47 protein-coding genes (1 of these 47 running past the window's edge) are annotated in these 53036 nt (G+C 41.4%); 19 read left to right on the top strand and 28 right to left on the bottom strand.

Features of this window, described 5'->3' with window-relative positions; genetic code table 11:
- From ACNO7B_RS18760 to ACNO7B_RS18790, 7 genes are all read left to right on the top strand, one after another.
- Window positions 1–6838, top strand: partial view of an amino acid adenylation domain-containing protein gene (locus ACNO7B_RS18760; protein WP_417901831.1) — the 3' portion only. It extends 311 nt beyond the left edge of the window; the window shows 6838 of its 7149 coding nt (coding positions 312–7149); its start codon lies off the left edge, out of view; it ends in the stop codon at window positions 6836–6838.
- A gap of 20 nt (window positions 6839–6858) precedes the next feature.
- Complete coding sequence (locus tag ACNO7B_RS18765) at window positions 6859–7086, top strand: MbtH family protein (protein ID WP_024718451.1); 228 nt, start codon at window positions 6859–6861, stop codon at window positions 7084–7086.
- A 122-nt stretch (window positions 7087–7208) separates the two neighbouring features.
- Window positions 7209–8834, top strand: coding sequence for an AraC family transcriptional regulator (locus ACNO7B_RS18770; protein ID WP_417901832.1), 1626 nt, complete (start codon window positions 7209–7211; stop codon window positions 8832–8834).
- Between the two features lie 98 nt (window positions 8835–8932).
- Window positions 8933–9898 (top strand): iron-hydroxamate ABC transporter substrate-binding protein, encoded by a 966-nt coding sequence (locus ACNO7B_RS18775; protein WP_410684080.1) that lies wholly within the window; start codon window positions 8933–8935, stop codon window positions 9896–9898.
- A gap of 89 nt (window positions 9899–9987) precedes the next feature.
- Window positions 9988–10776 (top strand): alpha/beta hydrolase, encoded by a 789-nt coding sequence (locus tag ACNO7B_RS18780; protein ID WP_035390127.1) that lies wholly within the window; start codon window positions 9988–9990, stop codon window positions 10774–10776.
- Between the two features lie 18 nt (window positions 10777–10794).
- A complete protein-coding gene (locus ACNO7B_RS18785) occupies window positions 10795–10938 on the top strand; it encodes a YycC family protein (protein ID WP_008347524.1) in 144 nt (47 codons plus the stop codon).
- 22 nt (window positions 10939–10960) lie between these two features.
- Window positions 10961–12175, top strand: a complete 1215-nt coding sequence (locus ACNO7B_RS18790; RefSeq protein ID WP_017359885.1) for a CynX/NimT family MFS transporter — start codon at window positions 10961–10963, stop codon at window positions 12173–12175.
- A 201-nt stretch (window positions 12176–12376) separates the two neighbouring features.
- Here the strand turns inward: ACNO7B_RS18790 and rplI are convergent, their stop codons facing one another.
- The 3 genes from rplI to ACNO7B_RS18805 are packed head-to-tail and all read right to left on the bottom strand — an operon-like array spanning window position 12377 to window position 15770.
- Window positions 12377–12826, bottom strand: coding sequence for a 50S ribosomal protein L9 (rplI, locus tag ACNO7B_RS18795; protein ID WP_007497423.1), 450 nt, complete (start codon window positions 12824–12826; stop codon window positions 12377–12379).
- Window positions 12823–14802 (bottom strand): DHH family phosphoesterase, encoded by a 1980-nt coding sequence (locus ACNO7B_RS18800; RefSeq protein WP_417901833.1) that lies wholly within the window; start codon window positions 14800–14802, stop codon window positions 12823–12825. The genes rplI and ACNO7B_RS18800 overlap by 4 nt, the downstream gene beginning before the upstream one ends.
- Window positions 14803–14822: 20 nt before the next feature.
- Complete coding sequence (locus ACNO7B_RS18805; protein WP_046526888.1) at window positions 14823–15770, bottom strand: YybS family protein; 948 nt, start codon at window positions 15768–15770, stop codon at window positions 14823–14825.
- A gap of 303 nt (window positions 15771–16073) precedes the next feature.
- On the opposite strand from ACNO7B_RS18805, the gene ACNO7B_RS18810 reads away from it, so the two are divergent.
- The gene (locus ACNO7B_RS18810; RefSeq protein WP_417901834.1) at window positions 16074–17003 is read left to right on the top strand and encodes a manganese-dependent inorganic pyrophosphatase; all 930 of its coding nucleotides are present in this window, start codon (window positions 16074–16076) and stop codon (window positions 17001–17003) included.
- A gap of 44 nt (window positions 17004–17047) precedes the next feature.
- Here the strand turns inward: ACNO7B_RS18810 and ACNO7B_RS18815 are convergent, their stop codons facing one another.
- The 3 genes from ACNO7B_RS18815 to ACNO7B_RS18825 all read right to left on the bottom strand — a co-directional run bounded on the left by ACNO7B_RS18815 (window position 17048) and on the right by ACNO7B_RS18825 (window position 19206).
- Window positions 17048–17905: a DUF3298 and DUF4163 domain-containing protein gene (locus ACNO7B_RS18815; protein ID WP_046344910.1), complete on the bottom strand. Its 858-nt coding sequence runs from the start codon at window positions 17903–17905 to the stop codon at window positions 17048–17050.
- Window positions 17906–18400 (bottom strand): RNA polymerase sigma factor, encoded by a 495-nt coding sequence (locus ACNO7B_RS18820; RefSeq protein ID WP_007497431.1) that lies wholly within the window; start codon window positions 18398–18400, stop codon window positions 17906–17908. It abuts the gene before it with no gap.
- Between the two features lie 149 nt (window positions 18401–18549).
- Window positions 18550–19206 carry a hypothetical protein gene (locus tag ACNO7B_RS18825; protein WP_417901835.1) on the bottom strand — a complete coding sequence of 219 codons (657 nt, stop codon included), beginning with the start codon at window positions 19204–19206 and terminating at the stop codon, window positions 18550–18552.
- Window positions 19207–19402: 196 nt separating this feature from the next.
- On the opposite strand from ACNO7B_RS18825, the gene katX reads away from it, so the two are divergent.
- Entirely contained in the window at window positions 19403–20902 is a 1500-nt protein-coding gene (katX, locus tag ACNO7B_RS18830) for a catalase KatX (RefSeq protein ID WP_230677060.1), read from the top strand.
- Window positions 20903–20950: 48 nt separating this feature from the next.
- Here katX and wrbA read toward each other — a convergent pair whose 3' ends face one another.
- From wrbA to ACNO7B_RS18880, 10 genes are all read right to left on the bottom strand, one after another.
- Window positions 20951–21574, bottom strand: a complete 624-nt coding sequence (wrbA, locus tag ACNO7B_RS18835) for an NAD(P)H:quinone oxidoreductase (RefSeq protein WP_045034926.1) — start codon at window positions 21572–21574, stop codon at window positions 20951–20953.
- A gap of 59 nt (window positions 21575–21633) precedes the next feature.
- A complete protein-coding gene (locus ACNO7B_RS18840; protein ID WP_417901836.1) occupies window positions 21634–22245 on the bottom strand; it encodes an alpha/beta hydrolase in 612 nt (203 codons plus the stop codon).
- The gene (locus tag ACNO7B_RS18845; RefSeq protein WP_007497450.1) at window positions 22242–23213 is read right to left on the bottom strand and encodes a ring-cleaving dioxygenase; all 972 of its coding nucleotides are present in this window, start codon (window positions 23211–23213) and stop codon (window positions 22242–22244) included. The genes ACNO7B_RS18840 and ACNO7B_RS18845 overlap by 4 nt, the downstream gene beginning before the upstream one ends.
- A gap of 190 nt (window positions 23214–23403) precedes the next feature.
- Window positions 23404–24921, bottom strand: coding sequence for an ABC transporter permease/substrate-binding protein (locus ACNO7B_RS18850; protein ID WP_417901837.1), 1518 nt, complete (start codon window positions 24919–24921; stop codon window positions 23404–23406).
- On the bottom strand, window positions 24914–25879 hold the full coding sequence (locus ACNO7B_RS18855) for an ABC transporter ATP-binding protein (RefSeq protein WP_417901838.1): 966 nt from the start codon (window positions 25877–25879) through the stop codon (window positions 24914–24916). The genes ACNO7B_RS18850 and ACNO7B_RS18855 overlap by 8 nt, the downstream gene beginning before the upstream one ends.
- A 200-nt stretch (window positions 25880–26079) precedes the next feature.
- A complete protein-coding gene (rpsR, locus tag ACNO7B_RS18860; RefSeq protein ID WP_008347556.1) occupies window positions 26080–26319 on the bottom strand; it encodes a 30S ribosomal protein S18 in 240 nt (79 codons plus the stop codon).
- Window positions 26320–26360: 41 nt separating this feature from the next.
- Window positions 26361–26903, bottom strand: a complete 543-nt coding sequence (gene ssbA / locus ACNO7B_RS18865) for a single-stranded DNA-binding protein SsbA (protein WP_007497456.1) — start codon at window positions 26901–26903, stop codon at window positions 26361–26363.
- 36 nt (window positions 26904–26939) lie between these two features.
- On the bottom strand, window positions 26940–27227 hold the full coding sequence (gene rpsF / locus ACNO7B_RS18870; RefSeq protein ID WP_008347557.1) for a 30S ribosomal protein S6: 288 nt from the start codon (window positions 27225–27227) through the stop codon (window positions 26940–26942).
- 108 nt (window positions 27228–27335) lie between these two features.
- A complete protein-coding gene (gene ychF, locus ACNO7B_RS18875) occupies window positions 27336–28436 on the bottom strand; it encodes a redox-regulated ATPase YchF (RefSeq protein WP_007497458.1) in 1101 nt (366 codons plus the stop codon).
- A gap of 215 nt (window positions 28437–28651) precedes the next feature.
- The gene (locus tag ACNO7B_RS18880) at window positions 28652–28858 is read right to left on the bottom strand and encodes a DUF951 domain-containing protein (RefSeq protein WP_008347561.1); all 207 of its coding nucleotides are present in this window, start codon (window positions 28856–28858) and stop codon (window positions 28652–28654) included.
- Between the two features lie 294 nt (window positions 28859–29152).
- Here ACNO7B_RS18880 and ACNO7B_RS18885 point away from each other — a divergent pair, with 294 nt between their 5' ends.
- Both ACNO7B_RS18885 and ACNO7B_RS18890 read left to right on the top strand, forming a co-directional pair.
- A complete protein-coding gene (locus ACNO7B_RS18885) occupies window positions 29153–30472 on the top strand; it encodes a hydrolase (RefSeq protein WP_417901839.1) in 1320 nt (439 codons plus the stop codon).
- Between the two features lie 15 nt (window positions 30473–30487).
- Complete coding sequence (locus tag ACNO7B_RS18890; RefSeq protein WP_007497462.1) at window positions 30488–30898, top strand: hypothetical protein; 411 nt, start codon at window positions 30488–30490, stop codon at window positions 30896–30898.
- Window positions 30899–30923: 25 nt separating this feature from the next.
- On the opposite strand, the gene ACNO7B_RS18895 is transcribed toward ACNO7B_RS18890, so the two are convergent.
- The gene (locus ACNO7B_RS18895; protein WP_079919768.1) at window positions 30924–31979 is read right to left on the bottom strand and encodes a hypothetical protein; all 1056 of its coding nucleotides are present in this window, start codon (window positions 31977–31979) and stop codon (window positions 30924–30926) included.
- A 72-nt stretch (window positions 31980–32051) separates the two neighbouring features.
- Between ACNO7B_RS18895 and yyaC the strand changes: the two genes are divergently transcribed.
- Entirely contained in the window at window positions 32052–32678 is a 627-nt protein-coding gene (gene yyaC, locus ACNO7B_RS18900) for a spore protease YyaC (RefSeq protein ID WP_025208343.1), read from the top strand.
- A 25-nt stretch (window positions 32679–32703) separates the two neighbouring features.
- Here the strand turns inward: yyaC and ACNO7B_RS18905 are convergent, their stop codons facing one another.
- From ACNO7B_RS18905 to rpmH, 11 genes are all read right to left on the bottom strand, one after another.
- Window positions 32704–33558 carry a ParB/RepB/Spo0J family partition protein gene (locus ACNO7B_RS18905; protein WP_410684067.1) on the bottom strand — a complete coding sequence of 285 codons (855 nt, stop codon included), beginning with the start codon at window positions 33556–33558 and terminating at the stop codon, window positions 32704–32706.
- Window positions 33551–34312 (bottom strand): sporulation initiation inhibitor protein Soj, encoded by a 762-nt coding sequence (gene soj, locus ACNO7B_RS18910; protein ID WP_008360890.1) that lies wholly within the window; start codon window positions 34310–34312, stop codon window positions 33551–33553. The genes ACNO7B_RS18905 and soj overlap by 8 nt, the downstream gene beginning before the upstream one ends.
- Window positions 34313–34548: 236 nt before the next feature.
- Window positions 34549–35382, bottom strand: a complete 834-nt coding sequence (locus tag ACNO7B_RS18915; protein WP_041508097.1) for a YiiX/YebB-like N1pC/P60 family cysteine hydrolase — start codon at window positions 35380–35382, stop codon at window positions 34549–34551.
- Between the two features lie 128 nt (window positions 35383–35510).
- Entirely contained in the window at window positions 35511–36386 is an 876-nt protein-coding gene (gene noc / locus ACNO7B_RS18920; RefSeq protein ID WP_024718432.1) for a nucleoid occlusion protein, read from the bottom strand.
- 105 nt (window positions 36387–36491) lie between these two features.
- Entirely contained in the window at window positions 36492–37211 is a 720-nt protein-coding gene (rsmG, locus tag ACNO7B_RS18925; protein ID WP_417901840.1) for a 16S rRNA (guanine(527)-N(7))-methyltransferase RsmG, read from the bottom strand.
- Between the two features lie 13 nt (window positions 37212–37224).
- Window positions 37225–39111 carry a tRNA uridine-5-carboxymethylaminomethyl(34) synthesis enzyme MnmG gene (mnmG, locus tag ACNO7B_RS18930; protein WP_417901841.1) on the bottom strand — a complete coding sequence of 629 codons (1887 nt, stop codon included), beginning with the start codon at window positions 39109–39111 and terminating at the stop codon, window positions 37225–37227.
- 17 nt (window positions 39112–39128) lie between these two features.
- Window positions 39129–40508, bottom strand: coding sequence for a tRNA uridine-5-carboxymethylaminomethyl(34) synthesis GTPase MnmE (gene mnmE, locus ACNO7B_RS18935; RefSeq protein WP_017359868.1), 1380 nt, complete (start codon window positions 40506–40508; stop codon window positions 39129–39131).
- A 402-nt stretch (window positions 40509–40910) separates the two neighbouring features.
- A complete protein-coding gene (gene jag, locus ACNO7B_RS18940) occupies window positions 40911–41534 on the bottom strand; it encodes an RNA-binding cell elongation regulator Jag/EloR (protein ID WP_417901842.1) in 624 nt (207 codons plus the stop codon).
- Window positions 41531–42313 (bottom strand): YidC family membrane integrase SpoIIIJ, encoded by a 783-nt coding sequence (gene spoIIIJ / locus ACNO7B_RS18945; RefSeq protein ID WP_087976621.1) that lies wholly within the window; start codon window positions 42311–42313, stop codon window positions 41531–41533. Before spoIIIJ ends, jag begins: the two co-directional genes overlap by 4 nt.
- Before the next feature lie 158 nt (window positions 42314–42471).
- Window positions 42472–42831 carry a ribonuclease P protein component gene (rnpA, locus tag ACNO7B_RS18950; RefSeq protein WP_008347592.1) on the bottom strand — a complete coding sequence of 120 codons (360 nt, stop codon included), beginning with the start codon at window positions 42829–42831 and terminating at the stop codon, window positions 42472–42474.
- Between the two features lie 78 nt (window positions 42832–42909).
- Window positions 42910–43044 (bottom strand): 50S ribosomal protein L34, encoded by a 135-nt coding sequence (gene rpmH, locus ACNO7B_RS18955; protein WP_008360908.1) that lies wholly within the window; start codon window positions 43042–43044, stop codon window positions 42910–42912.
- Window positions 43045–43664: 620 nt separating this feature from the next.
- Here rpmH and dnaA point away from each other — a divergent pair.
- The 7 genes from dnaA to gyrA all read left to right on the top strand — a co-directional run bounded on the left by dnaA (window position 43665) and on the right by gyrA (window position 52799).
- Window positions 43665–45005, top strand: coding sequence for a chromosomal replication initiator protein DnaA (gene dnaA, locus ACNO7B_RS18960; protein WP_008347594.1), 1341 nt, complete (start codon window positions 43665–43667; stop codon window positions 45003–45005).
- A gap of 196 nt (window positions 45006–45201) precedes the next feature.
- Entirely contained in the window at window positions 45202–46338 is a 1137-nt protein-coding gene (dnaN, locus tag ACNO7B_RS18965) for a DNA polymerase III subunit beta (protein ID WP_008347596.1), read from the top strand.
- 150 nt (window positions 46339–46488) lie between these two features.
- Complete coding sequence (gene yaaA / locus ACNO7B_RS18970) at window positions 46489–46704, top strand: S4 domain-containing protein YaaA (RefSeq protein ID WP_008347598.1); 216 nt, start codon at window positions 46489–46491, stop codon at window positions 46702–46704.
- A gap of 16 nt (window positions 46705–46720) precedes the next feature.
- Window positions 46721–47833 (top strand): DNA replication/repair protein RecF, encoded by a 1113-nt coding sequence (gene recF / locus ACNO7B_RS18975; RefSeq protein WP_007497487.1) that lies wholly within the window; start codon window positions 46721–46723, stop codon window positions 47831–47833.
- Between the two features lie 17 nt (window positions 47834–47850).
- Window positions 47851–48096 carry an extracellular matrix regulator RemB gene (gene remB / locus ACNO7B_RS18980; protein ID WP_008360920.1) on the top strand — a complete coding sequence of 82 codons (246 nt, stop codon included), beginning with the start codon at window positions 47851–47853 and terminating at the stop codon, window positions 48094–48096.
- Window positions 48097–48153: 57 nt separating this feature from the next.
- On the top strand, window positions 48154–50070 hold the full coding sequence (gene gyrB / locus ACNO7B_RS18985; protein ID WP_026050185.1) for a DNA topoisomerase (ATP-hydrolyzing) subunit B: 1917 nt from the start codon (window positions 48154–48156) through the stop codon (window positions 50068–50070).
- 233 nt (window positions 50071–50303) lie between these two features.
- A complete protein-coding gene (gyrA, locus tag ACNO7B_RS18990; RefSeq protein WP_058214360.1) occupies window positions 50304–52799 on the top strand; it encodes a DNA gyrase subunit A in 2496 nt (831 codons plus the stop codon).
- Window positions 52800–53036 lie beyond the last annotated feature (237 nt).

Below are 53036 nucleotides of genomic sequence, written 5' to 3' on the forward strand. Positions count from 1 at the left end.
GAAAGCCGACCTTTCCACACCAGTCTCTTTAGAGAAAGATGTATTATTCCGTGAAGTGCTTTTTCAACTTGCTGACGACCGATTTATTTGGTATCAGCGCATTCATCATATTGCCATTGATGGATTCGCCTTTTCGCTCATTGCACGTCGTGTTGCTGAGGTCTATTCAGCCCTATCGCAAGGGACACCTGTGCCTCCTCAAACATTTGGAGCTTTACATGATGTAGTCCAAGAAGAGATCGCTTATCAACAGTCCAATCGATTTGAAGATGATCGAGCATTTTGGAAAAATCGTTTTGCTGATCAACCGGAAATTGTCAGCCTTGCTGAGCTTGCCCCAAGAACGTCGGATCATTTTATCCGGAAAACGGCTAGATACGATGCCGAAAAGGTAAGCAAAATGAAAAAAAACGCCCAAGCCTTCGGTGGTACGTGGCATGAAATGATTCTTGCCGCATCCGCACTCTATATGCATCGTATGACGGGTGCACATGATATTGTTTTAGGATTACCTGTGATGATGCGCCTTGGATCGTGCGCTTTGCAAACACCTGGAATGGTCATGAACCTGGTACCGCTTCGTTTAACATGCAAACCAGAAATGACGCTCTCAGCACTTGTTCGTCAAGTATCTGATGAACTGAAAGCCATTCGTCCTCATCAACGATATCGTCATGAAGACATGCGGAGAGACTTTAAGCTCATCGGAAGAAATCAACGATTATTCGGTCCACAGATCAATATCATGCCATTTGATTATGATCTCAAGTTCGATCAGAGCATTGGTCGAGCACACAATCTTTCAGCAGGACCGGTAGATGATTTATCGATCAACATATACGACCGTGCGGATGGAAACGGATTTCAAATCGACTTCGATGCAAACCCTGCCGTTTACAAAGAGACAGCCGTTGACGCTCATCAACATCGTTTTCTTCAATTGCTGGAGGAAATAACCGGACTAGAGCAAGATCAGACAATCAGTCAATTCAACCTTCTTTTGTCTGAAGAAAAAGAGAACATTCTCAAGCACTGGAATGATACAAAACGAGAATTACCAAAAGAATCATTACGGGAACTATTTGAAAAACAAGTGAGCAAAACGCCGCAAGCAAAAGCATTACAGTTTGAAGGAATCATTTTGACCTATGAAGAGTTGAATCAGCGGGCAAATCAATTAGCTCATTATTTGAAAAATCGTGGCATTGGACCAGAACAATTCGTCGCAATCGCTCTGCCTCGATCCATCGATATGGTCGTAAGTCTATTAGCCGTCGTCAAAACGGGAGCCGCATATCTGCCACTAGACCCTGATTATCCTAACGATCGTGTCGCCTATATGCTAGAAGATGCTAAACCGGCGTGCTTGCTCACAATCAATGAGACAGCAGATGGTTTGGACTATCCGCACATCGTTCAACTGGATGATGCAACTGTTCATCAGGAGATAGCAGGCAGTCCGCATCTCAATCCTACATGGAGCGAGGGCTCTCCACATCACCCCGCCTACATCCTCTACACGTCAGGATCGACAGGCAAACCAAAGGGTGTTGTTGTAACAAAGCGAAATGTAATCAACTTTATATTGTCCATGCAAGACTCATTTTTATTAGATCAAGGAGACCAGCTTTTAGCGGTAACGACCATAGCCTTTGATATTTCCGGGCTAGAAATGTTCCTCCCACTCTTACATGGGGCAGCTATTTTATTGGCAAAAAAAGAAACGATACAAGAACCAGCAAAGCTTTCAAACATGATTCGTTCTCATCAGGTCACAATCATGCAGGCAACACCAACGTTGTGGCATGCATTGGCAGATGAATACCCTGACGCGATCACAGGTATGCGTGTTCTTGTTGGAGGAGAAGCACTTCCTGCCTCCCTTTTGCACACACTGCAATCTCTTCAATGCGACATTACCAATTTGTACGGACCTACAGAAACGACGATCTGGTCTACGATGGAAAATGTCACAGCACACCGGGAGAATAGCGGGCCGGCAATTGGTCAACCCATTTGGAATACGAGCATTTACATTTTAGATGAAGGACTAAACCCAGTCCCAGCAGGATCAATTGGTGAACTTTATATTGCAGGTGAAGGAGTATCAAGAGGATATCTTGGACGATACGACTTAACGGCAGAACGATTTGTCGCTGATCCGTTCGGCACAAAAGGCACGAGAATGTATCGCACTGGTGATTTAGCCAGATGGCGTGAAGATGGTTCGATTGATTATATTAGCCGCGCCGATCATCAAATTAAAATTCGCGGCTTCCGTATTGAACTGGGTGAAATTGAAACCGTGATTATGCAGCATCAAGCTATAAAGCATACATCTGTGATCGTTCGTGAAGATCAACCTGGGCAACAGTTGCTTTGTGCGTATGTTGTGCTGACAGACGACTCAGCTCTTCACCCTTCAGAGCTCAGGCAATTTGTGGCTGCATTACTTCCAGACTACATGGTGCCTTCTGCTGTTGTCTTTTTGCCGGAACTGCCACTTACACCAAACGGCAAAATCGATCGCAAAGCATTGCCGGTGCCAAATATGTCTTTAGTTAGTTCCGAGCGTACACCTAGAACACCCCAAGAAGACATGTTATGTAGTTTATTTGCAGAAACCCTTGGCGTATCTCAAATTGGCATAGATGATAGTTTCTTTGACTTAGGTGGACATTCTTTACTTGCCGCTCGTCTGCTTAGACGTATACGCGATACATTTGGTGCAGACCTAAACATGAGTACCATTTTTGAATCACCTCGGGTTGCTGAACTTGCGCAGCACTTGGACAAAGCGAAGGACATTCGGCCGCCGCTTCAGGTAGAAAACAAGCCAGATGAGATTCCGTTATCCTTTGCTCAGAAACGGCTCTGGTTCCTTCATTGCCTTGAAGGGCCAAGTCCAACTTACAATATTCCACTTGTCATTCAACTGACAGGTACACTAGATCAACAAGCTCTAACTGGTGCTTTGGCAGATATCACTGAAAAACATGAAACCCTTAGAACCATTTTTCCAAATAAGAATGGCATGCCAAGACAGGTTATTTTACACCCAAAAAGTGTTCAGCCTGAACTCCACGTCACAGCTTCAAGCGATCAACAAATTGAGAATCAGTTAAACGAAGCCATTCGCTATAGCTTTCAGATTGAAGAAGAACCTGCACTTCGAGCTGAATTATTCACGCTTGATGCAAACCGATCCATACTGCTTCTATTGCTGCATCATATCGCTGGTGACGGCTGGTCACTTGCACCATTGACACGAGACTTAGCGGCTGCTTATGAAGCCCGTATACAAGGAAAATCCATCTCCTTGCCCGCGGAACCTGTTCAATATGCTGACTATGCTATATGGCAGCAGAAGCTGTTGGGCAGTGAAGAAAAGACGAATAGTCTATTTGCTAAGCAGCTAAGCTATTGGACAGGCGCATTACATGACCTGCCAGAAGAACTGGAGCTTCCCTATGACTTCCCGCGTCCACAGGAAGGAAGCTTTAACGGTGCTACGATCGACTTTACGATTGAGCCCGCTTTACACCAGCTCCTTCTTGAGCTTGCAAAGCAGCATCAGGTGAGTTTGTTCATGGTGCTTCAAGCATCCCTTGCAGCATTACTGACACGTCTTGGAGCGGGGACAGATATCCCAATCGGCAGTCCAATTGCTGGACGGAATGACGATGCACTTGACGATATTGTCGGATTGTTTGTGAACACACTAGTATTACGTACAAATACAGCTGGTAATCCAACCTTCAGTGAGCTATTGAAGCGAGTGCGAAACGTTGACTTAGCAGCCTATGAGCATCAGGATCTGCCATTTGAACGGCTAGTGGAAATCCTAAATCCAACCCGCTCCAGATCACGGAATCCATTGTTCCAAGTGATGCTTGCCTTCCAAAATACACCGAAGGCGGAAATGAAGCTGACACAACTTGATTCGGATCTCTACGTAAAACCAGTGGGATCAGCTAAATTTGATCTGACCATCGAATTGACAGAACAAAGAACTGAAACTGGATCAGCAGCAGGATTAACAGGTTTGTTTGAATTCAGCACAGATGTATTTAAACAAAGTACCGTTCGAGCAATCGCTGACAGAATGAAGCGCTTTTTAACAGAGATAGCTGAGCGCCCACATCTGCCGATTGGTCAAGTGAACATTTTATCAGATCAAGAACGACAAACATTTCTCCCTGACAAACAGACATTCGCTCAGTCAGACCAAGCACCTAATCTCCCGGCCTTATTGGAAAAAACGGTGCAGCAATTCCCTGATCGAGTGGCTGTAACGGATGGCAAGAGGCAGCTTACTTATCAAGAGTTTAACAACAAAGCCAATCGTCTTGCTCATTTATTAATAGAAAAAGGCGTTGGACCAGAACAGTTCGTTGCACTTGCTCTGCCTAGATCAATTGATATGCTCGTCAGTTTATTAGCCGTTCATAAAGCAGGCGCTGCCTATGTTCCGCTTGATCCTGATTATCCAGCAGATAGACTGGCATACATGATACAAGATGCCAACCCAGTTTGCAGCATCACAACAAAAGCAGCTGCATTGCATCTCCCTGCTGACTGCGATTTGATTTTGTTAGACGAAAAAGAAACAATTGATCAATTGCTGACTACGCCAAATCACAATCCGGCTGATATAGATAGAATTGAGCCGCTATCTTCTCTGCATCCGGCCTATATTATTTATACGTCCGGCTCTACAGGGAAACCAAAAGGAGTGGTCATTCCACACCAAAATGTCATCCGTCTTCTGACATCTACTGAACATTGGTTCCATTTCGATGAAGAGGATGTTTGGACAATGTTCCATTCATATGCCTTTGACTTTTCAGTTTGGGAAATATGGGGACCCCTTTTATATGGCGGGCGACTTGTCATTGTTCCTCATACCATCTCTCGTTCTCCAGAAGAGATGATGCAGCTTCTAGTCGATGAAGGTGTGACTGTACTTAATCAAACACCTTCCGCCTTCTATCAGCTCATGCAGATAGACAAGGAACAACAAACACTTGGTCAAGCATTATCACTCCGCTATGTCATCTTTGGCGGTGAAGCATTAGAGCTTAGCAGATTAGAAGATTGGTACAGCCGTCACTCAGACTGCAAGCCAAAATTAATTAACATGTATGGCATTACAGAAACCACCGTACACGTTACGTACAATGTACTCAATCGAGACATGATCGCAAAGAAATCCAGCAGTTTAATAGGCGAACCAATTCCTGATTTACACGTGTACGTACTAGATGAATACCTACAACCTGTTCCACCTGGGACAACAGGTGAAATGTATGTAGCTGGAGCTGGTTTGGCAAGAGGTTATCTAGGCAGGCCTGACCTGACCTCAGATCGATTCCCTGCCAATCCTTATGGAGCACCTGGCACAAGGATGTATCGTACAGGCGACCTCGCTCGATGGACAGAAGAAGGGGCACTTGATTACATTGGTAGAGCTGATCATCAAATTAAAATACGCGGGTTTAGGATTGAACTTGGAGAAATCGAAGCCGTTCTATCACGCCACGACGCAGTTGCACAAGTTGCCGTCATTTTGCGAGAGGATCAGCCTGGTGACAAACGCTTAGTCGCATACATCGTCACAACTGAAGAAGAACGTTTCGATACAGAGGCTCTTCGCCATTTTGCGGCAGCCAGTCTTCCTGATTACATGGTGCCTGCGGCTTATGTACAGATTGATACGATGCCGCTTACAGCAAACGGGAAGCTTGATCAAAAATCACTACCGGCACCTCAATTGCATATACAGCAAACGGATGGCCGCGGACCAAGAAACCCGAAAGAGGAAGTTCTATGCCACCTCTTTGAAGAGGTGCTTGATTTGCCAAAAATCAGCATTGACGATCGCTTTTTTGACATTGGCGGGCATTCCTTACTTGCGGTTCGTTTAATCAGCCGCATTCGTGATGCACTTGGTGTGAAACTGAGCATCGGAACGTTGTTTGAAGCACCGAACGTTGCCAGCTTGGCAGAGAAACTAGAAACAGGAAGCGATGAAAACGCACTAGAAATTTTACTGCCGCTACGAACAAATGGAGAAAGACACCCTCTCTTCTGTGTTCACCCAGCAGGTGGTCTTAGCTGGTGCTATGCAGGCCTCTTGAATACATTAGAGAAAGACATCCCTATTTATGGATTACAGGCACGAGGAATCGCAAGAAAAGATGACTATCCGCATACACTAGATGATATGGCTGCCGATTATATTAAGCACATCCAAACGATTCAGCCAAAAGGCCCTTATCATCTACTTGGCTGGTCACTTGGCGGAAACGTTGTACAAGCAATGGCTACTCAACTCCAGCAGCAAGGTGAAGAAATCGCTCTCGTTGCGATGCTGGATGCCTATCCAAACCATTTCTTACCGATTAAAGAAGCACCTGATGAAGAAGAAGCACTAATCGCTCTTCTTGCACTCGGCGGTTATGATCCAGATACCTTAACAGGTGAACCGCTCACAATGAAAAGTGCTGTCGACATCTTGAAGAAAGACGGCAGTGCACTAGCAAGCTTAAGTGAGGATGCCATTAGAAATCTAAAAGAAACCTATGTCAACTCAGTGCGATTGCTCGGGGAATATCAGCCAAAAACTTATCAAGGGGACATATTATTCTTTAGATCTACCATTATCCCAGACTGGTTTACACCGATTGATCCCGAAGCATGGGCACCTTATATCAATGGAACCATTGAACAGCACGACATTCATTGCCGGCACAAAGACATGTGCCAGCCTAAACCCCTAGCAGAAATTGGTGTCATCTTAGACAATGCTCTGCACCGGGTCAAACAAAAGCACTAAGAATAAAGGAGAGATGACAAATGACAAATCCCTTTGATCGTGAAGACGGTGTATTTCTTGTGCTTGTCAATGAACAAGGACAACATTCACTTTGGCCATCATTTGCACCAATACCAGATGGATGGGAAAAGGTCTTTGGTGAAGACACTAGAAATGCCTGCATTGATTATATCCAGACACACTGGCAGGACTTACGGCCATTAAGCTTAACAAAAGAACCTGCGTTAGCACATGGAAAAACGGAATAAATCATCGCACCCTGATCTCCATCAGGGTGCTTTTTTGACAGAATAAACACACCATTTTCCAGCTCTTTCTGATACAATTCAATTGAGAATATTTATCAATTAATAAGAGATCAGGTGGTTTTATGGGAAACAATCATCAATTATGTACAAAGGTAAATGCTGAACAATGCATTTATCGATTAACATATACTGAAAAAATAAATAATGCAGATCTTCCACATACGGAGCAGCAGTTGTCAGATACTTTCTGCCTCCTCTTTAGCATAAGCGGCAGCGGTTTACTTACATTGAATGATCAAAGATGGCGATTGAAAAATCTGACACTCTATACGATGATGCCTGGGGAAACATTTATGTTGAAAACAGAGCCATATCAGAAACACGAGCTCTATCTGTTTCGCTTTCAGATGTACACGCTACAAGGTCAAAGCATAGAAGAAGTATCAACTGAACATGCCCGTTCTTTACTGAATGTATGGCAATTTATCGATATTAGCTCGATTGAACACATTCATTCTTTACTGTCCGACATGACAACAGAATGGCAAAAACCTGAATCCATTAGCTTCTTTAGAAGCCAAACCCTTTTTCAACAGCTCATCCTGCAGCTTTTCACACTGCATAAAAAAGACATTTGTGACACAACACACGCCCTTTTTAAAACAAAACAATATATCGATCAACATTCCGAAGAACCTCTCAGCCTTACAAGTCTATCTCATATGGCTGGTATCAGCGCCAATCATTACAGCGAGCTATTTAAAAAGCATTTTGATGTGAGTGTCACTGATTATATCACCAAGAAAAGACTGGCTAGAGCCAAACAGTTCATGGCGAAAGGTCATGCAAAACTCAAAGATATTGCACAGGACATCGGCTATCAAGACCCCTATTACTTTAGCCGCATCTTTAAGAAAAAAACGGGTATCACTCCTTCTGCTTATATGAAAAGCCGTCAACGGAAAATGGCTGCCTATGGCCATTCCATACTCGGTCAGCTCACACCCATTCATATCATCCCATATGCTGCCCCTCTTCACCCTAAATGGACAGCACATGATTTTGAGCATTATGCAGAAGAAATTCCGATTCATCTGAGTGCACATCGTATCAACGAGCACGCTGAAGCCAATTTACAGCAATTGAAGGAAGCACAACCTGAGCTGATCATTGCCAATGATCATGTGACAGAGGAAGAAAAACAAGTGTTGAAAACCATCTGTCCTGTTCACTTTGTTCCATTCACACAATTGGATTGGCGCGCTCAATTCAGACAAACAGCTCTGTTCTTAAACGAAACGAGGGAAGCAGAAGAATGGCTGCTTCATTACGAAGAACTCGTTAATCAAGCGAAAAAGGCATGCGTTATTGATTATCCACCAAGAACCGTCCTGCCTCTTCGTATCTTTCAAGATCAGCTCTACTTATCTGTCAATCGTACTATGGCAGAAGTAATTTTTCATGACATTGGCCTTCTACCAGCTTTTCAGAATGATGGACAGCTCATCGAAAAAAAAATCAGCATTCACTCTATACAGCAGTTAGACCCAGATGCCATCTTCCTTTTGTTGCATAAAGAACCAAAAACCATTGCTTTTTATCAAAAATTAAAGCAACAGGAGGCTTGGCAAAATCTCAAGGCTGTGACGCAACAAGCCGTCTATCCACTCGCTTCTGACCCTTGGCGTGAATACACAGCAGCCAGTCATCAACGAGTCATTCAGGACCTTTTATCTTTTTTTCCGTAAAAAGTCCATCACTAGACAGATCATTGTCTATGGATAAAAGGACGAATGACTACTACAATCTTTAATTGAGAACAATTATCAGTTAAAGGAGAAAACAAATGAAAAAATGGTTCGCATTGCTTATCCTTTGTATCATGACGATCACCGCAGCAGCCTGTGGTGCTGCAGAAAATAAACCGGCTTCCAACACAACCAAAAACAAGTCAGCTGAAGCAGCAGAAACAAACATCAAATACTTAGATCAAACGTACAAACTGAAAACACCAGTGAAACGAATCGTCATTGCTGGAAGCCTAGAATCGATGGAAGATGCAAAACTACTTGGTATCCAGCCTATTGGTGCTTCTACTGTCGGCGGCACTTTCCCTGAATTATTTAAAGACATTACAGCAAAAACAGAAGGCATTGGGGAAAAAACTGAACCAAACCTAGAAAAAATCTTAAAACTAAAACCAGACGTGATACTCGGATCAACCAAGTTTCCGCCTGCAACAGTTAAAAAACTAGATAAAGTCCAAACGACGATCCCAGTATCACATGTCTCTTCCGACTGGGAAAGCAACCTTTTATTACTCGGTGAACTGACTGGAAAAAGTGAAGAAGCGAAAAGCATCATCTCTGATTATCAGAAAGATCTCAAACAAGCGAAAGAAACTCTGAAAGACAAAAGCAACAACAAAACAGCTGTCATTTTACGCATTAGACAGGGCGACCTATACGTGTACCCTGAAGACGTATACTTCAACTCTACCTTATATGGGGACTTAGGGTTTACAGCACCAAGTGATATCAAAAAAGCCAAAGCACAAGCAATGATTTCATTGGAACGCCTAGGTGAACTCAATCCTGATTATATCTTTGTTCAGTTCTCCCAAGAGGAAAACTCATCGAATCCAAATGCATTGAAGGACTTAGAGGGAAATAAAATTTGGAACAGCCTAAAAGCTGTGAAAAATGGGCACATCAATGAAAATGTCGTTGATCCTATGCTTCAGGGAGGAACAGCACTAAGCAAAACCACCTTCCTTGATCAGGCTGTCAAATGGCTAGATCAAACCAACTAAAAAGATGCGCATCTTGACAAAGGGCTAAACATTTTAGCCCTTTGTTCTTCTTTTCAGCGGAGCTTGAAAACTTGAAGGAGAGAATACACATGAACGGAACGTTTCTATATGACGAATTGAACGGGCGGCAGCTTGATATTTACCTTCCACCGGACACCTCTATTGATGTTCCAGCTGTCTTTGTACAAGATGGCTCTTCTTTATTTAGAACCCACCTGCTAGAGATCGAAAGCATGATTGAAGCCAAAACCATCTCGCCAATCATCATCGTCGGTATACACCCCTTCAATCGACTTGACGAATATACACCCTGGAAAGCATCATCACTGCATTCTGGATTCCCTGACTTTAAAGGTGAGGCACAGACATATGTGTCATTTTTAGCAAATGACTTGCTTCCATATATCAAAAGAGAATACCCAGTTAAACAGACCGGTCATGAACATAGCCACGTAGGTGCTTCATTAGGTGGACTCTTTGCTATTTATACCTTATTCATGTACCCTGACCTTTTTAAAAACATCGCGTCCCTCTCCGGGTCATTTTGGTATCCAGATTTTCTATCGTTTGCTAAACAACAAAGCATTCAGTCTGTGGACCACCTTGTCTATTTGTCTGTAGGCAGTGAAGAAGGGAAAGGCAAAACATCTGCCCAACAGCACATGCCTTTATTCAACAAACAACTCCATGATCTTTTATTACAGAAAGGGATGCAGGAACGAAAGCTTCACTTTCACATTGAACAAGGAGAGGGCCACCATCTGAAACAATTTCAAAAAAATTTCTTATCGGCCATCAAGTGGTTTTATAAAAGAAAACCCAAATTTTTTATCAGCAAGTCACAAAGTCGATATGGTATATTGGAACGTATAGATTGAAAGAGGAGGGATTTGCGCATGAGACCTTTACAAATCTCAGCCGATACCGCACAAAAGCTTGCTGCATCACTCAATGTACCGTTAGAGCAAATCATGCATATGCCGCAGCACATCTTATTAGCTAAATTAGCGGAGCTTGAACAGAAGAAAGATCGTTCTTAAAGAAATAAAGGAGTTTACATTCATGGAACAACAACTAGAAAAATCAACATTTCATCCCCGCAGTACAGGGCAAACCATTTTGCTGATTGCTGGGATTTTACTCATTGCCTTTAACCTGAGGCCAGCCATTACGTCTGTTGGTCCTGTGATCGGTGCCATTCGTTCTGATTTACAGCTTTCAAATGGACTTGCTGGTTTCCTCACGACATTACCACTGCTCTCATTCGCATTGCTATCTCCCATTGCACCTAAAATCGGAAAACGTCTTGGGAATGAACGAACACTTTGGCTTGGGCTTGCTGTCCTGCTCTTTGGGATTGTCATTCGTTCATTTGGCAGCATCACCTTTTTAATGATAGGAACGGCGCTAGTCGGCGTCGGGATTGCGATTTGTAATGTGCTTTTACCTGGACTTGTGAAACATAAATTCCCTGCACATGCTGGATTAATGACAAGCGTGTATACGACATCGATGTCCGTTTTTGCTGCACTTGCATCTGGTGTCAGCGTTCCGCTCAGTCATGCAATGCCTGGCGGCTGGAATACATCATTCCTTGTCTGGGCCGGACTTGCCCTTCTTGCGATGATGGTGTGGGCGCCGCAGCTTCTTCATCAGAACACAGCGGCTGTCAAAAGCATTTCACTCAAAGAGCAGCCAATATGGCGTTCACGTGTCGCATGGCAGGTGACCTTTTTTATGGGCTTGCAATCATTCCTTTTCTACAGCAGTATCGCATGGTTTCCTGATATTTTGACATCACATGGCATGAACCTAGCGACAGCGGGATGGATGCTCTCTATTATGCAGTTCACTGGTCTGCCATCCACCTTCTTAACGCCCGTTTTTGCAGAAAAATTAAAAACGCAAAGACCGCTTGTCGTCGGCCTTGTCCTTGTGTATTTACTCGGCATGATTGGTCTCCTTCTCGGAGGGTCGACGCCTATTCTTGTCATCTCTGTGCTATTCATCGGCGTCGGACAAGGGGCCAGTATCAGTCTTGCCCTCACATTTATCGGATTACGAACAACCAATATGGAACAAGCAGCTGCCCTTTCTGGAATGGCGCAGTCACTCGGTTATTTATTAGCCGCTGTTGGTCCATTCATGATCGGTATCCTTTTTGATGTCACACATACATGGACGCCAGCCATTATCATCTTTATCATCGTCCTATTTTTCATGTTTATATCCGGTATGCGTGCTGGACGAAGCGTCTATATTTCAGATCCATCATAAACAAAGGGCTAAAATAAAGTTCATTTTACCCCTTTGTCTTCTTTTTAGCGTGATAGAAAACCTTTGCATTCTAGGAAGGACGAGTATCGGCGCGGAGCGAATTTGACATTCGTGAGCACCGAAACGCAGGACTGACACCGAATGCGATGGTTTGTCTACACGCTAAGAACCCGTCTCACGAGGAGACGGGTTCTTTTCTGTTTATGCTTGTTCTGTGACGTGCACTTTTAATGTTGCTTGTACTTCTGGGTGAAGCTTCACCGGTACATTTGTGTATCCTAACGCACGGATGGCATCATTCAACTCGATTTTACGCTTATCGAGTTTGATTTGATGTTCTTTTTGCAATTTATCAGCGATCTGTTTGCTTGTAATCGAACCAAATAGACGACCGCCTTCACCTGATTTAGCAGTGAGTTCCACTGTCAGCGCCTCAAGTGTTTCTTTTAATTGTTTCGCTTGCTCAAGCTCTTGGATGGCATTCTTTTTCTCTTTGTTTTTCTGCCCTTCCAATGCACTTAGGTTCGTTGGAGTTGCTTCAACAGCTAACCCTTGTTTGATGAGAAAGTTGTGAGCGTATCCGTCAGCTACATTTTTGACTTCGCCTTTTTTCCCTTTGCCTTTTACGTCTTTTAGAAAGATGACTTTCATCTTTGAACCCCTCCTTCGAAATATTCGTCTATGGCAGCTTTTAACTTCTCTACCGCTTCTTCAATGGTTATACCATAAATCTGGGTCGCAGCGTTAGTCAAATGACCGCCGCCATCTAATGCTTCCATAATAATTTGAACGTTGATATCCCCTAACGATCTTGCACTAATACAGACCGTATCGTCATCTCGCCTTGCGACAGCAAATGATGCTTCAACCTCACTCATCGACAAGAGAGAATCAGCCGTCTGTGCGATCGTAATTTGATCATAATACTCAGACCTGTCAGACGGCAAGGAAGCAATCGCTACCTGATTTTGACACAGCTCTGTATGCTGAATGAGCTTTGCCCGTTTGATGTAATGATCGACTGTCTCTTTCAAAAACTTTTGCACAAGGACAGGATCTGCCCCTTTTGCACGAAGGTAGGATGCTGCATCAAACGTTCTTGACCCCGTTCTGAGGGAGAAACTCTTCGTATCTACGATGATCCCAGCAAGAAGTGCTGTGGCTTCAATCATGTTAATCCGCAATTTCTTCGGTTGATACTCTAACAGCTCTGTCACAAGTTCTGCTGTAGATGAAGCATACGGCTCCATATAGACAAGTAAAGGATCACGGATAAATTCCTCACCACGTCTATGGTGGTCAATGACAACGACGTTTTCGATCTTATTTAGCAATCGTTCTTCCATCACAAGGGACGGTTTATGTGTATCTACGACCACAAGCAATGTGTCATCCTTTGCAAGCTCCATCGCTTCCTCAGGCGTGATAAAACGGGACCAAAGTTCTTCATAATTCTTAATTTCACTAATTAAGCGTTGAACGCTATCCCCAATCTGGTTGGCATCAATGACGATGTAACCTTCTTTTCCATTCGCCTGAGCAACCTTTAAAATCCCGATCGAGGCACCGATAGAATCCATGTCGGGGAACTTATGCCCCATGATCATGACATTACCGCTTTCAGATACAATTTCTTTTAAAGCATGTGAAATGACCCGTGCGCGTACTCGTGTCCGTTTTTCCATTGGATTGGTTTTTCCGCCGTAGAATTTCACTTTCCCATTCGGCTGTTTAATCGCTACCTGATCCCCGCCTCGTCCGAGGGCAAGGTCAAGACTCGACTGCGCAAGTGCGCCAAGTTCTTTTAAAGAAGGAACAGACGCACCGATTCCAATACTAAGGGTAAGTGTGGCGCTATGTGCCCCTGTTTTCTCACGAACCTCGTCTAAAATGGAAAACTTCGATGCTTCAAGCTCTGCTAAGATGCTCTCGTTTAATACCGCCATAAATCGTTCAGATGAAATTCTTTTTAGGAAAATGCCATATTCTTGTGCCCAATTGTTTAACAGCGATGTGACTTCACTATTAATCGCGCTGCGCACCTGATCATCAAGACCCTGCGTGACATCATCATAATTGTCTAAAAAGATATAAGATAACACCGTTCGTTCATTTTCATACTGTCTTTCAATCTGCACTTGTTCCGTGACATCAAAGAAATATAAAAGGCGCTCTGACCGTTTAATAATGACTTTGAATTTCCGGTCATTCAGCGTCACATTTTCTGTCTCAACCTCTTGTTTAATAAGAGGCACAATGGATTCAAATGTATCATACAAGGATCTGCCGACAAGTGTGCTTTCATGGAAGCACGAAGCGAGAAATGGATTGGTCCATTCGATATAATACTGGTCATTAAACAGCATAATACCAATTGGCATCTCCATTAATGCTTCTTCTCCAACCTTTTTGACTCGATAGGATAATGTTGAAATATATGAATCAATCTCTTTTTGTACCTGCGTATCTGCCCACTTTAAAAAGTAGAGCACACCCGCAAGGACTAAAAGACCAACCGCTCCTATGATCCAATTAAAATAAAGGTTGAGGAGGACTGTGATCACCGCAAGAACAATTAACGCGAAGATCGGATACTTGATGACAGGTTTTCGATAGAAGCTTGGCACTGATATCAACTCCTCAACATTCAGAGTGAATTATTTGTTTTTACTTTTTCTCTTAAATCAAAGCCTATGTCAGCAATCCCTATAATACGCACAATCACACCGATTGGCGGAAAGAGAATCGTCAATACGACGGCAAAAATGGGTACCACTTTTGAGATGTTTTTTTCGTGGCAATAATAGAAGATAAAAGAAAAGCCCTGAATAAGCACCAGTATAAATAAAATTTGAAAAGCACTCGTTTGCACGAGCGATAAAAAGCTGCCTTTCTCCGGCTGAATCAGCATCAAAAGCAGTGTGAGTAAATAATACCATACCATGCTTTTTGGCAGTCGCATATCCTTAAATTTCTTAAGAGCTGGCATGTCTGGAACAAACCGTTTGATCAACGGCCGCACAAACCAATGATTGACGAAAGACATCAGCGTGACAAAAATCAAAAGCGCTACAGGTAAAGAATTTAATGCCGTATCCTGCAATTCTCTAAACTGCTTGAGTTGTTTTGCTATGTCCTGATCAGAAGCGCCAGATTGTTTTAAGGTACTCTCTACCATCGGCATGATTTGGTCAATTGATTCCTTTGCAACACCCAGTATATCTACTTGAAACAGCTGGACACTGACAACAAAGTAAATGAGAAAACTGAATAAGTAGATCAGCGCACCCGTAATAATCGCCTGACCTGGCTGCCTCCTGCTGTAGAAAACACCCATACCTACTCCAACAGCAATCAGCATTGGCGCACTTAACAGCCCATTAATAGACCCAATTAAAAAGCTGATCACTATGCCAATAGCGCCAGCCGCAATTCCTTTTTTCAAGCCATGCCTGATTGTATAGAGAATGATCGGAATCGGAGCAGCCATGAAGAAAATAATGGATAAAAGTGGCACATACAAATAAAACAGCGTCATTACCGCAAAAATACTGATCATGATAGCGCCTTCTACTAACGCTTTTGTTTGTTTCACACCTTCACCTCAATCCAATCATTTTTCTATATCTTGCTCAATGTGTACTTCTATGTATACGTACGATGTACGCTCCGTCATATCTTGACCCAACCTTTATTTTACCATAGCCGCAAATCGCAAGTAAAATGCAGGCTATCCCTAGAGCGTTTCACGTGGAACAACTTAGATCGTCTTGTACATGCAACTTTTCACACAGCATGTTACAATTTTTTAGATTATTCTTAGCTATAAACCCTGAATTCAAGGTCAAAAGCTGTTAGAATAGAAACATCATCAATAAAAGTAAGAAGGAGAATTCACATGGGAAAAACACTCGTATTCGGACACAAAAACCCTGACACAGACACGATTTGCTCTGCTATCGCTTACGCTGATCTGAAAAACAAAATTGGCGTTCAAGCAGAAGCTGTCAGACTTGGAGAAATCAATGGAGAAACACAATACGCATTAGATTTCTTTAAACAAGAAGCACCTCGTTTGATTGAAACGGCTGCAAACGAAACAAAACAAGTCATTCTTGTCGATCATAACGAATTCCAACAAAGTGTAAGCGATATTGATCAAGTACAAGTGACAGAGGTCATTGACCATCACCGTATTGCCAACTTTGAAACAAGTGAACCTCTTTACTATCGTGCTGAGCCAGTTGGCTGCACAGCAACGATCTTAAACAAAATGTACAAAGAGCACCAAGTCACAATCGAAAAAGAAATCGCTGGTTTGCTTTTGTCTGCGATCATTTCTGATTCCTTGCTATTCAAATCCCCAACATGCACACAGCAGGATGTTGATGCTGCGCATGAGCTGGCAAAAATCGCAGGAGTAGACCCTGAAGTATATGGTTTAGATATGCTGAAAGCAGGAGCTGACCTAAGCCAAAAAACAGTTCAAGAATTAATCACACTGGATGCAAAAGAATTTGCACTAGGTAACAGCAAAGTCGAAATTGCACAAGTTAATACAGTTGATATCGCTGAAGTAACAGCAAGACAAGCTGACATCGAAGCAAAAATCAATGAAGTTATCGTAGCGAAAGGTCTTGATCTATTTGTTTTAGTGATCACAGACATTCTAGAAAATGACTCTCTTGCGCTTGCACTTGGTGCTGAAGCAGCAAAAGTAGAAAAAGCATTTAATGTCACACTTGAAAACAACACTGCTTTACTCAAAGGTGTTGTATCAAGAAAGAAACAAGTCGTGCCTGCACTAACAGACGCACTTTCTTCATAAACATCAAAAGACTGCTGACATCTTCAGCAGTCTTTTTTATTCTTTTAATGAATGTACATATCGCTGACGAGAATATCCTTTAGCACGCTTGTTGGAATCGTGAATTCAACTACACCCATGTAACCAGGCGCCACATCATATTCGTTGAAGGAAATCACCAGTTTGCCTTTTGAATTGATATAGAAACTTTGATCTGGCTGAATTTTCTTAAACGGGTCAACCGTATCTTGCTTCGTCATCCAGTAAATCTTATTTGAATCCTCTTTCATCTGTTTCTTCATTTGTTCTTTAATATTTTCACTAATCACATCAATATAACGGTCATCTTTAAACAGACTTGGTAATGTAATGAGTACATGGTTTTTCTTATCCACCGTATCATATGTCATTTCCTCTGCCGCAGAAGCCTGAGTCGTCACCTTGTATCGACCTAGTGAAAGAATTTGATCATTATTTGTTCTTACTTCATATCCGCTCTCTACACTCAAATGACCATTTTTATAACCCTTTGTTTCCTTTTCAAAATCTTGATACAGCTTTTTGTTTTCAGCTAAATATTTTTGATTCAGGCTGTCTTGTAATGTTCCGTCCCCAAGCCCTGAAACGTGTGGTGTTTTGAGATCAATATTTGTTCCTTGATCGCTCTTTTTAAATTCTGTGAACGTCACGACTTTCACAAGCTCTCCAATGACGGGTACTTCTGAAATCGCTCTTGCTGCCTGCGGACTGACATTTACAGTGGTGACAAATAAAGCAGCCGCAGCAACAAGTCCGATCGTCCATTTCTGAAAATGAGGTTGCTTGTTTTTTCGTTTTAATGTCCGTTCAACCATAGCATCGTATTCCGGGGGAATAGGGATTTCTAAATATTCCTCTTTTAACTGTTCCAAATGCTTATCCATTTATATTTCCTCCTGCGATAATTCTACTTTTAAAAGCCGCAACGCCTTATATAATCTTGTTTTAATGGTGTTTTCATTTTCTCCAAGAATATGAGCAATGTCCTCTAGCTTTAAATCCTCAAAGAATCTTAATATAATGATGACCCGATACATCTCCGGCAAATCTTCTATCGCCCGTCTGACATCTTGATCCTCATAGACATCCGATTCACCCTGTGATAAAAATTCCAGCGTGTCATCGTCTGTCACTTGCACACGCTTCTTCTTTCGTAAAAAGTCGAGGGCAGCGTTTACGACGATTTTATAAAACCAGCTATGCATCTTGGTCGCATCCTCTAATCGGTGAACAGATTTGAGTGCTTTATGAATCGCCTCTTGAACGACATCCATCGCATCTTCTGGGTTTTTGACATAGCTATAGGACAATCGATAAAAACTGTGTTTATGCTCCATTACGTAATCCGCAAATTGATCATCAATCTTTCGTTTCTTCATTTTACAAAGAGCTCCTTTATCTTAAATGCGCATCTGTTATTTCTTACATTGGATAGACGCGCACCTGTTAAAAATAGTTTGCGCTCCATTATTTTTTTAACATGTCATCCCATTTACGTTTCTATACAAAAAGAGCGAACCTGACGGGTTCACTCTTTTAAAGCCGTTATTTTTTGATAAACAAATGGTTTGAGTGGTGATAGCGGATGAATGATGGACACTCCTGTTTCCTGCTCCACCTGCTTTGCAGCGTGAACCATCGAGAGCTGCATCACACAAATATCTCCATGTTGCTGCTTCACAGATTGCCTTAACTGTTCCATAATTCGCTCATGGTAGGCTTGTATATCGCCGTTCAAGCAAAGATGAAAGACATCCTCTAGCACAACCACTTCTGCCTTCAACTGCTTTCCCCGCTCTTTTACATATGAAGACAGTCGCTTCATCGTTCCTTCTACTGTATCTGGGTTTGAAAACACTAGCTGAAGCGGACCCTCTCGCTCACAAATCTGCTCAAATAACGGCTCATCTATCGGAACAATTGGTTGTTTGAACAGGTGCTGCTCCCCTAGTGCCGCAATGTATTGTGTACACGTTATTAGAATAAGATCAGCCTCTCCTTCTTGCATGAGTCTGTTGATGGCATAGGTTTGCTGCTGCTCAAGATCAAATGCGGGATCTTGTTTGGCTCGTTCCATAAATGATGAATCGACGATGTGATGCAGATCAAATCCTGTGTCATAGAAAGCGTCGTCAATGTAAGAAATATTAGATGGATGTGCGTGAAGGCAGTGTAATCGAATCATTAAGTCCGCTCCTCATAAAAGTTTTCACTCATTATATCAATCCTTGTATGAAATAGGGAGCAACATGACCATATTGTTAGGGAGATATTGAAGGAGGGATTCTACCTTGAAAGAAGATCAACAGCCTACATCATCTTCAGAGTCAGAAGAAACCTTGACGAATCGCCAAGGTCACCCGGTAACAGATAATCAAAACATGAGAACCGTTGGGAATCGAGGGCCGACTACGCTTGAAAACTACGATTTCCTAGAGAAAATCAGTCATTTTGATCGTGAACGCATCCCTGAACGTGTCGTTCACGCACGAGGTGCCGGCGCACACGGATACTTTGAAGCCTACGGTACATTCGGTGACGAACCCATTTCCACTTATACAAGAGCCAAATTATTTCAGGAGAAAGGAAAAAAGACCCCTGTCTTCGTTCGATTCTCTTCTGTTATTCACGGCGGACATTCACCAGAAACTTTACGCGACCCACGGGGATTTGCGATCAAATTTTATACAGAAGACGGCAACTGGGATCTTGTTGGGAACAACCTCAAAATTTTCTTTATTCGAGATGCTTTGAAATTCCCTGATTTGGTTCATGCCTTTAAGCCTGACCCTGTCACCAATCGTCAGGATGGCGAGCGCATTTTTGATTTCGTTTCACAATCACCTGAAGCAACACATATGGTGACATTTCTCTTCTCGCCATGGGGCATTCCTGCCACATACCGGCACATGCAAGGCTCTGGCGTCCATGCCTATAAATGGGTGAATCATGAAGGAAAAGCAGTACTGGTCAAATATCACTTTGAACCGAAGCAAGGGATTCGCAACCTGACACAAGAACAAGCCCAAGCCATTCAAGGGGAAAACTTTAATCATGCCACACAGGATTTATATGAAGCCATTGAACAAGGGGATCATCCTGAATGGGAAGTTTACGCGCAAATCATGGAAGATGACACCCACCCCCATCTAGACTTTGATCCACTCGATCCGACAAAGCTCTGGTACAAGGATGACTATCCATGGAAACCAATCGGAAGAATGGTGCTAAACAAAAATCCAGAAAATTATTTTGCTGAAGTGGAACAGGTTGCCTTTGGGACGGGGGTTCTTGTAGACGGATTAGATTTCTCAGATGATAAATTGCTGCAAGGACGTACCTTCTCATACTCTGATACGCAGCGATATCGTGTCGGGCCAAATTATTTACAGCTGCCGATCAATGCCCCGAAAAAGCATGTTGCCACCAATCAGCGAGATGGGCAAATGGAATATCATGTGGATCAAGGAAAAGGACAAAACCCCCATGTGAATTATGAACCGTCCATTCTAGGGGGATTAAAAGAAGCGCAGCAAGATGGAAAGGATCATACGCCTTTTGTAGAGGGTGAAGTCAAACGAGAAGCTATTGACCGCCCGAACAATTTCGGACAAGCGGGAGAAACCTATCGTCGCTTCAATGATTGGGAACGTGAGGAACTGATTAAAAACTTAGTCAACACCTTAGCTACCTGCCAAAAAGACATCCAAGACCAAATGATCGAAAACTTTACAAAAGCTGATCCGGACTACGGAAAACGTGTGGCCGATGGCTTAAAAGCCTTCAAACAAGAGGAGCCAAGCGGACCAATTGGATCAACAGGCGCGGCACAAGCTGTCAATGATGCGATCAACAACAGCACCCCTTCAGATCCTTATTAATGAAAAAAGAATGCAGCGGAGTGGCTGCATTCTTTTTGTATACATCTATTAAGCGTTTTGACCTTTTTTGATCCATTCTGCTACATTGACTGTACGTTTCGCCTGATGTTTTGCGGCTGCTTCTGCATCCTCTTGGATCTTTCCATTTTGGTCAACAGTCACACTCACACCATAAGGGTTACCCCCTGCGCCGTATAGGGAATCATCCGTGTAGCCAGGAGCGGCAATAATGGCTCCCCAGTGGAACATCGTTGTATACAGGCTCAGAACCGTCTGCTCCTGTCCGCCATTTGGGTTTTGTGCAGATGTCATCGCACTCACTGCTTTGTTTGCTAGTTTCCCTTGGAACCATAAACCGCCTGTTGTGTCTAAGAATTGTTTCATTTGAGCCGGTAAGTTACCGAAACGGGTCGGCATGCTGAAAATAATGGCATCTGCCCACTCTAAGTCACTTAACTGAACCTCAGGGACATCTTTTGTTTCATCTAAATGTGCTTTCCATGCTGGATTTGATGCAACAACTGCTTCTGGTGCCAATTCAGGAACCTTTAAAATTTTGACTTCAGCACCAGCTTCTTTCGCTCCAGCCTCCGCCCATTTCGCCATCTGATAGTTTGTACCTGTTGAACTATAATAAATAATCGCTAGTTTTACGTTTTCCACTTGTTCCATCTCCTTTTGTTTGGTTTGCCCAAAAAGCTTCTGTAAAAATCCCACCTGTATTCCCCACCTTATTTAAATTGACGACGATACCACAATGCCGCAGCATCGACTTCTTCTCTCGTTAGCTGATGTCCACGATTTTCCCAATGAAGCGTTACGGAAGCTCCCGCCTCCTGAAGCAGTTGCTTCAGTTCCTGAGATTCCTCAGGACGGCACATTGGATCATTTTCACCAGCTGCTATAAAGACTTGTTTCCCCACTAATGAAGGTAATGAAACCCCTCGTCTTGGGACCATAGGATGATGCAGGATCGCTCCTTTCAGCGCATCTCCGTAATGGAATAACAGACTTCCAGCAATGTTCGCCCCGTTTGAATAGCCGATGGCTACAACATTGTGACGATCAAATCCATACTTATCTGCTGCTTCCCCAATAAATATATATAATTCCTCTGTACGCGCAATTAAATCTTGCTCATCAAAAACACCCTCTGCCAAACGTCTGAAAAAACGCGGCATGCCGTTTTCTGATACATTTCCTCTCACACTAAGAACAGATGCTTCAGGGTCTACCACTTCTGCAAGGGGCAATAAGTCATGCTCTGTCCCACCAGTTCCATGCAGCATGAGAAGGACAGGTTTTTGTTCATTCTTTCCTTTTTGAAAAAGATGCTTCATCATGAATCTCCTTTCCCTTTGATTTCTCTTACCTCAATCGGCAGCACGATTTGTTCAATCTGACTGCGCTGCGCCTCATATTGCGGTGGCAGTTTCAACGCTTCACCCATCGTTTCCACAGATTCATCGTGTGCAAACCCTGGAGGATCGGTCGCAATCTCAAATAATATGCCGCCAAGCTCTCTAAAATAAATCGCATTGAAATAATTTCGATCTTGCACAGGCGTCACTTGATATCCGCTTTGCGCAACATGTCTTTGCCAATCTAATTGATCCTGATCATCCGTTGCTCTCCACGCAATATGATGTACAACACCTACGCCCATACGTCCTCGTGCAACAGGTGTCTTGTTCACATCAATCACATTGCCGATTTCTCCAAACGAACGGAATCTCACATAATCTCCTTCTGTGCCGACTTTTTCAAGTCCCATCGTTTGCTCTAGCAGCTGCATCGTTTGCTCAGGCTGTGAAGTTAATAAAACAGCTCCACCAAACCCTTTAATCGCTACTTCTGGTGTTACCCCATTAAATGTCCAGTCATTCTGTTTTCCTTCTTCACGCTCTACAAGTTCTATCAATAAACCGTGCGGATCTTCAAATGAGAGAAAGGCCTCACCAAAGCGTTCAATCATTTCATAAGAAACGTCAAACTGCTCAAGGCGTTCCTTCCAAAAAGAGAAGGCACCGGTCGGTACGACATATGTTGTCACGCCTACTTGACCTGCTCCAATTTGTCCCTTTTGTGCACCTGGCCAAGGGAAAAACGTAATAATGGTACCTGGAGAACCTCCTTCATTTCCAAAATATAAATGGTATGTGCCTGGATCATCAAAATTGACGGTCTTTTTCACGAGACGAAGACCTAAAACACCTGCATAAAAATCAACGTTCTCCTGAGGATGACCAACAATTGCTGTGATATGGTGAATTCCTTCTGTTTTCTTCACTTCTAATGACCTCCTCTTCATGACGTAACATGTCTCTACTCATTATGTCTTGACTGACGCTTTTATATTATCTCGAATTCGAGATATATGACTAAAAAATATATTTATCTCGAATTAAGGATATTCCTTTTTGAAATAGATGTCAATGATTTTTGTTTTTTTCTTTTCAAAAGCAGGCCGCTTTATATATAACAGACCTGCTTCCCCTTGATTATTGAAGCAATTTTTTCTTTTTTAAATAGGCTTCAGCTACTTGGAATGCATCTTTCCCCTTCACATTGACTTCGTAATTCATTTCTCTCATCTCATCATCTGTGATTTGACCAGCGAGCTTGTTGAGAGAGGCCTCAATCTCAGGATACTCTTTTAATGTCTCCTGTCTTAGCAAGGGCGCTCCTTGATAGGGCGGGAAAACATGCTTGTCATCATCAAGCACCTTCAACTTGTATTGTCTCAATTCACTGTCTGTCGAATACGCATCGACCAACTGAATATTCCCTTTTTGAATGGCTCGATATCGAAGTTTTGGTTCCATCGTGACCACATCGTCAAAAGAAAACTGATAAGCTTTTTGAATGCCTAAATATCCATCCTGACGATCAGAAAACTCTAAAGTAAAGCCAGCACGTATACGATTCTTGATTTGACTCAGATCTGAAATCTTTGATAAATCAAATTGATCCGCTAGTGATTGAGGCACGGCTAAAGCGTATGTATTGTTATAAGCCATCGGCTGAAGAAGCTGAAGCTGAAAGGATGACGCCAAACCTTGGCGCGCTTGCTCATACACTTTTTCCTTATCCGTGCTTTTCGCTGTTTCTTTCAGAAATTCAGAAATCGCTGTCCCTGTAAATTCAGGATAGATGTCAATATCACCAGACCGCAGTGCTTGAAAAACAAAGGACGTCTTACCAAGACCAGGCTTAAGATTGACTTGGATATCTGTATCCTGCTCAATTAAAAGCTTATACATGGAGATCAAAATTTCAGGCTCTGACCCCAGCTTCCCTCCAATGGTGATCTCTTTCTTTTCTTGTTGAAACAGCAATGGGGCAGCGACAACTGCTCCTGCTATTACAGCAAAGACCGTCACAGAGATCACGGTTTTTTTAAAGGAGATTTTCTCAAGTGTCCGCAAGACCACATCAAATAAGAGCGCAAGTAATGCAGCTGGAATAGCACCAATGATGATCAACGACATATCATTTCGATCAATTCCAAGCAGAATCAGACTCCCTAATCCACCTGCCCCAATAAGAGCTGCAAGAGTCGCTGTCCCTACAATGAGAACCATCCCCGTTCGGATACCTGCCATGATCACCGGCATAGCAAGAGGGAGTTCTACTTTTAATAAGCGTTTGCGGTGATTCATTCCCATAGCGAGCGCCGCTTCCCGCAGCGACGGATCGACCTCACGAATGCCTGTATATGTGTTTCTTAAAATAGGAAGCAGAGCATAGACGACAAGAGCGATAATTGCGGGCACTTGACCAATCCCAACGAGAGGAATCAGCAGTCCAAGCAGCGCCAAAGACGGAATTGTCTGCAAGACAGCCGTCACCCCAATGATCCCCTCTGCTATCTTAGGGACTCTCGTTAAATAAATCCCTAATGGAATGGCAATCAAAATCGCTAGAAATAACGCAATGAAGGAAATTTGAATATGCTCAAGTAAGGCGTGTCCGAGCTGATCTTTTCGAGCCCATAGCACACTGGTCCATTCATTCATGTGTCTCGCCCCTCTCAGCAGAAGTACCGGCCAAATACTGAATCACCGCTTGACGAGTGATGAGTCCGATCCGTTCCCCATCCTTCTCAACAACAAGCTCTTCATGCTCTGCCAGTCGAGATAGAACCTCTTCTAGCGTCGCATGGATGGAGACCACCTCATCGCCTAACAGATCTTCTTGAGGCATGGGCTGAGAAATAGTTGTCAGCTCAAATGCTTGATGGTCTACATGACGGGCAGCTCCTGAAACAAACTCCCGCACAAATGAATTCACTGGATACTGAATCAATTCCTCTGGGCGACCAACCTGCACCACTTTTCCTTCATTCATCACACATATCCGATCTCCAAGCTTCATGGCTTCCTGCATATCATGTGTCACAAAAACGATGGTCTTTTGAATACGGCGCTGTAACTCAAGCAGATCATCTTGTAATTTCTCTCTCGTCAGTGGATCTAACGCACTAAAAGGTTCATCCATCAGGACAATCTCAGGATCAGCAGCAAGTGCCCGTGCTACGCCGACTCGCTGCTGCTGTCCTCCTGAAAGCTCTGCTGGCTTTCGATGTCGGTAGGTAGAAGGCTCAAGCCCCACCATGAACATCAACTCATCAACACGCTGATTCGTCTCAGTCCGCTTCCATTGTTTAAGTTCTGGCACTACAGCAATATTCTCTTCTATGGTCATATGAGGGAACAACGCTATTTGCTGAAGCACATAACCAATATCCCAGCGCAGCTCATAAATATCATAATCGCTGATGGTTCGACCCTTTATGTAAATCTCACCTTCTGTAGAAGAGATGAGACGATTGATCATTTTCAAAGTCGTCGTTTTCCCGCTCCCACTAGGTCCAATCAATACAAAAAATTCACCTTTCTGAATCTCCAAATCAACAGATTGAACGGCATACCGGTCATCAGAAAACTGCATCGATACATTCTTAAATTCAATCATCTTCCCACGCCCTGACTGCAAGTATATTTTAAAATACCAATATGACAGATTAACCTAGTATTTGTATAGAACAAACTGTCACGTTAACTCTCTTTTTACATACTTCCCCTAGTTAGACTGCTAGAAACGACTTTCTCATAAAAAGTGAGACAAATAAAAAAAGCGAAGAGCTCAAGGCCCTTCGCTTTTAAGTCAACGACTTACTCACCAGTAACGTATGGAAGTAATGCCATTTGACGTGATTTTTTAATCGCTAATGTCAATTTACGTTGATACTTAGCGCTAGTTCCTGTTACACGACGAGGTAAAATTTTACCACGCTCAGAAACAAACTTTCTAAGAAGATCAACATCTTTGTAATCGATGTGCGTGATTCCGTTAGAAGTAAAGAAACATACTTTACGACGTTTCGCACGACCGCCTCTGCGTCCACCTGCCATTTGTTTTCACACCTTTCCTTTGGTCATTTTTTTCAGATCAATTAGAATGGCAAATCATCATCGGAGATGTCAATCGGTTTACCATCATTCGCAAATGGGTCATCATTGAAGCTATTTCCCTGATTACGATTTTGGTTGTTTTGATTGCCATATGGATTTTGACTTGGTTCATTTCCAAATGGATTCTGATCATTTTGGCTGCCGCCATAATACTGGCCTCCGCTATTACCACCGCCGCTGTATCCACCTGAACCAGCACCGCCGCTTTTAGGCTCAAGAAATTGAACACTTTCAGCTTGAACTTCTGTCACGAAGACACGCTGTCCTTGCTGGTTTTCATAGTTTCTTGTCTGCAAGCGACCGTCTACACCGGCAAGACTTCCTTTTTTCAAGAAATTAGCCACGTTCTCGGCTTGTCTTCTCCAAGTAACACAGTTAATGAAATCGGCTTCACGCTCTCCAGATTGATTCGTAAACGTACGATTCACAGCTAGAGTAAACGTGGCTACAGCCGCACCATTAGGCGTGTAGCGAAGCTCAGGGTCTTTTGTTAGTCTTCCGACCAATACAACACGGTTTAGCATATTGAAAGACCACCTTTAAATATATATTTCAATGATTTATTCTTCTTCTTTAACAACAATGTGGCGAATGATATCGTCACTGATCTTAGCTAAGCGGTCAAATTCTTGAACTGCTGCAGCGTCAGATTGAACGTTTACGATTTGGTAGAAGCCTTCACGGAAATCGTTGATTTCGTATGCAAGACGACGTTTACCCCAATCCTTTGTTCCAGTGATCTCCGCACCGTTAGAAGTTAACACGTTATTAAAACGGTCGATAACTGCTTTTTTAGCCTCATCGTCAACTGTTGGGCGGATGATGTACATAACTTCGTACTTTCTCATCTGATTGCACCTCCTTTTGGTCTAAGCGGCCCTATACGGGCAAGGAGCAATAAATTATATTACTCACAATTGTATATTATAACAAATTACTTGGCCTATGACAAGAACCTATACGTTAAAACGGAAATGAATGACGTCTCCATCTTTCACTATATATTCTTTACCTTCTAAACGAACTTTTCCTGCTTCTTTTGCAGCAGACATACTTCCGCCAGCTAGTAAATCTTCATAAGCAACCGTTTCAGCACGAATAAATCCACGCTCGAAGTCCGTATGAATGATTCCAGCACATTCCGGCGCCTTCATTCCTTTTTTAAATGTCCAAGCACGTACTTCTTGCTCACCTGCTGTGAAATACGTAGCTAAGCCAAGAAGTGAATAAGACGCTTTAATCAACTGATCTAAACCTGATTCTTTGATGCCTAGCTCTTCAAGGAACATTTGCTTCTCTTCTCCTTCAAGCTCTGCAATTTCAGACTCAATCTTCGCACAAACGACGATGACTTCAGCGTTTTCGCCAGAAGCAAACTCACGAATTTGCTGTACATATTCGTTTCCGTCCTGATCTGCTACTTCGTCCTCACTCACATTTGCTACATACAGAATAGGTTTTGACGTGAGTAAATGAAGTTGCTTCACAAGCTTCTGCTGCTCATCTGTAAATTCAACCGATCTTGCAGATTTTCCAGCTTCAAATGCGTCCTTCAGCTTTTCCAAAATATCAAATTCAGCTACCGCTTCCTTATCTTTTTGTTTCGCAAGCTTACTCACACGAGTTAAACGCTTTTCAACCGTTTCTAGATCAGCCAAAATCAATTCTAAATTAATCGTTTCAATATCTGACACTGGGTCAACCTTACCTGACACATGTGTAATGTTATCATCAGCAAAAGCTCTTACCACGTGACAGATTGCATCTACTTGACGAATATGAGAAAGGAATTTATTCCCTAAACCTTCTCCTTTAGATGCCCCTTTCACAATACCAGCAATATCAGTGAATTCGAAAGCAGTCGGAACTGTCTTTTTTGGCTGCACTAATTCTGTCAGTTTTTGCAAACGCTCGTCTGGAACTTCTACAATTCCGACGTTTGGATCAATGGTACAGAACGGATAGTTAGCAGACTCCGCTCCAGCCTGTGTAATTGCATTAAATAGCGTTGACTTCCCGACGTTAGGTAAGCCAACAATACCAGCTGTTAAAGCCATTCTTTCATCTCCTCTATATGAAACGTGCTCGTTATACTGCGTAATATGAACCTAGAGCAATTATAAGTAGGTTTACATGAAAAGACAAGCTAACCATCATGCATTTTCAATAGAAGAAACATTACCAAAAAGACTAAATCGGAGCTTTAAAATGAGAAATTGCATCTGTTTCTCTGAACAAAAGACAAATTTCATCAAAAAAGCATGAGGCCTACTTAAGCAGTTGGCTCCTCATGCTTGACGAGAATTTTCTTCATTTTTCGTTCAAAATCTCTTCTTGGGATCATCACGCTGTGCCCGCACCCTTCGCATTTAATACGAATATCCATGCCCAAACGAATAACTTTCCACCGATTGGCACCACATGGATGGGGTTTTTTCATTTCAACGACGTCATGTAACCCAAATGCTTTGTCTGCCATCAGCATTCACCTCTCTTGCTCACTTCATTAAATCTATTGTACAAAAAAATGCCGATAGAGAGCAATGCACAAAATAAAGAGCCGCTGGCATGTATCAATCCCGTTCTTTTTTATAGAAAAAACCCTTCTTTTAGATCATTTTATTTGTGACCAATAGTTACTTAAACTCCGCTTTTTTTCAATATTGTCACAAACACTGTAGGTCAAAAGGTTTTTATTGGTAGAACGCTGTGGTTTTTCCATATTTTTTGATTTATGATATCTGCATAAATGTTATGTGAGGGAGCAGGTACGATGGTCAATCGAAAGGATAGATTAACCGACAAAGATTATAAAATCATATCCGATCACGCTGGAAACGCAGAGAATTACCAGCAGAACCATACGATAGAAGTAGGTCAGCATACGCTCACTGTCAACGATTTTCTAAAAATAGATCATCAATTATATGGTTTAACGATGCAGCAGGAACAGTCAGATGAGTTCATTGTCGCGTTTCACTGTCCTCTGCCAAAACAAATGACGGTGACATCGACACAAGATGTTCAAACGGCTACCCAATCATTGTTAAAAACGGATTATGCCTACCCCATTGAAAGAAAATCCTTAGCCGGAAAACAAGATCATGTCTTTTTTAAAGGGAAGAAATACATCGAGGACGTCTGTCAGAAGCACCCGAATGCAACCATCTATCTCACTGGACAAGCGCTTGCCGGTGCTGTTTGTGCTTACATTGCGACAGAACAGCCAGCTGTCAAAAAAGCCATCACATTCGATAGCCCAAATATATGGAGCAGCCTGGCACCTTCCATTCAGCAAAAAGCAGTAGAAGGAAAATATACCCATGTTCTCACGGAATATATTCAACCCAATCATTATGTAGGTTTACTCAATCGCCATGATCATGGAGTTGGACAAGTCAAGTACACCGTACCGCCCCGGGAGCAGGGATCGGTCCAAGAATCCATAAAATATAAACCAAGAGAAATTGACACCTTTTTAAGATCAGCTTTTGCATCAATGAATATAGAGTGGAACGAATCATTTGATACAAATGCATTTTTAGCTCTCGTTTCAGGAGAATTTAAAGTAAATGGGTATTCATTCCATTCGAATGGAACCGCTCGTATTTTAGATGAACAGCTTGATCACAATACAAGTTTTACAGCGATGCTTTTACAAGAAATCCATTCAGGCCGTGCATATGCACAAAACGGGCTTGAAATTATCATAAAATCCCATTTACTAAAAAATTCATCGTATGATCTACAAAGTATTATTGAACATGAAGTACACACTGTATTTGAGAAAATAGATGGAATTGATGATAGTGTAAAAGATGCCGTCCATCATGTAAAACAAGAACTGAAAGGACTTGTCGGCTTCGGTCACTATGATTTATTAACCCATAGCGATGTAGAAGCACTGTTAGAGGAAGTAAGGATGGAGCAGCCGCAATCAACCTTTTATTCTCATGAAAAACAACTGAATGCCTTGTACACCTTGAGAGACTACGAACAAGAACTTTCCACCCTTTCAAGACATATGTACACAATGGGTGATGACTATGCAAAGGCAGATAGACGCCTTGCGATGCAAATGGGTATTCGTTAAGAAAGGAGTCGCCATATGATCAATCAAAATAAACCTCCTAGTGACGCCCAGCGTTTCTTGCAAAATGTGAGTGCCCGCCGCTCCATGTCTGTATTCGAAAGTCAATCTGCACCACAAACACAATCGCAATCACCTGAAGAAATTGCCGCTATTCAGGCCATGCGCAGAGAAGGACAACGAAAAGATTTAAAGCGATTGCTGAAAATGCGGCTTCACGATGAATTGGCAAACACACGCATGCACTTGGAGTACCAATTATCCAAAACAGAAGACATGATGAACCAGACAACCATTGTCAAACAACATGTATCCCAGCATTTAAAGGGACAAGCCATCTCAGAAATAGAGGAACGCATGCAGCGTCTCCAGCACATGCCTGTATATGACGATATCAAGGAAGCGATTGATTCCATTCGGATAAAATAAGCACTTCTCTTTGAAAGAGAGGTGTTTATTTTATTTTATCAGTATAATTTTTAGAACGGAAAAATATCTTTTTACTTAAAATCGGATACAGCATTAAACAGACAAGCAAATAAAGATTGAGCAAGCTGTAAATCGGATACAAGAAAGCAATCAAATCAGCAAATCCAAGAGAGGTTAAAGGTGCCATCAAAAGAAGCATGATGAATACAATGAACCAGCGGGGCATTCGTACAAAAGAGAGCATGCGGCTGGATAAACCAAATAATCCCGCAGCGGTTGTTGTATAAATCGCTAAACAAAGAACAATGGTCATAAACACAAACAATGATGTTGGTGCCCCCTCTAATACTGTAAACAAAGGAATCCCTTCTGCTGAAAGACTCCCAGAAATATCAACTAGTATTTCGTTATACACATAAGAAATGACACCAAAAATCAAACCGCTTAATATACTCGCAACTTTGGCCTCTCCAAGCCCCTTCATTTCTTTCCCCACTGAAGATAGCACCGCCACAACAGATAATATATTCAAAGAAGCAAAGACGATACTAGCAGGCCAATTGTATTGCTGGCCAAAATCAATTCTCCACATATGATCATGATTCATATAATAAAAAACAAACGCATAGATGAGCCCCGCCACCAAAATTGGTATAATGAAGGCATTCACAGATAAGAGCCCTTTCACATCCCAGAAAAAAATCATAAATGAGAATAAACAAAATGCACCGATTCCAACCCAAAATGGCACATGATACATCTCAAGTGTCACCCCGCCACCGGCAATCATGACTGTTGTTGTCGTGAATAGATAAAGAACAATTAAAATATCATACACCTTGGCCAGCCAAGGACCTACAAGACGCTCTAACACCGGCACAAAATGATCGGCACGAACCTCATAACTGATTTTTAACACCACATAGGTAGACAGCATAAACATGAGCGTAAACAGTAGAATGGCTAGTCCGCTATCAAGGCCAAAAAACTGCCAAATTTCTTGACCGGAGGCATATCCCGCTCCTATCAAGCTTCCTAAAATTAAAAGCGTCCACCTTGAACCAGCCTTCCACACAATCATCACCTCATAGGTATAGAATTAAGCTTGTTTCCGTATACTGATACTAACTACTATGACAAGGAAGTGAGACCTATGAATAGCAAGAACGGTCTTTTTTTAAGAAATAGGGTGAAAGAATACGTGTCCCATACGGATACAAATGCCATTCAGCAGCTTAAAAGTATTTTATTCTCGCATCTTCAGAAAGCAGGAAAAAGACCCGTTGCCATCGTCTGCATAGGAACAGACCGCTCAACCGGTGACTCTCTAGGTCCACTTGTAGGAACAAAGCTTTCAAGTCTTGATTTAAAAAAGCTGCATGTATACGGCACTCTCTCTGACCCAGTGCATGCGGTCAATTTAAAGGAAAAGCTCGCTGAAATTGAACAAGCTCATAAACACCCATTTATCGTAGCCGTTGATGCCTGTTTAGGAAGAGTGAAAAGTGTAGGATCGTTTCAAATTGGAGAAGGACCGTTAAAGCCCGGTGCAGGTGTGCAAAAAGAGCTGCCAGAAGTAGGTAATATTCATATTAATGGAATCGTCAACGTGAGCGGTTTTATGGAATACTTCGTTCTTCAAAACACACGTCTTCATCTTGTGATGTCAATGGCCAATACACTGTCTGAAAGTCTATCTCACATTGATCAAATGGATTGGACGAGAGAAAAAAGCCGTTCTCTCTTCACCCCTATTCAAAATATCACGGGAAGAATATAAAAAAGACCATCTCGTATCAAGATGGTCATTCCGATGATTCTCTCGTAGAAAGCAATTCAAGGATTCTTTCTAAATCTTCATTTGAGAGAAATTCAATCTCAATTTTCCCTTTTTTCTTCTGTTTCTTGATCGTCACTGAAGTACCGAAGTAATTTTGTAAGAAAGACTCTCTTTCTTTCAACACACGATCCTTTGGTGCTTCTTTTTTCTTTGTTTCACGTGGAACATTTTCATTTAATTGCTGAACAAGTTTCTCAACCTGACGGACATTTAAACCATCGTCCACGATCTTCTTTACCAATGGCGCCAGCTTCTTTTTGTTTTTCAAACTAAGCAGCGTGCGTCCATGTCCCATGGATAATGTGCCATCCGCAATCAGCTTTTGTACTTCGTCCGGTAATGTTAATAGACGAAGGTGGTTCGCAATATGCGGTCTGCTTTTTCCTAATCGCTTGGCTAATTCCTCCTGAGTCACACTTAAGTGATCTAGTAAGGAGGCATAGGCTTCCGCTTCCTCTAATGGAGATAAATCCTCGCGCTGTAAGTTTTCTAAAAGAGCGATCTCCCTCATCAATGTTTCTGAAAATTCTCTGACGATCGCAGGAATCGTTGTCAAACCAGCTTGTTGTGCTGCACGGAAACGGCGTTCTCCTGCGACAATGTCATATCCTTTAATCGATTTACGAACAATAATCGGCTGTAAAACACCGTGCTGCTGAATTGATTCTTTGAGATCAGACAATGCATCATCATCAAACGTTTTCCTTGGCTGATAAGGGTTCGGACGCAAATCCTTCAACTTAATTTCTTCGACAGTTTCTTCATTGGAATCCACATTGTTAAATAGCGCATTAATACCCTTCCCAAGACCTTTAGCCATTCGCATCCACTTCCTTTGCTAAGTCTAAATAGACATCTGCACCTCTTGAACGTGGATCATACAAGATAATAGGTTTCCCATGACTAGGCGCTTCACTTAGTCTCACATTTCTCGGAATCACGGTCTGATAGACTTTATCTCTAAAGTATTTTTTTACTTCTTCGATGACTTGGATTCCAAGGTTTGTTCTTGCATCCAGCATTGTCAGTAAGACACCTTCAATGGCAAGGTCGGTATTTAGATGTTTCTGCACAAGACGAACCGTATTCAACAATTGACTCAATCCTTCAAGCGCATAATATTCACACTGAACCGGTATTAAAACAGAATCGGATGCAGTTAACGCATTAATCGTCAGTAATCCAAGTGATGGCGGGCAGTCAATAATCATATAATCATAATTTTGCTTCACAGATTCAAGTGCTCTTTTCAGCCTCACTTCACGTGAGATCGTAGGCACAAGCTCAATTTCCGCCCCTGCAAGCTGTATCGTCGCAGGAATGACATCAAGATTTTCGACCTCTGTCGTCTTAATCACATCAAGTACATCTGCATCGTCTACTAAAATATCGTACACGCACTTCTCTACGTCGGCCTTCTCAATCCCAATACCACTCGTGGCATTTCCCTGCGGATCAATATCAACTAACAACACTCGTTTTCCTATGTATGCTAAACACGCACCCAAATTAACAGAAGTTGTCGTCTTCCCAACGCCGCCCTTCTGGTTGGTAATCGCTATGATTTTCCCCACGATGTCACCCACTTTCAACTTAACAAGTTTCTCATTCATTCATACTTCCTATTCTATCAAAAAAAGTATGAAACGTTTGCTTTTTTTGTTTCTCCACTATAAATTCGTGAATGAATCTGTGTTTTCGTACATGGATAGATGCATAAAAATACGTTTTAAAAGTATATTAATATATCTTTTTGAAGAAAATAACGAGACAAAAAACCCCCACTTTTATAAAAGTGAGGGAGATACAATCAAAAGTTTAGCCCGCCAATTTTTCGGCCTTCACTTACAATGACTTTAGGTGTCACTGTTTTATAGTTCTTCTTTTTCAAAAAACCATAGGGTGCTTTAATGGTAAATGTGGCATGTCCAACAGCGTCCCCGGTTTTCGCGTAAGCCTGCCATACAATCTTTGAACAATAAGTAGGGTCCAAGGATTGAATAGACATAGTGATCGAATATCGAGCCTTCGGATGGTCTTTCACGTAATCATGCGCCCAATCCCCTGCTAAATCTGCCTTTTCCTGATGATTAATCCGAATCACCTTTGTATTGGCACTATAGCGAAACCAACTCTGAATGGAATCAATATTTGGATGCTGCCGGAACCCAGGAATGGATGCATAGCTTTTCTCATTAATGACGATGCCTGCATGACCAATTAAGCCATTCAAAGCACCAGTACTCGTCACCAATATATCCCCTTTTTGAGGCATAATATCGGTTCCAGGATACGGTTTACCAAAAAGGTGGCGAATGGTATTCGGCCTTTCATCCGTTACCATTTCATCCTGTTTGTTTTGCCTTAAACCATAGTTCTCCAAATCATCATCAGCTGTGATCACATCGATCGCATCGTCCTGAGACGCTTGCTCTTGATTTAATTGTTGAACCGTTACATCTGTCGAAACCACACCTTGTTTCTTCAGAGTACTCAGTTCTTCTTTCGTAATCGTTTCTTCCGCTGAATGAGTATCATGATTCGTTGACGTGCTCACAGCAAACACAGTCGTTTCATTTGAAAAAAGAGAAAAAGAGATTAGTAAATAACAGATAATAGCAAAAATAGTCTTTTTCATTTTCATCGGTTACATGTCACCTCCCTTCTACTATGAAAATCATATTTTACCAATTAATTAATAATAAGTAAATATCATGAATTGAAGGGAGAGAGAGACAAAAAAGCTGACGAGTAATGCTCATCAGCTTCTTTCTATTTAGGAATTCGAATCGTTAATTGGATATATTCCTCAAATTCTTCTTCCTCGGTATTTATTTTAAGTCCGCTGTCTTCTACCATGTGGAGAGACTGACGAATGGTATTCATCGCAATTCGCGTATCTCGGCTAAACGCCTTACGTTTCGGCTTCGGTTTGCGATCTGTTTTTTGTTCAAGCATCTTCACTACACGCTCTTCAGTCTGTTTCACATTCAGCTGCTTTTCGATGATTTCCTGCAACAGCGTGATCTGTAATTCTGGCAGCTTTAGAGGTACAAGTGAACGGGCATGTCTCTCTGAGATTTTTTTCTCCAAAATGGCTTGCTGTACCTCTTCAGGCAACTTTAAAAGTCTTAGTTTGTTTGCAACAGTCGATTGTCCCTTACCTAAACGCTGAGCAAGCGCTTCTTGCGTTAAATCATGAAGCTCTAAAAGACGTGCATAAGCATGAGCCTCTTCAATTGCAGACAGCTCTTCTCTTTGCAAATTTTCAATCAATGCCACAGATGCCGTTTCCGTATCAGTAAAATCTTTTATAATAGCGGGGATCTTCTCCCATTGAAGAGTTTGTACCGCTCTCCAACGTCTTTCGCCGGCGATCAGTTCATATTTTCCTTCTTCTTCTGTTGGTCTAACAACAATCGGTTGAATAATGCCATGGGTATGAATGGTTGTGGCCAGCTCTTGTATCTTTTCTTCTGAAAAAATGGTGCGTGGCTGAAAACGGTTAGGCATAATTGTGTCGACCGGGAGCTCCTGTATCTCTTCCTTTAATGTTTCATGCTCAGCAATCTCTGCCTCTATTTCGGTATCACGCTCAGGATGTTCTTTGTCACCAAGCCCGAAGAAGCGTGAGAGTGAATGCTTCATGAACCTACACCACCTTTAAAAACTACCTTTTTATAATTCTATTTTCTCATGTTTTTTCCTTCTGTAAAATCATAAATATTGAAGAAAAACCGACCTTTTACATGATCAACCCTCTATTGGTGATTTATTAGGTGTTCCTGGTTTTCTAGGATATTTTTTTGGTGTTTGTTTTTTCTTTTCAATGACAATGATGTTCCGTTCGCTTTCTTCTAAAGGAAGAACAAAGGAATGCTTTTCAACAACCTCTCCTCCGAGGACAGTGACGGCTTTTTTTCCTGCTTGCATCTCTTCATCTGCAGCAGATGCTTTTAATGCAACAAACACACCTTCCTTTTTCACAAGAGGCAGGCATAGTTCGCTTAAGACAGATAAGCGCGCAACTGCTCTAGCGGTGACAAGGTCATAGCTTTCACGTTGATCTTTACGTTGTCCAAAGGTCTCCGCACGATCATGATAAAAAGTAGTATCTTGTAAGTTTAACCCTTTTGCTAACTCATTGAGAAACGTAATGCGTTTCTGGAGAGAATCAACAATGGTCACATGTAGATGAGGGAAACAAATTTTAAGAGGAATGCTTGGAAAACCAGCACCAGCTCCAATATCACAAATTGTTGTCACTTTGTGAAAATCAATAAAAAATGCTGCTGATATCGAGTCATAAAAATGCTTTAAATATACTTCTTCCTTTTCTGTAATGGACGTTAAATTCATCTTCTCGTTCCATTCTACAAGCATATGGAAGTAAGTTTCAAATTGTTCAAGCTGCACTGGAGAAAGAGTGATCCCTTTCTCCTCTAGTGCTGCTGAAAATTGTTCAATGTTCATGCCGACATCCTTTCTACTCTGCTATCTTCGCAATACGTCCCTGCTCCAAATACACTAAAAGGATAGAAATATCAGCAGGGTTAACGCCTGAAATACGAGAAGCCTGTGCAACAGAAAGCGGTCGGACTTCTTTTAGCTTTTGCTTCGCTTCAGTTGCAATCCCTTTGATGGCATCATAATCGATTCGATCCGGAATCTTTTTGTTTTCCATCTTTTTCAGCTTTTCAACTTGTTGGAGCGATTTTTCAATATAACCTTCATATTTAATTTGAATCTCTACCTGTTCACACACATCAGCAGGAAGCGGTGTGTCAGCAGGTGCTAGTTTCACAACAGATTCATAGTTCATCTCTGGACGTTTCATCAGATCACTAGCGCGAATACCGTCCTTCAATTCACTTCCACCAAGTGAACGAATATATTCCTGTGTCTCTCCTGTAGGTTTAATAATGACAGAATATAAACGTTTTTTCTCTGCTTCAATAGCCTCTTTTTTCTGTGTGAATGCTTGGAATCTCTCTTCAGAAATTAAACCAATGTTATATCCAAGTTCCGTTAATCTTAAATCAGCATTGTCATGACGCAGAAGTAAGCGGTACTCTGCACGAGAAGTTAAAAGACGGTAAGGTTCATTTGTACCCTTCGTGACAAGATCATCAATGAGAACACCGATATATGCATCAGATCGGCTTAAAATGACTTCTTCTTTACCCAATGCTTTTCTTCCTGCATTGATACCTGCCATAATTCCTTGACCTGCAGCTTCCTCATAACCAGAGGTACCATTAATTTGGCCAGCTGTATATAATCCAGAAATTTTCTTCGTCTCAAGTGTCGGCCACAATTGTGTAGGCACAATCGCATCATACTCAATGGCATAACCCGCTCGCATCATTTGTACATTTTCAAGCCCTGGAATGGTTGACAGCATTCGCTGCTGTACATCCTCTGGCAGACTTGTAGATAAACCTTGAACATACACTTCTTGCGTATTACGGCCTTCTGGCTCTAAGAAAATTTGATGTCTCGGTTTATCATTAAAACGAACCACCTTATCCTCAATAGACGGGCAGTATCTAGGACCTGTTCCTTTAATCATACCTGAATACATAGGAGAACGGTGAAGATTCTCATCAATAATTTGATGAGTCTCTAAACTTGTGTATGTTAACCAGCATGGTAATTGATCTGTAATATATTCCACAGTTTCATAAGAAAACGCACGTGGTACATCATCACCTGGTTGAATTTCTGTCTTACTATAATCAATCGAGTGGCTGTTTACTCGAGGTGGTGTCCCAGTTTTAAAGCGAACCAAATCGAATCCTAATTCTGCTAGATGATCCGATAATTTAATGGAAGGCTGCTGATTATTAGGACCGCTTGAATAAGAAAGATCCCCTAAAATAATGCGGCCTTTCAAGAAAGTACCAGTCGTTAGAACAACAGACTTCGCGCGATAATTTGCACCTGTTTGAGTCACAACACCTTTACATTCATCATCTTCTACAATTAAATGGTCTACCATCCCTTGCAGCATTGTTAGGTTTGGTTCATTTTCCATTGTTTTTTTCATTTCGTGCTGATATTGAAACTTATCTGCTTGCGCTCTTAACGCACGGACAGCAGGTCCTTTCCCAGTATTCAGCATACGCATTTGAATATGTGTCTTATCTATATTTCGTGCCATTTCTCCGCCTAGCGCATCAATTTCTCTGACGACAATCCCTTTAGCGGGACCTCCTACGGACGGATTACATGGCATAAAAGCAACCATATCGAGATTGATGGTCAATACAAGTGTTTTGGCGCCCTGTCTTGCAGAAGCAAGAGCAGCCTCAACACCAGCATGACCGGCACCGACGACGATTACATCATATTGGCCAGCTTCATAACCCATTTCTTTTGTTCCTCCCTTTACTTTCCTAAACAGAATTGAGAGAATAACTGATCAATTAAGCTTTCATGAACAGCATCCCCAATAATTTCACCTAGCTGCTCCCAACAGCGTGTTAAATCTATTTGAACAATGTCGATCGGTACATCCATTTCAATTCCTTCTAGAGCATCCTCAATCGATTGTTTTGCTTCTTGAAGGAGCGCAATATGCCTAGTATTGCTTACATACGTTAAATCTCCACTTTCAATTGAGCCAGTGAAGAATAAAGATTGAATGGCCATTTCAAGCTCATCAATCCCTTTTTCTTGTAATAAAGATGTTGTCACGACTGGACGATCTTTCGCTAACTCTTTTACTTTTTCTACATCAAGTTTAGGCTCAAGATCAGTCTTATTGACAATCACAATAATATCCATACCCGAGACAGCCTCAAATAGCTTAATATCTTCCTCAGATAACTCTTCACTATAATTGAGCACAAGTAAAATCAGGTCAGCTTCTTTTAAGACCTGTCTTGATCGTTCGACCCCAATACGCTCAACAATGTCTTCAGTCTCACGTATACCTGCAGTATCTACTAAACGGAGCGGCACACCTCTTACATTCACATATTCCTCGATGACATCTCTGGTTGTTCCAGGAATATCGGTCACAATCGCCTTTGTTTCCTGAACAAGACTATTTAATAAGGAAGACTTCCCAACATTCGGCCTTCCAATAATAACAGTAGATAAACCCTCACGTAGGATTTTCCCCTGCTGTGAAGTCGTTAGAAGCGATTCAATTTCCTTTTTCACAGATGTCGCCTTTTCAACTAAGACTCGATGTGTCATTTCTTCCACATCGTCATACTCTGGATAATCAATATTCACTTCTACATGGGCAAGTGTCTCCAATATCTCACCACGAAGACGTTTAATCAAACCGGAGAGACGTCCCTCCATTTGAGTCATTGCGACATTCATCGCACGGTCAGTCTTTGCACGAATCAAGTCCATTACGGCTTCTGCTTGTGACAAGTCGATTCTTCCATTTAGGAAAGCACGTTTTGTAAACTCACCTGGCTCCGCTAATCTCGCTCCTTCTTTTAAAGCAAGCTGCAAGACTTTATTGACCGTGACAATTCCGCCATGGCAGTTGATCTCAATAACGTCTTCTCTCGTAAATGTTTTTGGTGCTCTTAATACAGACACCATGACCTCTTCTATCACTTGCTCGGTACTTGAATCTACAATATGACCATAATGAATGGTATGAGAATCCACTGATACAAGTTTTTTCTCCTTAGGCCCCTTATACATGCGATCAGCAATCTGAACTGCATCAGGCCCGCTTAAACGTATAATGGCAATTGCCCCTTCACCCATTGGTGTAGAAATTGCTGCAATTGTATCCACCGCTCATTCACCTCTTTCTCTATTCAATAGACAGTCTTATATCTATTAAATGGACGTTGTCCATCTCTATATCAAAAACGCTTAATCCAAAATTTAAAGATACCACAAATGCATGCGAAGCGAAAGTAGCCCACATTTAATTATCCACAGTTTTGCACCCTGTCTATTTTAACACTTAACTTATCCACATGTGAATAACGACGTTCTAAACTTGTCTTCACATCTTACACCTAAATCCAATAAATTAAAACGTCCTTCTCCCTTTGCAACTAAGGGAAAATGACGTTTTCGATCTAAATAACACACTAACTTTTTAGAAATAAAGGAGGAATCTACTATTAAAAGGTAATTTTTCAATAAAAAAAGACTAAAATCCAGCTTTGCTGAATCTTAGCCTTTCTGCTATTTTTTATACATCACAACAACATGACGCTTGCTGCCTGTATCTTCGGATGCCGTGGCAAGTTCTTTAGAAAATGCTGCAATCGTATCATGAACGACTTTTCGTTCATTCGAAGGCATCGGTTCTAAATGAACCTTTCTCTTCGTTTTTAAAACACGGTTTGCCGTTTTGATTGCATATTGTTCAAGTGCTTCTTGTCGTTTCTTCCTATAATCTCCAATATCAATTGTAATATGATGATACTGATCAGAATAACGATTAAACACTAACTGCACCAAGGTTTCTAAAGAGTACAGTGTTTGTCCTCTTTTTCCAATCATTAATGAAGTTTTGTCTCCATTAATGTGAAAAGAGATCTTTTTCGTTTCTTTTTTCGAAACAATGTTTGCTTTAGGATCAATTGATTTAACAATTTTATCTAAATACTGTGTTGCTAATTTGAGCGCATCTCGCTTTTCTACTAACTTGACAACAGCTCGTCTTTTACCAAATAATCCTAAAAACCCTTTGTTTCCTTCATCTACTATTGTGATATCTACTTCTTCTTGTAGTAGTTGAATTTGTTTCAGTCCGGAATCTACTGCTTCTTCGACTGTGCGACCGACAGCAGTTATTTCCTTCATTTTTTGTTCCCGCCAGCTTTTTCTTTTGTATCAACTTTTACTTGAGGTGTTTTAATGACCAACGTTTGAATGATCATGAAAATGTTACCTACAACCCAGTACAGTGAAAGTGCCGCTGGGAAACTGATTGCAAATACAACGATCATAATTGGCATCACCCAAAGCATAATCGCCATTTGAGGGTTGTCGGAAGGATTTCCAGCCATCATTAGCTTCTGCTGAATAAAAGTAGCTACACCTGCAATAATCGGTAACAGGAATAATGGATCTGGACTGCCTAAGTCAAACCATAAGAAAGTATGTTTCTTGATTTCAGCTGTTCTCATGATCGCATGATAAAAACCAATTAAGATTGGCATTTGAATTAAGATTGGGAAACACCCTGCTAATGGATTTACACCATTCTTTTGGAAAAGAGCCATTGTTTCCTGTTGAAGCTGCTGCTGTGTTTTTTGATCTTTTGAACTATATTTTTCACGAAGCTTCTTTAGTTCTGGCTGAAGTGCTTGCATTGCTTTTGTACTTCTTAATTGTTTAATCATTAATGGTAAAATAAGCAAACGAATTAAAAGAGTTACGATAATAATCGCTACACCATAGTTTTCACCAGTTAAGTTTGCCATGTAAGTGATTAATTGAGATAGCGGGTATACAATGTAAGAATTCCAGAATCCCTTACTATCTGATGTGATTGGTTCATTGATTTGTGTACATCCTGCCAATAGAACCAACACGCCAATCAAGCTAAATATTAGTAATAATCGCCTTTTCAACAAGATTCCTCCCATTACTTCAAACTTTATTTAAGTTGGAATTGATTACGAAAGTGACTCACCTAATCAGTATGGTAACATTTTTTCATTACAAAGTGGTGGTTTCATTTTAATTCACTAGATGAAGGAAGCGCTTTTAAAAATTGATTCAACGAAAGTTTCTATTACGAAGACTTTTTCGGTTGTTGTTGATAAACAGCGGATTTTCTAAATAAATGCTGGAGAGACTTCTTTGTTTCTTCAAAGGTCAATTCGCTTGCTGGTTTTCGTGCGATAACAATGTAGTCTTTTTCTTGCTTTAGCTTATGACCTTCCTCTAAGAACACCTGACGGATCAATCGTTTAATCCGGTTTCTTATCACTGCATTACCTATCTTCTTACTGACAGACAATCCTAAACGCAGTTCTTCTTGATTTGGTTGGTCCAGCTGATAAATGACGAATTGGCGATTAGCCATTGATTGACCTTTTTTGAAAACTGTTTGAAACTCTTCATTTTTTTTTAGCCTGTTTCGCTTCTTCATGTTTTCTTCCACTCCGATAAAAACTGACAGTTCATTTACGATTTTATGTAAAAAAGACCACTGACATTATTCAGTGGCCTAAGCTGATAATTTTTTTCTACCTTTGCTGCGGCGTCGCTTTAAAACTAGACGTCCGTTTTTAGAACTCATACGGCTGCGGAAGCCATGAACTTTACTACGCTTACGGTTATTTGGTTGAAACGTTCTTTTCATTTATGACACCTCCCTGAGGAATAGCTGTTTAAGACAGTCTAACTCATTATATTTGTGTAACCCATCGATTGTCAATATCAATGATAAAACTCTTATTATCAACCTTATAAGCATAACACAAGTTATCAAGTGAAGAAACCTTCTTTTTTAGTTTCCAGCATTTTATTCTTTTTTTCCTTCAAAAAAACCTTCAAAACAAGGTTGTGGATATTTTTCCGGCATATTTTGACTATCCACATCCATTATCGACATTTTTTTCACACAAATAACCTATGTGGATAATTATTTTTCAACAGGATGTAAAGTGTGTGGATAAGTTTGTGACACCCATTGCACCATCTTGTTTATTTTGATATTATATTTGTGTTTTAACTCTTAATTACTTATCTGGCCTATTTATCTTATCCACAATTTGTGGATAACCTGTGGAAAGTTATTACACAGCTTGTTGAATTGTTTATCCACAACCTGTGTAATTTGTCGAAAAGACGTTTTTCTACTATATTAATTGTTTTCAACAAAGTATGTGCACGAATGGTAATGACCATTTGCTCTTTTTCGTGTTCTATAACAGTTTGATACTGGTCATTTTAAAAAGAAAAGGAGGGGGGAGAAGCCTTATGGAAAATATTTTGGATCTGTGGAATAAAGCACTTCAAAAAATAGAGACAAAATTGAGCAAACCTAGTTTTGAAACATGGATGAAGTCCACTAAAGCCCATTCTCTTCAAGGAGATACGCTGACTATTACTGCACCTAATGAATTTGCAAGAGACTGGCTCGAGTCAAGATACCTTCACTTAATTGCAGATACCATCTATGAACTGACAGGCGAAGAGCTCAGCATCAAATTTATCATTCCTCAAAATCAGGACGAAGAGGAAGCCATGCCAAAATCTCCAATCAAAAAAATGTCGAAAGAAGAACCCGTTGAAATTCCACAAAATATGCTGAATCCAAAATATACATTTGATACTTTTGTTATTGGTTCAGGCAACCGTTTTGCTCATGCCGCTTCACTTGCAGTCGCAGAAGCACCAGCAAAAGCATATAACCCGCTTTTTATTTATGGGGGCGTTGGTTTAGGAAAGACTCACTTAATGCATGCGATCGGTCATTACGTCATCGACCATAATCCATCAGCCAAAGTGGTCTATCTATCATCTGAAAAATTTACAAATGAATTTATCAACTCAATCCGAGACAACAAAGCAGTCGATTTCCGTAATCGCTATCGGAATGTAGATGTGCTTTTGATAGATGATATTCAATTTTTAGCAGGAAAAGAACAAACACAAGAAGAGTTTTTCCATACATTCAACACACTTCACGAAGAAAGTAAGCAAATCGTCATTTCTAGTGACCGGCCGCCAAAGGAAATTCCGACACTTGAAGACAGATTACGCTCTCGATTCGAATGGGGCTTAATTACAGACATTACCCCGCCCGATCTAGAAACGCGTATTGCGATCTTACGTAAAAAAGCAAAAGCAGAAGGTTTAGACATTCCGAATGAAGTCATGCTTTATATTGCCAATCAAATCGACAGCAACATTCGGGAACTGGAAGGTGCTTTGATTCGTGTTGTTGCTTACTCTTCTTTAATCAATAAAGACATCAATGCTGATCTAGCAGCTGAAGCCCTAAAGGACATCATTCCTTCATCGAAACCTAAGGTGATTACAATTAAAGATATTCAAAGAATTGTAGGGCAGCAATTTAATATTCGATTAGAAGATTTCAAAGCGAAGAAACGTACGAAATCAGTTGCTTATCCAAGACAAATTGCGATGTATCTCTCTAGAGAAATGACAGATTCCTCTCTACCTAAAATCGGAGAAGAATTTGGCGGACGAGATCATACGACCGTCATTCATGCTCATGAGAAAATTTCAAAATTAATCGTTGAAGATGAACAGCTTCAGCAGCATGTCAAAGAGATCAAAGAACAACTAAAATAATCAAGCTGATAAGATAAGTACGGGAAAATGTGAATAACTAGAGCATAGTCATACACAGTCTGTCCACATGTGGATAGGCTGTCTTTCCTTTCTTTCTACTGACTTATCCACATATTCACAAGCCCTACTAGTACTTCTACGATTTTTATTAAATAAATATATATACATGTCATTAAGAAAAATTAGGAGGACCACTATGAAATTCACGATTCAAAAAGATCGTCTTGTTGAAAGTGTCCAAGATGTATTAAAGGCCGTATCCTCTAGAACAACGATTCCTATTTTGACAGGGATTAAAATTGTTGCATCTGACGAAGGGGTTTCTCTCACAGGGAGCGATTCTGATATCTCAATCGAATCTTTTATTCCTCAAAGAGATGGAGATTTAGAAGTCATTACAATTGATCGACCAGGAAGTATTGTGCTGCAAGCCCGCTTCTTTAGCGAAATCGTTAAGAAACTGCCTATGTCTACTGTCGAAATTGAGGTAGAACAAAATCATCTGACCATCATCCGCTCTGGTTCAGCAGAATTTAATTTAAACGGCTTAGATGCTGAAGAATATCCGCATCTGCCACAAATTGAAGAGCATCATGCTTTTCAAATTCCAACAGATTTGCTTAAAAACCTTATCCGTCAAACGGTTTTCGCGGTGTCCACCTCAGAAACACGACCTATCTTGACAGGTGTAAACTGGAAGGTTGAAAAAGGTGAATTAATATGCACAGCAACGGATAGTCATCGTCTTGCTTTAAGAAAAGCGAAGTTGGATATTAACGAGGAAAGCTCGTACAATGTGGTCATTCCTGGAAAGAGTTTAACAGAGCTAAGTAAAATTCTTGATGATGGACAAGATCTTGTGAGCATCGTCATTACGGAGACACAGGTTCTCTTTAAAGCACAGAACGTGCTGTTCTTCTCAAGATTGCTGGATGGTAATTACCCAGATACAGCTCGCCTCATTCCGCAAGAAAGTAAAACGGATGTAGTGGTGAATACGAAAGAATTCCTTCAAGCGATTGATCGCGCGTCACTTTTAGCAAGAGAAGGGCGTAACAACGTTGTGAAGCTTTCTGCTGATCCTGCGCAAAGCCTTGAAATCTCTTCTAATTCGCCTGAAATCGGTAAAGTAGTTGAAACGGTGCAAGCAGATGACATTAAAGGGGAGGATCTCAAAATCTCTTTCAGTCCGAAATATATGCTTGATGCTTTAAAAGTATTAGAGGGAACAGAGATTCATGTCAGTTTCACTGGCGCAATGAGACCATTCCTATTACGCACGCCAAATGATGATTCCATTTTGCAATTGATTCTTCCAGTTAGAACGTATTAATTTAGTCTAAAATGGCTGCTGTGTGAGCGCACAGCAGCTTTTTTCCTCGTTTCCTCAGCTTTCTTTCATCCCAGTTCGCTTTCCCCCTTTCCTTCTTGTCTTGTTTTTTAGTACAATTAGATATTAGTGATATTGAAAGAGGTCGATACAATGCCTAATCTGATAACGATTGAAACAGAAATGATTACATTAGGGCAGTTTTTGAAATTAGCCGAAGTCATTCAATCTGGTGGAATGGCGAAGTGGTTTTTAAGTGAACATGAGGTGTTCATCAATCAAGAGCCAGATAATAGACGGGGACGCAAATTATACCCAGGTGATGTTGTCGAGATAGAAGGTCACGGCACATTTCAAGTTGTGAATTAGAAACGGGTGACAATACATGTACATTCAAAGTCTGGCGTTAACTTCATACCGAAACTATGAACACACCGAGCTTCAATTCGACAATAAGGTGAATGTGATGATTGGTGAGAACGCCCAAGGTAAAACGAACCTGATGGAAGCGATCTATGTATTGTCGATGGCAAAGTCTCATCGTACGTCAAATGATAAAGAACTTATCCGATGGGACGAAGACTATGCTAAAATAGAAGGTAGAGTCATCAAAAAAAATGGTCCACTCCCCATGCAGCTCGTGATCTCAAAAAAAGGAAAAAAGGGCAAGGTCAATCACATTGAACAACAGAAACTCAGTCATTATGTTGGTGCCTTGAACACCATCATGTTTGCACCAGAGGATCTCAGCCTTGTGAAAGGTAGCCCGCAAATCCGCAGAAGATTCCTCGACATGGAGATTGGACAAGTGTCTGCTGTCTACTTGCATGATTTATCGCTCTATCAAAAAATCCTCACTCAGCGAAATCATTACTTGAAACAATTGCAAACAAGAAAGCAAACGGATCAAGCGATGCTGGAGATTTTAACAGAGCAGTTGATTGATGCGGCAGCGAAGGTTGTCAAAAGACGACTGACTTTTACGAAACAGCTCGAAAAATGGGCGCAGCCGCTGCATTTTGGGATTTCAAGAGAGCTGGAAACGCTCACGCTCCAATACCAGACGGCCATAGAGGTATCAGAAGCGTCAGACTTGTCGAAAATAAAAAATAGCTATGAAGAATCGTTTCAGAAACTAAGAGACAGAGAAATAGACCGAGGGGTGACGCTATGGGGGCCTCACAGAGATGATCTTCTTTTCTTTGTGAATGGTCGGGATGTTCAGACATATGGCTCTCAAGGGCAGCAAAGAACAACAGCTCTTTCACTAAAGCTGGCAGAAATTGATCTGATTCATGAAGAAATCGGTGAATACCCAATTCTTCTACTCGATGATGTTTTATCTGAACTTGATGATTACAGACAGTCTCATTTGCTCCATACCATTCAGGGACGTGTACAGACCTTTGTCACCACTACGAGTGTTGAAGGCATCGATCACGCCACCCTGAAAGAAGCGGAAATTTTCAGAGTAGCCAGTGGAAAAGTAATTGACTGATAAATGAGGTGTGAGTCTTGTATATTCATTTAGGTGATGATTGTGTTGTTTCTACACGAGAGATTGTCGCAATTGTTGATTACAAAATGAGGTCATCTTCTGTTGTAGAGGAATTTCTTCAAAAACAAGAAGAACAAATCATTTCGTTGTCACAAGGGACACCCAAATCCATCGTCGTCACAACTGAATCCGTGTATTACTCTCCTCTTTCCTCAAGCACGCTCAAAAAACGTGCTTCATTTGTGATTGAAATTGAAGTCTAAAAGCTCAATTCATATAAATATATCGTTTAAGAAAAGTGTAGGTGAATGTACGTGGCAATGGAACAGCAACATAATAGTTATGATGAAAATCAGATACAGGTGCTCGAAGGACTAGAAGCGGTTAGAAAACGTCCAGGAATGTACATTGGGTCAACCAGTGCAAAAGGACTTCACCATCTTGTATGGGAAATTGTCGACAACAGTATTGATGAGGCTTTAGCTGGTTATTGTACAGACATTACAGTGCAAATTGAAAAAGATAATAGCATCACAGTGAAAGATAACGGCCGCGGAATTCCTGTTGGGATTCACGAAAAAATGGGGCGTCCTGCTGTAGAAGTGATTATGACGGTTCTTCACGCTGGTGGTAAATTTGACGGCAGCGGTTATAAAGTATCTGGCGGTCTGCATGGTGTAGGGGCATCTGTTGTTAATGCGTTATCTACGACCTTGGACGTGACCGTATACCGTGATGGAAAAATTCATTATCAACAATTCAAACGCGGTGTTCCAGTTGGAGATTTAGAGGTCATTGGTGAAACAGATGTAACAGGGACAACCACTCATTTTGTGCCAGATCCAGAAATTTTCACTGAAACCATTGAATTTGATTACGACACACTTGCTAACCGTGTACGTGAGTTAGCTTTCTTAACAAAAGGCGTCAACATCATCATTGAAGACTTACGTGAAGGCAAAGAGCGAAGAAACGAATACTGCTATGAAGGCGGTATTAAGAGCTATGTAGAACATTTGAATCGCTCGAAGGAAGTCGTTCATGAAGAACCAGTTTACATCGAGGGTGAAAAAGACGGAATCACCGTTGAAGTTGCACTGCAATACAACGATTCCTATACAAGCAATATTTATTCTTTCGCCAACAACATCAACACATATGAAGGCGGATCACACGAAGCTGGCTTTAAAACCGGTTTGACGCGTGTCATCAATGATTATGCTCGTAAAAATGGCGTATTCAAAGATGGAGACTCGAATTTGAGCGGAGAAGATGTACGAGAAGGCTTAACAGCCATTATCTCTATCAAACATCCAGACCCTCAATTCGAAGGACAAACGAAGACAAAGCTCGGTAACTCAGAAGCAAGAACCATTACCGACTCCCTCTTCTCCGAAGCACTTGAGAAATTCCTCTTAGAGAACCCTGATGCTGCAAAGAAAATTGTGGAGAAAGGTGTGATGGCAGCTCGTGCAAGAATGGCTGCCAAAAAGGCACGTGAGCTGACAAGACGCAAAAGTGCACTGGAAGTCTCTAGTTTGCCTGGGAAACTGGCAGACTGTTCTTCTAAAGATCCTTCCATCTCTGAGCTTTATATCGTAGAGGGAGATTCTGCGGGCGGATCTGCTAAGCAAGGTCGTGATCGACATTTCCAAGCGATCTTACCGTTAAGAGGGAAGATCCTAAACGTTGAAAAAGCCCGACTAGATAAAATTTTATCTAACAACGAGGTTCGTTCAATGATTACAGCGCTAGGGACTGGAATCGGAGAAGACTTCACTTTAGAGAAAGCACGTTATCACAAAATTGTGATCATGACTGATGCTGATGTTGATGGAGCGCATATTCGGACGCTACTCCTAACATTCTTCTATCGCTACATGCGCGAAATCATTGAAAACGGTTATGTGTATATTGCACAGCCGCCTTTATATAAAGTACAGCAAGGAAAGCGTGTTGAATACGTGTATAACGATAAACAGCTAGATGAACTGTTAAAAACACTGCCTCAAACACCGAAACCTGGACTTCAGCGTTATAAAGGTCTTGGAGAGATGAATGCTACTCAGCTTTGGGAAACAACAATGGATCCTGATGCGAGAACACTTCTTCAAGTTACACTTGAGGATGCAATCGATGCTGATGAGACTTTTGAAATGCTAATGGGAGATAAAGTAGAGCCGAGACGTAACTTTATCGAAGAAAATGCACAATACGTAAAAAATCTTGATATTTAGATAGGTATCCCCCTTGAGAGCAACCTTATTTCTTGTTTGGAATAAGGTTGTTTTTCAAGAAACAGGGGCGTGAAACGAATGTCCTGGTTTTCTGCGTTTCGTTGATTTTCTAGTAAATAAATGTGTATAAAGGCAAGATTATTGATATAATGGAGAATAGTCTTGTGAAGATAAATACATATTTTACTCCCACATAATTTATTTCATGTGATACGTAAAGGGAGGTTCTTATAGTGAGTGAACAACATACACCAAATGTACGCGAAGTGAATATTAGCCATGAAATGCGTACGTCCTTTTTAGATTATGCAATGAGTGTTATTGTTTCGCGTGCATTACCAGATGTGCGAGACGGATTGAAGCCCGTGCATCGAAGAATTTTGTATGCGATGAATGACCTAGGTATGACAAGTGATAAACCATTTAAGAAATCTGCACGTATCGTTGGGGAAGTTATCGGTAAGTACCACCCTCACGGTGATAGCGCTGTATATGAAGCGATGGTTCGGATGGCGCAAGATTTCAACTATCGTAATATGCTGGTTGAAGGGCACGGGAACTTTGGTTCTGTCGATGGAGACGGTGCAGCAGCCATGCGTTATACCGAGGCACGTCTTTCTAAAATTTCGATGGAGATCCTGCGTGATATCACAAAGGACACCATTGATTATCAAGATAACTACGATGGCAGTGAAAGAGAGCCAGTCGTTATGCCTGCTAGGTTCCCGAACTTATTAGTGAACGGGGCAACTGGAATCGCTGTAGGGATGGCAACGAATATCCCGCCTCACCAACTAGGTGAAGTGATTGATGGGGTATTGGCAATTAGTCAAAATCCTGAAATGACGACACAGGAACTAATGGACATCATTCCAGGTCCAGACTTCCCAACTGCGGGACAAATCATTGGCCGAAGTGGTATTCGTAAAGCGTATGAAACAGGACGAGGCTCTATTACATTACGTGCAAAGTCAAATATCGAAGAAACATCTAGTGGTAAGCAGCGCATTGTCATCAACGAGATTCCTTATCAGGTTAACAAAGCTCGTTTGATCGAAAAAATCGCTGATCTTGTCCGTGATAAAAAGATTGATGGCATTACAGATCTTCGTGATGAATCTGACCGTAATGGAATGAGAATTGTCATTGAACTACGAAGAGACGCAAACGTCCATGTTCTATTAAACAATCTTTATAAACAAACGACACTTCAAACGTCCTTCGGTATTAACTTGCTTGCACTTGTTGATGGACAGCCGAAAGTGTTATCTCTCAAACAATGTCTTGAATATTACCTTGAGCATCAGAAAGTGATCATTCGTCGAAGAACGGCGTATGAATTGCGTAAAGCGGAAGCAAGAGCTCATATTTTAGAAGGCTTAAGAATTGCGCTTGATCACTTAGATGAGGTCATTGCCTTAATTAGAGGCTCTCAAACTGCTGAAATTGCAAGAAATGGTTTGATGGAAAACTATAGCTTGTCTGAAAAACAAGCACAGGCCATTCTCGATATGCGACTCCAGCGTTTGACTGGTTTAGAAAGAGAGAAAATAGAAGATGAATACAAAGGGCTTGTTGAATTGATTGCTGAATTGAAAGCCATTCTAGCAGACAATGAGAAAGTTCTAGAAATCATTAGAGAAGAATTAACAGAAATCAAAGAACGCTTCAATGATACGCGCCGCACAGAAATTGTGACAGCGGGTATAGAAACAATCGAAGACGAAGATTTGATTCCTGTTGAAAATATTGTGATCACACTGACTCATAATGGTTATATTAAGCGCCTGCCTGCATCAACATACCGCAGTCAAAAAAGAGGCGGTAAAGGTGTACAAGGAATGGGAACCAACGAAGATGATTTCGTTGAACAGCTGATCTCAACATCTACGCACGATACGATTCTCTTCTTCTCTAATAAAGGGAAGGTTTATCGAGCGAAGGGCTATGAGATCCCTGAATTCGGACGAACAGCGAAAGGGATTCCGATTATTAACCTTCTTGAAGTAGAAAAGGGAGAGTGGATAAACGCCATTATTCCAGTCAGCGAATTTGATGAAGATTCGTATCTCTTCTTTACAACAAGACACGGTGTATCGAAACGAACGTCATTGTCTCAATTTGCAAACATCCGTAACAACGGTTTGATTGCACTCAGCCTACGTGATGAAGATGAATTGATGGCTGTTCGTTTAACCAATGGTGAAAAACAAATTATCATCGGAACGAAAAAAGGAATGCTCATTCGTTTCGACGAGACAGATGTTCGTGAAATGGGACGTACAGCAGCTGGAGTTAAAGGGATCACACTTTCTGAGGATGACATCGTCGTTGGAATGGAAATCCTTGAGCCAGATGCAAACGTATTGATCGTAACTGAAAAAGGTTATGGTAAATTAACGCCTGAAAAAGAATATCGTGTCCAAAGCCGTGGTGGTAAAGGTCTGAAAACGTGCAAGATCACTGACAACAACGGTCCGCTTGTTGCAGTGAAGGCGACTAACGCTGAAGCTGAAGAAGACTTGATGATTATTACAGGTAGTGGTGTCATCATCCGTATGGCCGTTTCAGATATTTCCACAACAGGCCGAGTCACTCAAGGTGTCCGCCTGATCCGTCTAGGTGATGATGAACATGTCGCTACAGTGGCATTAGTAGAACAATCACCAGAAGACGATGAAGAGAATAGTGAAGAAAACGTAGAGTCAGATCAAGAGCAATCTGAGTAAAGATAAAGCCGGTTTTTCACCGGCTTTATTTTTTTTTTGAAAAAACATGATTTTTTTTGAAGTTTATAATGCTTTTTTCATAGATATGTGTTAATCTTTCAAAGGAGCAAAAAGAGGCTCTATTTTTTATCTCTTTCATAACAAAAACTTCTTAAAAAAATAAAATGTTTTTCAAAAAAATGTTGACTATTGATAGAGATATATGGTATATTTAAGTGGTCGCTTTGAGAGAGTGAC

The sequence above is a fragment of the Bacillus sp. AK25 genome, from assembly GCF_048270685.1.
Taxonomy (GTDB): Bacteria; Bacillota; Bacilli; order Bacillales; family Bacillaceae; genus Bacillus; species Bacillus altitudinis.

Excerpts from the sequence above, each read along its gene's own strand:
- ACNO7B_RS18770 (WP_417901832.1), top strand. The coding sequence starts at position 7,209 with ATGGGAAACAATCATCAATTATGTACAAAGGTAAATGCTGAACAATGC.
- ACNO7B_RS18810 (WP_417901834.1), top strand. The coding sequence starts at position 16,074 with ATGGGAAAAACACTCGTATTCGGACACAAAAACCCTGACACAGACACG.
- ACNO7B_RS18820 (WP_007497431.1), bottom strand. The coding sequence starts at position 18,400 with ATGAAGAAACGAAAGATTGATGATCAATTTGCGGATTACGTAATGGAG.
- recF (WP_007497487.1), top strand. The coding sequence starts at position 46,721 with ATGTACATTCAAAGTCTGGCGTTAACTTCATACCGAAACTATGAACAC.
- ACNO7B_RS18915 (WP_041508097.1), bottom strand. The coding sequence starts at position 35,382 with ATGAAAATGAAAAAGACTATTTTTGCTATTATCTGTTATTTACTAATC.
- ACNO7B_RS18815 (WP_046344910.1), bottom strand. The coding sequence starts at position 17,905 with ATGGATAAGCATTTGGAACAGTTAAAAGAGGAATATTTAGAAATCCCT.
- ACNO7B_RS18765 (WP_024718451.1), top strand. The coding sequence starts at position 6,859 with ATGACAAATCCCTTTGATCGTGAAGACGGTGTATTTCTTGTGCTTGTC.
- dnaA (WP_008347594.1), top strand. The coding sequence starts at position 43,665 with ATGGAAAATATTTTGGATCTGTGGAATAAAGCACTTCAAAAAATAGAG.
- rplI (WP_007497423.1), bottom strand. The coding sequence starts at position 12,826 with ATGAAAGTCATCTTTCTAAAAGACGTAAAAGGCAAAGGGAAAAAAGGC.
- ACNO7B_RS18845 (WP_007497450.1), bottom strand. The coding sequence starts at position 23,213 with ATGAAGAGGAGGTCATTAGAAGTGAAGAAAACAGAAGGAATTCACCAT.
- gyrB (WP_026050185.1), top strand. The coding sequence starts at position 48,154 with ATGGAACAGCAACATAATAGTTATGATGAAAATCAGATACAGGTGCTC.
- ACNO7B_RS18895 (WP_079919768.1), bottom strand. The coding sequence starts at position 31,979 with ATGATTGTGTGGAAGGCTGGTTCAAGGTGGACGCTTTTAATTTTAGGA.
- jag (WP_417901842.1), bottom strand. The coding sequence starts at position 41,534 with ATGAAGGAAATAACTGCTGTCGGTCGCACAGTCGAAGAAGCAGTAGAT.
- wrbA (WP_045034926.1), bottom strand. The coding sequence starts at position 21,574 with ATGGAACAAGTGGAAAACGTAAAACTAGCGATTATTTATTATAGTTCA.
- ACNO7B_RS18855 (WP_417901838.1), bottom strand. The coding sequence starts at position 25,879 with ATGATTGAATTTAAGAATGTATCGATGCAGTTTTCTGATGACCGGTAT.
- dnaN (WP_008347596.1), top strand. The coding sequence starts at position 45,202 with ATGAAATTCACGATTCAAAAAGATCGTCTTGTTGAAAGTGTCCAAGAT.
- katX (WP_230677060.1), top strand. The coding sequence starts at position 19,403 with ATGAGAACCGTTGGGAATCGAGGGCCGACTACGCTTGAAAACTACGAT.
- ssbA (WP_007497456.1), bottom strand. The coding sequence starts at position 26,903 with ATGCTAAACCGTGTTGTATTGGTCGGAAGACTAACAAAAGACCCTGAG.
- ACNO7B_RS18885 (WP_417901839.1), top strand. The coding sequence starts at position 29,153 with ATGGTCAATCGAAAGGATAGATTAACCGACAAAGATTATAAAATCATA.
- ACNO7B_RS18785 (WP_008347524.1), top strand. The coding sequence starts at position 10,795 with ATGAGACCTTTACAAATCTCAGCCGATACCGCACAAAAGCTTGCTGCA.
- yyaC (WP_025208343.1), top strand. The coding sequence starts at position 32,052 with ATGAATAGCAAGAACGGTCTTTTTTTAAGAAATAGGGTGAAAGAATAC.
- mnmG (WP_417901841.1), bottom strand. The coding sequence starts at position 39,111 with ATGGGTTATGAAGCTGGCCAATATGATGTAATCGTCGTCGGTGCCGGT.
- ACNO7B_RS18905 (WP_410684067.1), bottom strand. The coding sequence starts at position 33,558 with ATGGCTAAAGGTCTTGGGAAGGGTATTAATGCGCTATTTAACAATGTG.
- rpsR (WP_008347556.1), bottom strand. The coding sequence starts at position 26,319 with ATGGCAGGTGGACGCAGAGGCGGTCGTGCGAAACGTCGTAAAGTATGT.
- ACNO7B_RS18890 (WP_007497462.1), top strand. The coding sequence starts at position 30,488 with ATGATCAATCAAAATAAACCTCCTAGTGACGCCCAGCGTTTCTTGCAA.
- ACNO7B_RS18825 (WP_417901835.1), bottom strand. The coding sequence starts at position 19,206 with ATGATTCGATTACACTGCCTTCACGCACATCCATCTAATATTTCTTAC.
- ACNO7B_RS18840 (WP_417901836.1), bottom strand. The coding sequence starts at position 22,245 with ATGATGAAGCATCTTTTTCAAAAAGGAAAGAATGAACAAAAACCTGTC.
- rsmG (WP_417901840.1), bottom strand. The coding sequence starts at position 37,211 with ATGAACATTGAACAATTTTCAGCAGCACTAGAGGAGAAAGGGATCACT.
- ACNO7B_RS18850 (WP_417901837.1), bottom strand. The coding sequence starts at position 24,921 with ATGAATGAATGGACCAGTGTGCTATGGGCTCGAAAAGATCAGCTCGGA.
- yaaA (WP_008347598.1), top strand. The coding sequence starts at position 46,489 with ATGCCTAATCTGATAACGATTGAAACAGAAATGATTACATTAGGGCAG.
- ACNO7B_RS18775 (WP_410684080.1), top strand. The coding sequence starts at position 8,933 with ATGAAAAAATGGTTCGCATTGCTTATCCTTTGTATCATGACGATCACC.
- rpsF (WP_008347557.1), bottom strand. The coding sequence starts at position 27,227 with ATGAGAAAGTACGAAGTTATGTACATCATCCGCCCAACAGTTGACGAT.
- ACNO7B_RS18780 (WP_035390127.1), top strand. The coding sequence starts at position 9,988 with ATGAACGGAACGTTTCTATATGACGAATTGAACGGGCGGCAGCTTGAT.
- ACNO7B_RS18880 (WP_008347561.1), bottom strand. The coding sequence starts at position 28,858 with ATGGCAGACAAAGCATTTGGGTTACATGACGTCGTTGAAATGAAAAAA.
- rpmH (WP_008360908.1), bottom strand. The coding sequence starts at position 43,044 with ATGAAAAGAACGTTTCAACCAAATAACCGTAAGCGTAGTAAAGTTCAT.
- rnpA (WP_008347592.1), bottom strand. The coding sequence starts at position 42,831 with ATGAAGAAGCGAAACAGGCTAAAAAAAAATGAAGAGTTTCAAACAGTT.
- noc (WP_024718432.1), bottom strand. The coding sequence starts at position 36,386 with ATGAAGCATTCACTCTCACGCTTCTTCGGGCTTGGTGACAAAGAACAT.
- ACNO7B_RS18790 (WP_017359885.1), top strand. The coding sequence starts at position 10,961 with ATGGAACAACAACTAGAAAAATCAACATTTCATCCCCGCAGTACAGGG.
- ychF (WP_007497458.1), bottom strand. The coding sequence starts at position 28,436 with ATGGCTTTAACAGCTGGTATTGTTGGCTTACCTAACGTCGGGAAGTCA.